Source organism: Leptospira venezuelensis (assembly GCF_002150035.1).
Taxonomy (GTDB): domain Bacteria; phylum Spirochaetota; class Leptospiria; order Leptospirales; family Leptospiraceae; genus Leptospira_B; species Leptospira_B venezuelensis.
Window position 1 is genome coordinate 172,850 of the sequence record NZ_NETS01000006.1, and the last position, 57,671, is coordinate 230,520.

General features: G+C 39.7%; 55 protein-coding genes (2 of these 55 running past the window's edge). 27 read left to right on the forward strand and 28 right to left on the reverse strand.

What is annotated here, in order from left to right:
• Positions 1 to 965 carry the 3' portion of a methionine synthase gene (gene metH, locus B1C82_RS01205; RefSeq protein WP_086445790.1) on the forward strand. It extends 2,773 nt beyond the left edge of the window, so only the last 965 of its 3,738 coding nucleotides appear in the window; its start codon lies beyond the left edge, outside the window; its stop codon occupies positions 963 to 965.
• 6 nt (positions 966 to 971) lie between these two features.
• Positions 972 to 1,286 (forward strand): hypothetical protein, encoded by a 315-nt coding sequence (locus tag B1C82_RS01210; protein ID WP_086445791.1) that lies wholly within the window; start codon positions 972 to 974, stop codon positions 1,284 to 1,286.
• Positions 1,287 to 1,378: 92 nt separating this feature from the next.
• On the opposite strand, the gene B1C82_RS01215 is transcribed toward B1C82_RS01210, so the two are convergent.
• Positions 1,379 to 2,002, reverse strand: coding sequence for a hypothetical protein (locus B1C82_RS01215; protein WP_086445792.1), 624 nt, complete (start codon positions 2,000 to 2,002; stop codon positions 1,379 to 1,381).
• Positions 2,003 to 2,068: 66 nt separating this feature from the next.
• Positions 2,069 to 3,157 carry an LIC_20087 family outer membrane protein gene (locus tag B1C82_RS01220; RefSeq protein WP_234008479.1) on the reverse strand — a complete coding sequence of 363 codons (1,089 nt, stop codon included), beginning with the start codon at positions 3,155 to 3,157 and terminating at the stop codon, positions 2,069 to 2,071.
• Positions 3,158 to 3,220: 63 nt separating this feature from the next.
• Here B1C82_RS01220 and B1C82_RS01225 point away from each other — a divergent pair, with 63 nt between their 5' ends.
• Positions 3,221 to 4,516 carry an ATP-dependent 6-phosphofructokinase gene (locus tag B1C82_RS01225; RefSeq protein ID WP_086445793.1) on the forward strand — a complete coding sequence of 432 codons (1,296 nt, stop codon included), beginning with the start codon at positions 3,221 to 3,223 and terminating at the stop codon, positions 4,514 to 4,516.
• Positions 4,517 to 4,549: 33 nt separating this feature from the next.
• Here B1C82_RS01225 and B1C82_RS01230 read toward each other — a convergent pair whose 3' ends face one another.
• Together B1C82_RS01230 and argB are read right to left on the reverse strand one after the other, a co-directional pair.
• The gene (locus tag B1C82_RS01230) at positions 4,550 to 6,298 is read right to left on the reverse strand and encodes a GAF domain-containing SpoIIE family protein phosphatase (protein WP_086445951.1); all 1,749 of its coding nucleotides are present in this window, start codon (positions 6,296 to 6,298) and stop codon (positions 4,550 to 4,552) included.
• A gap of 99 nt (positions 6,299 to 6,397) precedes the next feature.
• Entirely contained in the window at positions 6,398 to 7,270 is an 873-nt protein-coding gene (argB, locus tag B1C82_RS01235; protein ID WP_086445794.1) for an acetylglutamate kinase, read from the reverse strand.
• A gap of 43 nt (positions 7,271 to 7,313) precedes the next feature.
• Here argB and B1C82_RS01240 point away from each other — a divergent pair, with 43 nt between their 5' ends.
• A complete protein-coding gene (locus tag B1C82_RS01240) occupies positions 7,314 to 8,030 on the forward strand; it encodes an SDR family NAD(P)-dependent oxidoreductase (RefSeq protein ID WP_086445795.1) in 717 nt (238 codons plus the stop codon).
• Here B1C82_RS01240 and B1C82_RS01245 read toward each other — a convergent pair.
• The gene (locus B1C82_RS01245) at positions 8,017 to 9,783 is read right to left on the reverse strand and encodes a M61 family metallopeptidase (RefSeq protein ID WP_086445796.1); all 1,767 of its coding nucleotides are present in this window, start codon (positions 9,781 to 9,783) and stop codon (positions 8,017 to 8,019) included. The two genes, B1C82_RS01240 and B1C82_RS01245, sit on opposite strands and share 14 nt — an antisense overlap.
• A 3-nt stretch (positions 9,784 to 9,786) precedes the next feature.
• Entirely contained in the window at positions 9,787 to 10,266 is a 480-nt protein-coding gene (locus B1C82_RS01250) for a peroxiredoxin (protein ID WP_086445797.1), read from the reverse strand.
• A 128-nt stretch (positions 10,267 to 10,394) separates the two neighbouring features.
• Here B1C82_RS01250 and B1C82_RS01255 point away from each other — a divergent pair, with 128 nt between their 5' ends.
• The 7 genes from B1C82_RS01255 (at position 10,395) to B1C82_RS01285 (ending at position 18,501) form a co-directional block, all read left to right on the forward strand.
• The gene (locus tag B1C82_RS01255; protein WP_086445798.1) at positions 10,395 to 12,659 is read left to right on the forward strand and encodes an adenylate/guanylate cyclase domain-containing protein; all 2,265 of its coding nucleotides are present in this window, start codon (positions 10,395 to 10,397) and stop codon (positions 12,657 to 12,659) included.
• Between the two features lie 52 nt (positions 12,660 to 12,711).
• Positions 12,712 to 13,080 (forward strand): hypothetical protein, encoded by a 369-nt coding sequence (locus B1C82_RS01260; protein WP_086445799.1) that lies wholly within the window; start codon positions 12,712 to 12,714, stop codon positions 13,078 to 13,080.
• Positions 13,081 to 13,162: 82 nt separating this feature from the next.
• Positions 13,163 to 14,269 (forward strand): MBL fold metallo-hydrolase, encoded by a 1,107-nt coding sequence (locus tag B1C82_RS01265; RefSeq protein ID WP_086445800.1) that lies wholly within the window; start codon positions 13,163 to 13,165, stop codon positions 14,267 to 14,269.
• 9 nt (positions 14,270 to 14,278) lie between these two features.
• The gene (locus B1C82_RS01270; protein WP_086445801.1) at positions 14,279 to 15,085 is read left to right on the forward strand and encodes an SDR family oxidoreductase; all 807 of its coding nucleotides are present in this window, start codon (positions 14,279 to 14,281) and stop codon (positions 15,083 to 15,085) included.
• Position 15,086: 1 nt separating this feature from the next.
• Entirely contained in the window at positions 15,087 to 15,707 is a 621-nt protein-coding gene (locus B1C82_RS01275) for a trimeric intracellular cation channel family protein (protein WP_086445802.1), read from the forward strand.
• A gap of 46 nt (positions 15,708 to 15,753) precedes the next feature.
• Positions 15,754 to 17,043: an alanine racemase gene (locus tag B1C82_RS01280; RefSeq protein ID WP_086445803.1), complete on the forward strand. Its 1,290-nt coding sequence runs from the start codon at positions 15,754 to 15,756 to the stop codon at positions 17,041 to 17,043.
• 45 nt (positions 17,044 to 17,088) lie between these two features.
• On the forward strand, positions 17,089 to 18,501 hold the full coding sequence (locus tag B1C82_RS01285) for an MFS transporter (protein WP_086445804.1): 1,413 nt from the start codon (positions 17,089 to 17,091) through the stop codon (positions 18,499 to 18,501).
• A gap of 3 nt (positions 18,502 to 18,504) precedes the next feature.
• Here the strand turns inward: B1C82_RS01285 and B1C82_RS01290 are convergent, their stop codons facing one another.
• The 4 genes from B1C82_RS01290 to B1C82_RS01305 form a co-directional block, all read right to left on the reverse strand.
• A complete protein-coding gene (locus tag B1C82_RS01290) occupies positions 18,505 to 19,398 on the reverse strand; it encodes a tyrosine-type recombinase/integrase (protein WP_086445805.1) in 894 nt (297 codons plus the stop codon).
• A 239-nt stretch (positions 19,399 to 19,637) separates the two neighbouring features.
• Positions 19,638 to 20,177: a shikimate kinase gene (locus tag B1C82_RS01295; protein WP_086445806.1), complete on the reverse strand. Its 540-nt coding sequence runs from the start codon at positions 20,175 to 20,177 to the stop codon at positions 19,638 to 19,640.
• Positions 20,174 to 21,025 (reverse strand): HDOD domain-containing protein, encoded by an 852-nt coding sequence (locus tag B1C82_RS01300; protein WP_086445807.1) that lies wholly within the window; start codon positions 21,023 to 21,025, stop codon positions 20,174 to 20,176. Before B1C82_RS01300 ends, B1C82_RS01295 begins: the two co-directional genes overlap by 4 nt.
• Before the next feature lie 4 nt (positions 21,026 to 21,029).
• Positions 21,030 to 21,536, reverse strand: a complete 507-nt coding sequence (locus B1C82_RS01305) for a chemotaxis protein CheD (RefSeq protein WP_086445808.1) — start codon at positions 21,534 to 21,536, stop codon at positions 21,030 to 21,032.
• A 211-nt stretch (positions 21,537 to 21,747) separates the two neighbouring features.
• Between B1C82_RS01305 and B1C82_RS01310 the strand changes: the two genes are divergently transcribed.
• From B1C82_RS01310 to B1C82_RS01335, 6 genes are all read left to right on the forward strand, one after another.
• Positions 21,748 to 22,944 carry a TraB/GumN family protein gene (locus B1C82_RS01310; protein ID WP_086445809.1) on the forward strand — a complete coding sequence of 399 codons (1,197 nt, stop codon included), beginning with the start codon at positions 21,748 to 21,750 and terminating at the stop codon, positions 22,942 to 22,944.
• Positions 22,945 to 22,968: 24 nt separating this feature from the next.
• Positions 22,969 to 25,110: a 7TM diverse intracellular signaling domain-containing protein gene (locus B1C82_RS01315; protein ID WP_086445810.1), complete on the forward strand. Its 2,142-nt coding sequence runs from the start codon at positions 22,969 to 22,971 to the stop codon at positions 25,108 to 25,110.
• A gap of 13 nt (positions 25,111 to 25,123) precedes the next feature.
• Positions 25,124 to 25,669, forward strand: coding sequence for a CsgG/HfaB family protein (locus B1C82_RS01320; RefSeq protein WP_086445811.1), 546 nt, complete (start codon positions 25,124 to 25,126; stop codon positions 25,667 to 25,669).
• Positions 25,670 to 25,717: 48 nt separating this feature from the next.
• The gene (locus B1C82_RS01325; protein ID WP_086445812.1) at positions 25,718 to 26,125 is read left to right on the forward strand and encodes a hypothetical protein; all 408 of its coding nucleotides are present in this window, start codon (positions 25,718 to 25,720) and stop codon (positions 26,123 to 26,125) included.
• On the forward strand, positions 26,113 to 27,543 hold the full coding sequence (locus tag B1C82_RS01330; protein WP_086445813.1) for a UTP--glucose-1-phosphate uridylyltransferase: 1,431 nt from the start codon (positions 26,113 to 26,115) through the stop codon (positions 27,541 to 27,543). The genes B1C82_RS01325 and B1C82_RS01330 overlap by 13 nt, the downstream gene beginning before the upstream one ends.
• A 78-nt stretch (positions 27,544 to 27,621) precedes the next feature.
• Positions 27,622 to 28,971: an EAL domain-containing protein gene (locus B1C82_RS01335; RefSeq protein ID WP_086445952.1), complete on the forward strand. Its 1,350-nt coding sequence runs from the start codon at positions 27,622 to 27,624 to the stop codon at positions 28,969 to 28,971.
• A gap of 320 nt (positions 28,972 to 29,291) precedes the next feature.
• On the opposite strand, the gene B1C82_RS01340 is transcribed toward B1C82_RS01335, so the two are convergent.
• The 15 genes from B1C82_RS01340 to B1C82_RS01410 form a co-directional block, all read right to left on the reverse strand.
• Positions 29,292 to 31,694 (reverse strand): C1 family peptidase, encoded by a 2,403-nt coding sequence (locus tag B1C82_RS01340; RefSeq protein WP_086445814.1) that lies wholly within the window; start codon positions 31,692 to 31,694, stop codon positions 29,292 to 29,294.
• 11 nt (positions 31,695 to 31,705) lie between these two features.
• Positions 31,706 to 32,158, reverse strand: a complete 453-nt coding sequence (locus B1C82_RS01345) for an LIC_20196 family exoprotein (RefSeq protein WP_086445815.1) — start codon at positions 32,156 to 32,158, stop codon at positions 31,706 to 31,708.
• Positions 32,159 to 32,242: 84 nt separating this feature from the next.
• Entirely contained in the window at positions 32,243 to 32,794 is a 552-nt protein-coding gene (locus B1C82_RS01350; RefSeq protein WP_234008478.1) for an SCO family protein, read from the reverse strand.
• Between the two features lie 169 nt (positions 32,795 to 32,963).
• Complete coding sequence (locus B1C82_RS01355) at positions 32,964 to 33,620, reverse strand: energy transducer TonB (protein ID WP_086445817.1); 657 nt, start codon at positions 33,618 to 33,620, stop codon at positions 32,964 to 32,966.
• 9 nt (positions 33,621 to 33,629) lie between these two features.
• On the reverse strand, positions 33,630 to 34,034 hold the full coding sequence (locus B1C82_RS01360) for an ExbD/TolR family protein (protein ID WP_086445818.1): 405 nt from the start codon (positions 34,032 to 34,034) through the stop codon (positions 33,630 to 33,632).
• Between the two features lie 27 nt (positions 34,035 to 34,061).
• A complete protein-coding gene (locus B1C82_RS01365; RefSeq protein ID WP_086445819.1) occupies positions 34,062 to 34,679 on the reverse strand; it encodes a MotA/TolQ/ExbB proton channel family protein in 618 nt (205 codons plus the stop codon).
• Between the two features lie 78 nt (positions 34,680 to 34,757).
• Positions 34,758 to 35,243 carry a hypothetical protein gene (locus B1C82_RS01370; RefSeq protein WP_234008477.1) on the reverse strand — a complete coding sequence of 162 codons (486 nt, stop codon included), beginning with the start codon at positions 35,241 to 35,243 and terminating at the stop codon, positions 34,758 to 34,760.
• A gap of 14 nt (positions 35,244 to 35,257) precedes the next feature.
• Positions 35,258 to 37,804: a TonB-dependent receptor plug domain-containing protein gene (locus B1C82_RS01375; RefSeq protein ID WP_086445821.1), complete on the reverse strand. Its 2,547-nt coding sequence runs from the start codon at positions 37,802 to 37,804 to the stop codon at positions 35,258 to 35,260.
• Positions 37,801 to 38,142 (reverse strand): hypothetical protein, encoded by a 342-nt coding sequence (locus tag B1C82_RS01380; RefSeq protein ID WP_086445822.1) that lies wholly within the window; start codon positions 38,140 to 38,142, stop codon positions 37,801 to 37,803. Before B1C82_RS01380 ends, B1C82_RS01375 begins: the two co-directional genes overlap by 4 nt.
• Positions 38,139 to 38,450 carry a hypothetical protein gene (locus B1C82_RS01385; protein ID WP_411550352.1) on the reverse strand — a complete coding sequence of 104 codons (312 nt, stop codon included), beginning with the start codon at positions 38,448 to 38,450 and terminating at the stop codon, positions 38,139 to 38,141. Before B1C82_RS01385 ends, B1C82_RS01380 begins: the two co-directional genes overlap by 4 nt.
• 108 nt (positions 38,451 to 38,558) lie before the next feature.
• On the reverse strand, positions 38,559 to 38,939 hold the full coding sequence (locus B1C82_RS01390) for an LIC20211 family lipoprotein (RefSeq protein WP_086445824.1): 381 nt from the start codon (positions 38,937 to 38,939) through the stop codon (positions 38,559 to 38,561).
• Between the two features lie 233 nt (positions 38,940 to 39,172).
• Positions 39,173 to 40,216, reverse strand: a complete 1,044-nt coding sequence (gene meaB / locus B1C82_RS01395) for a methylmalonyl Co-A mutase-associated GTPase MeaB (RefSeq protein ID WP_086445825.1) — start codon at positions 40,214 to 40,216, stop codon at positions 39,173 to 39,175.
• Positions 40,217 to 40,222: 6 nt separating this feature from the next.
• The gene (gene scpA / locus B1C82_RS01400; RefSeq protein ID WP_086445826.1) at positions 40,223 to 42,400 is read right to left on the reverse strand and encodes a methylmalonyl-CoA mutase; all 2,178 of its coding nucleotides are present in this window, start codon (positions 42,398 to 42,400) and stop codon (positions 40,223 to 40,225) included.
• Complete coding sequence (locus B1C82_RS01405; RefSeq protein WP_086445827.1) at positions 42,397 to 44,274, reverse strand: methylmalonyl-CoA mutase family protein; 1,878 nt, start codon at positions 44,272 to 44,274, stop codon at positions 42,397 to 42,399. The genes scpA and B1C82_RS01405 overlap by 4 nt, the downstream gene beginning before the upstream one ends.
• An 11-nt stretch (positions 44,275 to 44,285) precedes the next feature.
• The gene (locus B1C82_RS01410) at positions 44,286 to 45,278 is read right to left on the reverse strand and encodes a TerC/Alx family metal homeostasis membrane protein (protein WP_086445828.1); all 993 of its coding nucleotides are present in this window, start codon (positions 45,276 to 45,278) and stop codon (positions 44,286 to 44,288) included.
• A 104-nt stretch (positions 45,279 to 45,382) separates the two neighbouring features.
• Here B1C82_RS01410 and B1C82_RS01415 point away from each other — a divergent pair, with 104 nt between their 5' ends.
• The 8 genes from B1C82_RS01415 (at position 45,383) to B1C82_RS01450 (ending at position 52,609) form a co-directional block, all read left to right on the forward strand.
• Complete coding sequence (locus B1C82_RS01415; RefSeq protein ID WP_086445829.1) at positions 45,383 to 46,012, forward strand: lysoplasmalogenase; 630 nt, start codon at positions 45,383 to 45,385, stop codon at positions 46,010 to 46,012.
• Between the two features lie 66 nt (positions 46,013 to 46,078).
• On the forward strand, positions 46,079 to 46,816 hold the full coding sequence (locus B1C82_RS01420; RefSeq protein WP_086445830.1) for a ferritin-like domain-containing protein: 738 nt from the start codon (positions 46,079 to 46,081) through the stop codon (positions 46,814 to 46,816).
• A 129-nt stretch (positions 46,817 to 46,945) separates the two neighbouring features.
• Positions 46,946 to 48,091, forward strand: coding sequence for an aminotransferase class V-fold PLP-dependent enzyme (locus B1C82_RS01425; protein WP_086445831.1), 1,146 nt, complete (start codon positions 46,946 to 46,948; stop codon positions 48,089 to 48,091).
• Positions 48,092 to 48,095: 4 nt separating this feature from the next.
• Complete coding sequence (locus B1C82_RS01430) at positions 48,096 to 49,061, forward strand: bile acid:sodium symporter family protein (RefSeq protein ID WP_086445832.1); 966 nt, start codon at positions 48,096 to 48,098, stop codon at positions 49,059 to 49,061.
• A 125-nt stretch (positions 49,062 to 49,186) separates the two neighbouring features.
• Entirely contained in the window at positions 49,187 to 49,339 is a 153-nt protein-coding gene (rpmG, locus tag B1C82_RS01435) for a 50S ribosomal protein L33 (protein ID WP_010514486.1), read from the forward strand.
• A gap of 12 nt (positions 49,340 to 49,351) precedes the next feature.
• Positions 49,352 to 49,804, forward strand: a complete 453-nt coding sequence (locus tag B1C82_RS01440; protein WP_086445833.1) for a TraR/DksA family transcriptional regulator — start codon at positions 49,352 to 49,354, stop codon at positions 49,802 to 49,804.
• A gap of 154 nt (positions 49,805 to 49,958) precedes the next feature.
• Positions 49,959 to 51,926 carry a hypothetical protein gene (locus B1C82_RS01445; RefSeq protein ID WP_086445953.1) on the forward strand — a complete coding sequence of 656 codons (1,968 nt, stop codon included), beginning with the start codon at positions 49,959 to 49,961 and terminating at the stop codon, positions 51,924 to 51,926.
• Positions 51,923 to 52,609, forward strand: a complete 687-nt coding sequence (locus B1C82_RS01450) for an HAD family hydrolase (RefSeq protein ID WP_086445834.1) — start codon at positions 51,923 to 51,925, stop codon at positions 52,607 to 52,609. Before B1C82_RS01445 ends, B1C82_RS01450 begins: the two co-directional genes overlap by 4 nt.
• On the opposite strand, the gene B1C82_RS01455 is transcribed toward B1C82_RS01450, so the two are convergent.
• From B1C82_RS01455 to B1C82_RS01465, 3 genes are all read right to left on the reverse strand, one after another.
• The gene (locus B1C82_RS01455; protein ID WP_086445835.1) at positions 52,592 to 53,944 is read right to left on the reverse strand and encodes a PrsW family glutamic-type intramembrane protease; all 1,353 of its coding nucleotides are present in this window, start codon (positions 53,942 to 53,944) and stop codon (positions 52,592 to 52,594) included. The two genes, B1C82_RS01450 and B1C82_RS01455, sit on opposite strands and share 18 nt — an antisense overlap.
• A gap of 84 nt (positions 53,945 to 54,028) precedes the next feature.
• Positions 54,029 to 55,909, reverse strand: a complete 1,881-nt coding sequence (locus B1C82_RS01460) for an LruC domain-containing protein (protein WP_086445836.1) — start codon at positions 55,907 to 55,909, stop codon at positions 54,029 to 54,031.
• Positions 55,910 to 55,967: 58 nt separating this feature from the next.
• Positions 55,968 to 56,714 carry a ubiquinone/menaquinone biosynthesis methyltransferase gene (locus tag B1C82_RS01465; protein ID WP_199775833.1) on the reverse strand — a complete coding sequence of 249 codons (747 nt, stop codon included), beginning with the start codon at positions 56,712 to 56,714 and terminating at the stop codon, positions 55,968 to 55,970.
• 96 nt (positions 56,715 to 56,810) lie between these two features.
• Here B1C82_RS01465 and B1C82_RS01470 point away from each other — a divergent pair, with 96 nt between their 5' ends.
• Both B1C82_RS01470 and B1C82_RS01475 read left to right on the forward strand, forming a co-directional pair.
• Complete coding sequence (locus B1C82_RS01470) at positions 56,811 to 57,287, forward strand: MotA/TolQ/ExbB proton channel family protein (protein WP_086445838.1); 477 nt, start codon at positions 56,811 to 56,813, stop codon at positions 57,285 to 57,287.
• A 2-nt stretch (positions 57,288 to 57,289) separates the two neighbouring features.
• A protein-coding gene (locus B1C82_RS01475) for an ExbD/TolR family protein (RefSeq protein WP_086445839.1) crosses the window boundary here: on the forward strand, positions 57,290 to 57,671 show its 5' portion. The gene runs 17 nt beyond the window's last position; the window shows 382 of its 399 coding nt (coding positions 1-382); its start codon is at positions 57,290 to 57,292; its stop codon lies beyond the right edge, outside the window.

Sequence of the window (57,671 nt, forward strand, 5' to 3'; positions counted from 1 at the left end):
ATTGGAATGTGACTAATGTTGTTAAACCGAATTTTACGGGAGTTCGTGTTTTCGATAATGAAATCTCTCTCGAAGAGTTGGTTCCTTTTATAGACTGGTCTCCGTTCTTCCAAGCTTGGGAACTAAAAGGACGTTATCCTTCTATTCTGGAAAGTGAAACATACGGTAAACAAGCTAAAGAATTATTCAAAGACGCTCAGAAATTATTAGCAGATATCGTTTCTAATAAAAGATATACGACCCGAGGAGTGATTGGCGTCTTCCCCGCAAATAGTGTAGGCGACGATATTGAAGTTTACGAAGATGAAACCAGGACAAATATTAAGACCGTTTTTCATACCCTTCGCCAACAGATCAGCAAAGAAGAAAAAGATGAACCTAATTATTGTTTGGCGGACTATATCGCTCCTAAAGAAAGCGGAGTCGCAGATTATATCGGTGGTTTTGCAGTTACTGCGGGTCATGGAGTAGAGGCGTTCGCTTCTATCTTCGACTCTAACCTGGACGACTATAATTCCATCATGGCAAAGGCCTTGGGTGATCGTTTTGCTGAAGCTTTTGCGGAATATATGCACCTGAAGATCCGAAAAGAGATTTGGGGTTATGTGGCCGACGAAAATCTTTCTACTGACGAATTGATCCGTGAACGATATCAGGGCATTCGTCCAGCTGCGGGCTATCCTGCAAGTCCCGATCATACTGAAAAGAGAACCTTATTTGATCTATTAGATGTGGAGAAGAATACAGGCATCACTCTTACTGAACATTTTGCAATGATGCCTGCAAGTTCCGTGAGCGGTTTATACTTTGCACATCCAGCTGCTAAATATTTTGCAGTGGCGAAGATTAATAAAGATCAGGTTCAGGATTATGCAAACAGGAAAGGAATGACTATTTCCGATGTGGAGAAATGGCTTTCCCCGAATTTGGCCTATGATCCCCAAGAGGAAGTTTCGAGAGTCTAATACTTAATGAAACGTTTTGTCGAAGTTACTACAAATCCGGTTCATTCTGAATACCAGGATGAATCGGAGCCTGGAACGGAATTTCCATTCCATCCTTGGTTGGCATCTAAGATAAGGGAAAAGCTGGGTAGGGAAGATCTACGCTTGAAATTGAGTGAGATCAGTTGTGAAGAAGTCTCTTGCCCTGTGATGGAGACCAGAATTGAGGTCATAGATACTACATCCGGCAAAGCTATTTCTTTTCTCAGATTTGGCAGAAAAAAAGAACAAATTAATAAGTTAGATCTGCAGCTTTCCTTCCAGAGAAGGCAAATACTGTAGTAACTTCGACAAATTCTAAGCTGAACTCAAATTCCACCGCTCTATATCGGATCGTGTGCCTCTAAATTGCTGTCGAAGTTACTACAAATCCCTCAATTCAAAACAAATCCTGAAATAACCTTCTCAAAGTTCAATTTCTCTTTCTCGAACTGGCTTTCCAAAGTAAATGTAGAGAACTGAACGGAACCGAAATTACCGCTAGCTAGAAAAGAATAAAAAATAAATCTAAGACCTTTGATCTGAGCTGTATAGGTTACGATCTTTCCTGGTACTCCGTTTACGGAACAATCTTCAATATTTATGATCCTCGCATCCGGATCTGTTTTTGTTACGTTCAATAAGACTAATTCGGGAAATGATTCTAATGGGATTTCTAATCCTTCGTAAATCACCATTGCATTTCCAGTTCTTGCCTGGTTTACGAAATGAAACTCTGCAAATTCATGATTTTCGGTAACGCTTGTCCATAAGGTAGAATTATAAAAAACAGAATATACTCCTGATTTACTTTTGATCAGACTTGTTTGGTCAGCCCCTTTCAGGATGGGCCTAGAAGTATTAGGTTTTTTTGATGGATCTGTCTTGGATTCCGGAGCAAATTGCCAGGTGAAATTCTCTTTCAAGACTACCTTCTTGCCGGTTTTGGTATAAACTACTTCGTCGGCCAATATTGAAGAGGCAGCGCAGAATAAGATTAGGAACTTAATGTTTTTCACGGCCTTTCTCCTGGCTTTGAATAATAGTGATTCGATTTGGAAAAATTATATTATAAAAAATGATAATTATTTTTGTAAATTTGGAGAACTGTCTGAGAATTTATATTTTACCCCGAGCATACCTTGGATCTCTGGAGTAAGTAATCCGTCCGTATTCGGGAACGGTTGATGAAGAGGCAAACGTACCAAACCTTCGAAGCTCAAGTTTTTTGTAGAGATAGAGAATCCAGGGTTCACATAATATTCGTAACCTTGCTGCCATCCTCTGAAGGCTTGAGGAGTATCGATCTGTAAAAGACTTTTATCGTTAAATCTTTTGATCCCAGATACTTGTAGAAAGAAATCCATTTTGTTCAAACTGCTGGAATTCGAGATCAAGGAATAGCTGATCCCGATGGAAGATTTTGCAGATTCTGGGATCGCCAAACCTACGTTATTTCCCGCCATTCTCCAACCTAAATCCATTTGAATGCCAGCTCTTCCGAGTAAATAACCGAAAAGTAAATTCCCAGCTTGGTTGTCCAAACCTCTCGAAAGGTTAGAACCTAAACCTGGTATAACGGAAGAAGTAGCTCTCACGTCCGTCAGAGAATCAAACGCTCTTCTTTCTGTATTAGCTCCTACATAAGCCTCGGATTTATTTTCCTTGTTCTGGCCCATACTCATTGCCATTACAAAAACTTCTTCTCTTCCAAGAGAAGGGTAAAGAGCGAAAAATTCTCTCTTCTGTAAAAGGATCCTTGGCTGGTTCGGTAACTTGTTGGGCAGCCCTGGAATGGAGTCGAAAGATGCAGATTCGGTCGGGATATATTCCCGAAACACTTTCATTTCATAAGGATATTTGAATGTAAGAGAAGAGAAAAATTGAACCTTATGCTCTTCCTTCTCTTCTGTTTGGTCAGAAGTTTCCTTTTGTGAAAATAGGGCCTTGTTTTTAGAAAAGTTGTCGAAAGAATCCCAGAAGAAAGTAGAACTGTTCTCTCCGTAGATTACGGATAGGCTCGCTACAAAAGGAAGAATTACCTGCAAGAGAGAAGGGAAGGTCTTTCTAAAAAACGAGCGTTTGCGTTTAGGAAGAGATTTGGATTCATATGTCATCTTCTCGGTTCTCATCCTATATTTATTGATATATGACGGAATATTCTGCTTTGCCAATGAAAATTCCGTCATATTTACCAAAAAATAAGATCTTCTATAATTCACCTGGAATTGGTATAAATGAACACAAAGATCAGAAATTTCGGCCCTTGCAAAATTGAAAGTCCAGCCGCTTACGAATATTATACCGGAGATGAATCCAAGGTGGTTTTCAAGACGGTATTCGAAACAGAAGAGAGCTGGAAGGAATATATAGGAGAAGGAGCCGAATTTTTCGAACAAGCAGGTCCCAGAAAGAAGATCTACTTCGACCCAAAGGAAGTAACTGCTGGGATCGTGACCTGTGGGGGGCTTTGTCCAGGGATCAATGATGTGATCCGAGGTATCGTAATGGAATTAAATTATAGATACGGGGTTAAACGTATCCTTGGATTTCCCTACGGCTATCAGGGCCTTGTCAAAAAATATGATCATAAACCCATCGAGCTGAACCCTGAAAATGTGGCTCATATAGGCAGGGACGGAGGAACCATTCTCGCATCTTCCCGTGGAAACCAAAATCCTTCCGACATGGTAGATAGGCTCTCTTTGTACGGAGTTAAGATGTTATTCTGTATAGGAGGAGACGGAACCTTAAGAGGAGCCAAAGAGATCGTAGGCGAGATAGACAGAAGAGGGGAAGAGATCTCTGTTATTGGAGTTCCTAAGACAATAGATAACGATATCAATTATGTGCAAAAAACTTTCGGATTTTCTACCGCCTTCTCCAAAGCAATGGAAGCTGTAGAATGTGCACATGTGGAAGCAAAAGGCGCGCCGAATGGGATAGGTGTAGTAAAACTGATGGGAAGGCATTCCGGTTTTATTGCAGTAAATGCAGCTTTAGCTTCTCAAAACGTAAACTATTGTCTAATCCCTGAAGTTGATTTTGATCTGAATGGAAAAGGTTCCTTCTTAGATATTCTGAAAAAAAGGATCTTAACCAGAGAACATGCGGTGATAATTGTAGCAGAAGGTGCAGGTCAAAAGTTTTTCGGGAAAACGGAAGAAAGAGACGCTTCCGGAAATCTAAAATTAGGCGATATTGGTGTTTATCTCAAAAATTCAATCCAGGACTTCTTCAAAGCAGAAAAGATAGAAGTGAATGTTAAATATATAGATCCAAGTTATATTATTCGTTCTATTCCAGCAAATCCAGAGGATTCTATTTTCTGTGGATTTTTGGCTCAGAATGCAGTGCATGCTGCCATGGCCGGCAAGACTGATCTAGTGATCGGTATGTGGAATAATGTGTTTACTCATCTTCCGATAGATATCGCGATCCAAGAAAGAAAGGTGCTTCAGCCTACTAAGAGTACTCTGTGGAGAACATTATTGGCTTCAACCGGGCAGCCTGCTCGTATGGTGGCAGAATAATATAAAAGACTTTTTGAGAAGGATTAGATAATCCTAATTGAGTCGGACCATTACTAAAGTGTAATCGTCATGAGGATCTGCTTCTCCTCTGAATGCATCAGTAGTATCTAAGATCAGTTCTTTTAGATTTTCTACGGGCATATCTCCGTTTCTTTCTATAAGTTTTGCGAGATTTTCTAAAGAATACATTTCTCCGGTTTCGTTTGTAGTCTCGCTTACACCATCAGTATATAGAACCAGAAGATCTCCGGGTTGGTATTCCACTTCATGCTCTTCTATCTCTGATTCTTTGATGCCTAGAGGCATTCCTTTTCCGGAAAGGAGTAGTACCTTCTTGTCTTTTGCCTTATATAATAACTGCTCATTATGGCCGGCACTAGAAAAACGGATCCGCTTCTTAAGCATATTGATACGAGTGAGCATCACAGTAACGAACATAAAATAGCCGGACTTCTCTTGAATGATCCGGTTTGCTCCCATAAGACTGATACTTGTGGAAGAATTACGTGCGACTTCACCCGCGATAATCGTTTTGGAAAATTCCATAAAGAGCGCGGCTGCGATCCCTTTTCCGGAAACGTCTGCGATTAAGATACTTACTTCATCAGGATTATGATAGATCAGATCATAGAAGTCTCCACCGATCTCTTTGGATGCGGTGTAAGAAGTTTCAATTTCCAGAAGATGCATCTTCTTAGGAATATTAGGAAGAGAGTTGAGCTGTATCTGAGAAGCGATCTGCATATCTCTTCGGATAGATGTTAACTTCTCCTTTTGATTCTTAGCTAAAAGACTGTTATAAGCTTCTGCAATTTGGTTCGAGATAGTGCTCAAGATAGAAAGGTCTTGGGGGGAAAAACTATCCCCGCTCATTTTATCCGCAGCGTTTAAGACGCCTATGATCGTACCATCCTGACGGATAGGAACAGATACGAAAGATCTAGTCTTATAACGATTTGGCGTAAGAAGGTCAGGATTAATATCTGTTTGTCCCTGAACTAGGATCGCTTTTCCTTGGGATAAAATTTCGTTTAATATCCCTCTGGACTCATCCACAAGATGAGACTCTTCTTCCAAGCTGAAGCCTATGGATTTAGAAAGTTCGAATGCTTTTGTTCTAGGATTTTGGAAGATCAAAGAAACTCTTTCCGCACCTAAAACGTCTGAGATTGAGTTTACTGTTAGATTTAAGAACTGATCTAACTCGCCAATATTAGAAATGGCCTGACTGATCTGATAAAGACAATCCAGTTCTCTTGCACGATCTTTTAAATCTCGGATCAACCTTCTGTTTCTGATCGCAATCGCTGCAAGATCGGAAAGATATTCTAATATCTTAATGTCTTTATTTGTGAATTCAGGCCTTTCTAAAGAGTTAACTGCTTCCAGGACTCCTTGGATCTCTCCTTGCGCTTTCATCGGAACACAGATTAGATTCTTTGTGGTGAATCCGACTGCATCATCTATGTTTCTATAAATTCTAGGATCGTTTGCCGCATCATTTACAATGACAGGTTCTAGACTTTCTAGGACCATTCCTGCGATCCCTTTTCCTCTAGGGACTTTTAATTCAGTGAGGGATTCTCCCTTATCACCTTTTGCAACTTGGAATACTAGGCAATCTTCGTCCGGATCATAGAGTAGAAGGGAACATCCTTCCGTATTGAGCACATCTTTCGTGGTATCTATGATAATTCCTAAAAGTTCTTCCAGATCATCGGTGGAATTGATCCTGGCAGTAATGTCTGAAATAAGAGCTAAGGAGAGCTGTTTGAAACTCATTTGGTCCGGGAATACTTCTTTTTTTGAGAGATTTTCAAATCGGGAGGGCTTATTCCAGCCCAAATCCAACTCCTGTCAAGGAGATTCGGAACTTTCCTCTTATTCGATCAAGGAACCGATCCCTTGATCAGTAAAGATTTCGATCAGGATAGAATGTGGGACTCTTCCGTCAATAATATGAGTCCTTCTCACTCCTTGGTCGATCGCAGAAAGACAACATTCTACTTTAGGGATCATTCCTCCAGTGATATCTCCTTTCCGAATATAATCTTTTACTAAGGCACGGTTTAAACCTGTTACAAGTTTTCCGTCGATCAGGATCCCGCTAGTATCCGTAAGAAGGATGAGCTTTTCCGCCTTGAGAGCTCCTGCCAATTCTCCCGCAAACGTATCCGCGTTAATATTTAAAGATTCTCCAGATGCAGATTCAGCCACCGGAGAAATTACCGGGATAAAACCTTTTTCTTGGAGAGATAGAATGACTGTAGGATCTATTTTGTCGATCTTACCCACAAGACCGACATCTACTAGTTCGGATTTTTTTCCTTCTACATCTATTTCTATTTTTGTTTTGGAAGCGACTGCAAGATTTCCATCTTTTCCGGAAAGTCCGACTGCATTTCCACCTTCTTTATTGATCATGGAAACGATCTGTTTATTTACTTTTCCAGTGAGGACCATTTCTACAACGTCCATGGTCTCCGCGTTTGTGACCCTATGACCGTGAACGAACTCAGTTGGAATATTCAAACTTTCTAAGAGTCTATTGATCTCGGGTCCGCCTCCGTGAACAATTACAGGATGGATACCTACATACTTTAGAAGAACTATATCTTTTGCGAAAGATTCCTTTAAGTCGGCCTTCGCCATTGCGGCTCCACCATATTTGATGACCACAGTTTTCCCGGAGTATTTTGTAATATAGGGAAGGGCCTCCAGAATATTGTTGACCCTTTCAAAGGAATGTTCCATACCAAACAGAGAAATCGTTCCCCACTTGTACGTCGATTCGGAAATGTTAACAATTTTAATCACTGGAGGAAGCGGAGGCTTAGGCCGTGCTCTTGTTTCCGAATTAGGAAATCTAGGATACAAGATCTTAAATTGGGATCTAGTTTCTCCAGTCAGACTTCATCCAAATGAAACATTCCAAAAAATAGATCTGACTTCTTCCAATGAACTGGAGAATGCCTGCAAAAATTTGCAATTAGATACTTCTTCTTCCATTTATGGATTTGTACATTGTGCGGGTTATGGCGGTCCTTATCATAAGATCACCGAAGTTTCTTTGGAAGAATGGGACAGGATATTCGCGATTAACCTTCGCTCTGCTTTTCAAATTACAAAAACATTACTTCCAGTCTTTAGCACAAAAGGTTTGGGAAGATTTGTTTACATAGCTTCTTCATTATCAGTGCAAGGAAGCGCGCTATCTGTTGCTTACTCTTCTTCCAAACATGGGATCATCGGTTTTATGAAATCTATTGCTGCAGAATGGGGAGAGAAGGGAATCACTTCCAACGCTGTGAGCCCAGGTTATATGGAAACCAAAATGGGCATCCAAGAAGACCAGGTGGATGATCATCGCAAAAAGATAATAGAGATGACTCCAGTAAAGAAGATCGCTTCTCCGGAAGAGATTGCAAGAGTGGTCTCTTTTTTAATCTCTTCAGAATCAGGTTATATCAATGGTGCGAACTGGACAGTGGACGGAGGAATTACTTCGATTTAGTTTTTTTGGAAGAAGGTTTCGGAATTCCAGGCTCTTTTCCCAGATGCAAAAATACTTCTCTCAATTCCTTAACGGAATCTTTTGCTTTTTCATCAATCCATAGTTCATTTGCAGAAGGAGAAGAATCAAATTTGATCTTTCTTTTTAATATTTTTCCTCTTCTGGAAAGAAGAAGGTCCGCTTTTTTGCCTGGTTGGTATTGATTTAATAATTCTTTAAAGTTTCCTGGAAGAATTCTTTTATCATCCAGAGCTATCCATTCATCGCCTAAATTGATATCCGTTTCTTTCACAGATTTAGAGAGAAGAATTTTACTTACGATCATTCTTCCTCTTTCTTCTTTTACTCTAAATCCCAATTCAATTTTAGGTTTGGAAGCGGTTCTTTCTATTCCGATCAAATGCAAATATGTTTCGATAGGGACCCGCTTTGGTTCTGTGATATAAGTGTCGAATTCAAGTTTTAGGTCTAGGCCTGTTGCTTTCTTTGCAGTTTGAAAAAATTCAGCCTTTGTAAAGCCTCTTTTCTTTTCCTGATGATACTGCTTGTTCAAAGCGATCATGACATCTACCAAAGATTTTTTGCCATTGGTTTCTTTCAGGATATAAAGATGCATACTTAAAGATAGAATTGCTCCTTTTGTATAATAGGAGATTCCTGTATTCGAAAAATTTGGATCGAATGGGCGATTATAATATTTAGTCCAAGCAGTAAAACTGGAATCTTCTAAACTCATCCAAGATTCACCCAGAGATTCTTCTAACTCCTGTATATCCTTCCAAAGTTTATTCAAATATTGTTGGGGCGAATAAGATCCACAAAGAAGAAGAAAATACGCATCAAAGAAACTAGTAATCCCCTCTGCGATCCATAATTCTTTTGTTAAATTCGGTTTTTGGTAATCAAAAGGACCGAGAGCGATCGGACGTATCCTTTTCACGTTCCAATGGTGGAAATACTCATGGGATAAAAGTTCTAAAAGAGTTCTGTAATTATCTGGATTCGACCATCCATTTGGATCGAATTGGTTGATGCTGCAATTGAGATGTTCTAATCCTCCATAAAGATTATCGCTCATGTCTAAAACAAATAGATAATACTTATTTTCAGTTCCTCCCATCAGTTTGATCTGAGTTTCCACGATAGTTGCCAAATCTTTGGAGATCTTCTTTTTATCTTTTGTTTCGATATCCCCTAGGATGACTAGATCGAATTCGCATCCTTCCGCACTAAACGGGATCTGTTTTTCATTTGTAAGAAGAATAGGGCAGTCAAAAAATTCATCGAAGTTTTTCGCCTTCCAAATCTGTTTGGAACCTTCCTTCTTCTTTAATCCGGTATAACAAAAACGAAAAGGTGATAAACTCTTCCAGCTAAGTTCAGGTTCTAGATCTAAACGATCCTTGGGATATAGGAATGTAGCAGGCGGATGAACTAAAATAAAATCGCTGGTGAAATAATTGGTTCTTACGGTGTGTTCGAATCCGTAAACTAGATAAGAAATTTTGAATGTTTCTCCCTTAGAAGAAACTTTCCAAGTATCAAGGTCTATTTGCTCAAGGCCCCAACCCGGCTTGGATTGAACAAAATGTACTTGGTGAATGGATTTGGAATAATCTCGGATTTTATAAGAGCCGGGCGACCAATTTGGAATACAAAGAAATGTTTCCTGTTTGTCTGGGTGGACTTCCATTTCCACCTTTAATAAATGTCTATGCGGTTGGTATATATCTAGAGTGTATTTTACGATCACGCCTTAGGCACCGGCCTCTTTTAAGATCTCCTCTAAAGTTTCGGCAACTGTTTTAGTGGGATCCACTTTTCTCCATACTTTGCGGATGGTTCCATCTGGTCCTACCAAAAAGCTGTCTCTAGAAAGTCCTTTGAAAACTCTTCCTTGCCATTCTTGGTCTCCATAAACTCCTAATGGTCCGCTCAAACTTTGTTTTGGATCAGATAGAAGAGGGAAACTTAGATTGAACTTGTCAATAAATTGTTTATGGCTATCTAAAGAGTCTGAACTAATTCCATAAACCTTTGCTCCAGCCTGCGTGAACTTTTCCAAATTGTCTCTATAAGAGCAGGCTTGTTTTGTGCAACCCGGAGTATCATCTTTCGGATAAAAATACAATAAGGTCCAGGAACCTGCTGAATCTTTAGGTAGATTTACTGTGTTTCCTGCTGAACTGGATAAACTTACTTCCGGTAATTTTTTTCCTTCCCATGAGTCGGACATAAAGTTTTCCTCCTATTTTCCCTTCCGGATAGTTTCTACCGAAAACATTTTTGGGAAAAGGAAAAAATCCTTTAAAAAAGTTGAAATCTCGCAGTTTTTCTCATCCAATTACTGCTGTCGAATAACGCATGGTGCAAAAACAAAAAATTCCGGCTTTACCTTTCAGATCTCTAATCTTCATTTCTTTTTTCTTAATCTCTTTTTACTCTCTGGGTTCTAAGGAAGAAGAGCCTATCCCAGGTTGGAAGGACTTGGATCTAAAAAGATTAGAATGGGAATCTGTACGAGGATATAAATCAGAATACAAATCCGGCTTTGAGTCCATTGAGCCTGGTTACTTAAAAATAGAAAAATTCCCAATCGTTCTAAATCAACTCTATAAAACTCCAGTATCCGACAAAATCCAAGAGTTCACCATCCAAACAAAATTTAATCTAAGTTTTGATCCTAAAGCTCAGGTTTTCTTAAATCCGATCAGACTATATTTGAATTTTATAGGAGAGAACTGGGAGATTTATCTGAACGGACATCTTATCCAAAAAGAGATCCATTTAGATTCGAATGGAAAAATGCAGACCAGAAAGACTCTCCGAGATCTGGAGGTGCAGGTTGACTCTAGTCTTTTACAAGCCGGAGAAAACAGATTAGTATTTCATATGTTAGGAGATGCACCAGCTCTGCATCTTTCTGAAGAAGAATATCCTACACTTTCTCCAGTATTCACGCCTACAAATGTGGATCTTGGATTTTATTTGGATGGAGACTATACTTTAGGAGTTGAATACGATTTTTCTAAGAAGATCGGGATCTTAATTAATTTAAGTTTAAATACGATCTATATATTTTTCGGATTATATCATCTTCTCATTTTTTCCAAAAGAAGAACGGACAAATATAATTTATACTTTGGGATCTTTTCCATCTCTATGGCGGTTTACTCTTTAAGTAGATCTACAATCATTTTTGATTTTATACAAGATAGTACTTGGATCACAAGAATTGAATATGGTTCCGTATCCTTACTTGCCCCTTTGTTCTTATTATTTCTTCATGATTACTTTTACGGATCTACTTTGCCGAATAAGGCAATACTTGCCATCGCTGGATGGAGTTTTGCGATCTTCTTCTTTTCCTTTTTAGCTCCATTTCAATACTTAATGATCAGCTTAAGAGCGTGGCAGATCTCCATTCTACCTTCTCTTATTTATCTATTATACTTCATGGGAAAAGCTGTTTATCTGCGCAAAAAAGACGCTTCTCTCATGGCGATCAGTATGTTCATCATCGTATTCATCTCAGGCTACGATGTTTTGGATTCTATGTTCTTTCAATCAGGGATTCGATTCACTCAGTTTGCTTATCTTTTATTCGTGATCTCTTTAACCACGATACTTGCAAACAGGTTTATCGATCTATACAAACAATCTGAAGAATTGAACATAGAGCTTAGTCACCAAAAACTAGAATTGGCAAGGCAGAAGAACGCTTTCTTCCGATTTGTTCCTATGCAATTCTTAAGCGTGCTTGGTAAAGATTCAGCGGTAGATGTTAACTTAGGTGATTCTGCATTACGTGAGATGAGTGTATTGTTCACAGACATTCGTTCTTTTACTACAATCTCGGAGAAGATGACTCCTGAGGAAAATTTCAGATTTATCAACGGATATCTTGCTAAAATGGAACCTCTCATTCAAAAGTATGAAGGTTTCGTGGATAAGTTTATGGGAGATGCGATCCTTGCATTATTCTCCGCAGAAAGAGTGATCCATTCCGAGAATAATTGGGAAGGTAAGTCTGCCGCAGACAGGGCAGTCCTTGCAGCCATTGATATGAGAAGAAGGGTCCGGGAACTCGAAGAAGAAGTTAAGGGTAATCATGGACACGTAAAAGGTGTTCGAATCGGTATAGGTATTAATACCGGAAATCTGATGCTTGGAACGGTAGGCTCTTCTCATAGATTGGATACAACTGTGATAGGGGATACAGTAAACGTTGCTTCCCGTTTGGAAAGTCTGACGAATTTGTATAAGGCGGATATATTAATCACGCAACAGACTTTGTCTAGTCTTACGATCGCTGACGAACTCGCGATCAGAGAAATAGATTCCGTAGTGGTAAAAGGAAAAAGTCAGCCAATCATCATATATGAAATTTATGAATCAGACGATCCTCATATTCGCAAACTAAAGGATGCTACCCTGGCTTTGATCTCCAGGGGGATCATTTTGTATAAGGTAGGAAATTTTAAGGAAGCCCTTCAAAATTTCGAACAAGCCCTAAAAGTTTATCCGGAAGATATAGTGGCAATTTTATATCGAAAACGTTGCCAAGAATATATTGAAGCTCCTCCAGTTGGAAATTGGGTCGGAGTACAACATCTTTTGGAAAAGTAGAAGATTGTTTTTCGCTTTCCATAAGACCAAAGGATCATAAGAATGATCACCTATGATTTCTTATCCGGTTTACAAACTCATTCATATCCTTGGTATTTTATTCTTATTTTCCGCGTACGGTGGTCTAGCACTTCACGTATTAGGAGGAGGCACAAAAGAGAACGCTCCTAAAAAACTAATCGCTTCCGCTCATGGAATAGGTATGACTCTCGTACTTTTGGGCGGTTTTGGAATGTTAGCAAGGATAGGACTTCTAACCAGTTTTCCTGGTTGGGTGATTGCTAAGATTGTGGTCTGGTTGATCTTTGGTGGACTATTGACTGCGTATTATAAAAAGCCTGAGTTTGCAAAGATACTATGGTTCGGTCTTCCTGTGCTTGGTACATTCTCCGCTTATTTGGCATTGTATAAACCGTTTTAAGTTTTTATTAAAGTTTTATCAGAGGATCCCGTTTTCATTCTTTGAAAGCGGGAACAAAAACAAAAAGTGAAGGGATGAACTTATGGCAAAGGTAAATGTTTCCAAGTCAGTCAAAAAACCGTCTTCTAAAAAAGATAACAGCTTAAAACCGATCAAAGATTTTTTAGGTTCTCGCAGTCTTCCTGCTCCTGTGGATCGTTTGGAAGATGTTCGTAAAAGAGCGAGAAGATTTAGAGATAAATTTTTATCTGGGCCACAAGTGGTATATTACAAATCCTTTGATTTAGTCCGAGTGCCTTATCCTACTAAATATGCCCTACTGAATGCATTTAGTCTTCCAACACCATTCTTGCATATAATCAATCGATTGTTTATCATCCAATACAAAACATCTGAAGGGATTAAAACTCTACTTTTCTCTCCATCCGATGTGGATGCAAACGCAGAGACTCCTTTTTTCAAAAGACTTTCCCAAAGTTTTGGACCTTTTCAAAATATTGGAAGAAAGATCATGGCTCCTACTTTGAACACTGTAGAGGAATGTTTGAAACAAGTAGGACTTCCTCCGGAGAAAGTGGATTATATTTCCTTTGATCATTTGCATACTCAGGATCTGCGCAAATGGTTAGGGGCGAATGGTCAGCCAGGATATTTTCCAAATGCAAAATTATTGGTCATGAAAGAAGAATGGGATTCTATCCAAGGACTTCTTCCTCCTCAATCAGATTGGTATTGCCCGAATGGTTCCGGTGGTATCTCTATGGACAGAATTGTTCTTTTGGATTCTGATACAGAACTAGGCGGGGGAGTTGCTTTGATCAAAACTCCTGGTCATACTTACGGAAATCATAGCTTGGTAGCAAATACTCCGGAAGGGATCTTTGTAACCAGCGAAAATGGAGTGAGTGCGGATAATTATAATCCACTCAAGTCTCGCATTCCTGGCGTGCGCAAATATGCTAAAAACACAGGAATGGAAGTGATCTTAAACGGAAATACTTTGGAGATTGGCCTAGACCAATACATCTCTATGGTTTTGGAAAAAGAGATTGCTGGTCCTTCTTTGCGAAATCCCGAATTCTTTAATGTTATGCCTTCTTCTGAAATGAGCGGGTTCTGGCTTTTTCCAGGTACAAGCCCAACCTTCTCATTTGGACAATTAGAATTCGGTAATATAGTTACCCATTAGGAAATATACATGAATATACTCATCACTGGTGCAAGCGGCGGTTTGGGAAAAAATCTGGCGGAGAAAGCTTACGCTTTAGGTCATAATATACTTCTCACAAATCTAAACGAAAAGGCTCTAAAAGATTACATTACTAAACAAAAGTTTGATAAGAACAGGGTATTGATCTCAAAGTTAGATGTTACTTCTCCTTCTGATTGGAAGAAGGTTATGGATCTGGCTTATAAAAAGTGGGGAAAGCTGGACATTCTAATGAATGTGGCAGGATACCTTCTTCCCGGTTACATTGAAAATGTAAGCCCTAAAGATATTGATAAGCATATAGATATCAATGCTAAAGGTTTGATGTATGGAACTAGAGAAGCTTCTATCCGAATGATTGCACAAGGTGGAGGGCATATTATAAATATTGCATCTTTGGCAGGTGTTGCTCCTATTCCTGGAATTTCTCTTTATTCTACTTCTAAATTTGCAGTCAGAGGATTTTCACTTGCGGTCGCCCAAGAATTGAGGCCCAAAAAAGTATTTGTGAGTGTAGTTTGCCCAGACGCGATCCAAACACCAATGCTTGATCTACAAAAAGATTACGAAGAAGCTTCCATGACATTCTCCGGGAATCGATATCTCAAAACGGAAGAAGTGACTGATATTATTTTTAATAAGGTTATTCCTAACAAACCAATGGAAGTTTTGATCCCAGGTTCCAGAGGATTTTTGGCTAAGGTAGGAAGTTTTCTACCTGGTTTGAATGCTTTACTCAGTCCTTCTCTTATGAATAAAGGTAAGAAAAAACAAACAGTCTATAAAAAGGTTTAAGTTGGACCTTTCTTATTTTTTCAATTTGGCTGGGGTCACAGTGTTTGCTGTATCAGGAGCCTTGGCCGCTGCGGAAAAAAAGACATATCATGCGGATGCATTCAGTGTATTCTTCACTGGATTTATCACTGCGATCGGTGGTGGAACTTTAAGAGATATTACTCTCGGAAATTATCCGGTTTCTTGGGTTTCCGATTCGAATGTCCTTTGGGCAATTTTTGCAGGCTTCGCGATCACATTTATATTTCCTAGATTTTTAATCCGAATGAAAACGGGGATTTTCTTTTTCGATACGGTAGGGATCGGGATCTATACTGTAATCGGAACTAGGATCTCATTACTGAGCGGAGTAAATCCATTCGCGGCAGCGATCTTAGGTATGGTGTCCGCTGTATTCGGGGGAGTGATCCGAGATACTTTGATCAACGAAGTTCCTATGATCTTCCGAAGAGAAATTTATGCAACTGCCTGTTTGGCGGGAGCGATCTTGTACATTGTGCTGGATAGATACGAAGTGAACGGAAGTTTAAATACTGCTGTCTCTGCTTTGCTTGTTATAATAGTTAGAATGATTGCTGTCCGATTTAATCTTTCTCTTCCTAAATTCCGTTTGCCTGAATAGTCTAACATTCTAAAATCCGATTTGGTTTTTCGGAGGAGAATCTAGGATGTATAGAAAAGGGTCTAATCACGGATTACTTTGGATTTTTGCAGTCGCACTTTTACTGATCGTTTTTATAAAACCCAAAGATAACGGGGTTTCTTACACTTCTTATTTTAAAGATCTGAATACAGAGTTGAAACAAAACGGTCCCGGAAAACCGATTGTGCTTCTTGATTTAGATCGTTTGGATTCCAATCTGAAACTTTTGAAAGAAAAGATCAAACTTCCTTTGTCTTATAGAGTGGTTGTGAAATCTCTTCCTTCTATAGATCTACTTAAATATATCGTAAATGCAACAGGTTCTAAAAGGCTGATGGTATTTCACTCTGGGGATATCATCATGTTATTGAATGATCCAGAATTCCAAAAATTTGATATTCTTTTAGGAAAACCAATGCCAATTGCAGCTTTGGAAAATATATATTCTAAAACCAAAAAAGAAAATTTTCAAAATGTACAATGGCTGATCGACACTTCCAATCGAGCGACACAGTATCTAGAGTTTGCAAAGAAGAAGGAACTAAAATTACAATTAAGTTTAGAGATCGATATAGGATTACATAGAGGAGGATTTTCTAACCCGGAAGATTCGCTGGCAGTGTTGGAACTCCTACAAACGAATCCTAAAAGTATAGAACTTTCCGGATATATGGGTTACGAACCTCATGTTGCTTCTGTACCTGTAATCTTTGGGGATAAGATTTCCGCCATGGAAAAATCTCTCCAAAACTCCCTAGATAAATATTCGGATTTTATAAAACTAGGAAGAGAGAAATTCCCGAATTTATTCCAGAAGGAAATGGTATTCAACGGAGGCGGAAGTAAAACTTATAGTTTCTACCAAAAGAATCCAGGAATAGTTAACGATGTGTCCTTGGGTTCTGCTTTAGTGAAACCTACTGACTTCGATGTGGAAAGTTTAGAAGAACATAGCCCTGCTGCGTTTATTGCAACTCCAGTTTTGAAAAAATTAGAAGGTACTAAAATACCTTTTTTAGAATCTTTATCCTTTCTATTCCCGATTTGGAATCCGAATCAAGAAGTAACTTACTTCATTTACGGAGGGGCATTCTCCGCAAAAAAGGAATCTCCTAAAGGGCTCGAAGATAATTCTTTATTCGGGTCAAGCACCAACCAAAGTATTTTGAACGGATCGAAAGCTACCAACTTAGAACCGGATGATCAAGTATTCTTTAGGCCTACTCAAAGTGAGAAGGTAATGGCGGAGATGGGAGAAATCCATCTGGTTCGTTCTGGTAAATTGATAGGAATATGGAAAACTTTTATCAATTAAGATAAAATAATTTCTGATATAAGGCTTGGAAGAACACCTCATCCAATGAAAGAACAAACTCTTTCGAATCGTACCATGGCAGGTTACGCATCCGCAGAAGTGGGAATCACTGCCGTGGAAACCATGGCCCAGATCTATCTTCTGGATTTTTATGTTTCTACGGTAGGATTGAAACCTTCTCTATTTGGCTTGGCTATGCTGATTGCGATCTTATGGGATGCGATCAGTGATCCTATTATGGGATATATCTCGGATCGAACTAGTTTCACAAATGGAAGAAGAAGACCTTATATTTTAATCGGAGGATTTTTACTAGGCCTAGGTGCATATTTTCTTTTCTCTCCTCCCGAGTTAGAGACCCAAACTTCTAAGTTTTTATACTTGGTAATCGCTTATTTTTTCACGAATACATTTATGACAATGATAGCGGTTCCTCATATCAGTTTAGGAGGAGAGATCGGTCATACATCTGGAGAAAGAAATAAAATCTTTGGTTGGAGATTATTCTTTGCGAATCTAGGCCTTTTGTGTGGATTACTTCTTCCTGCGATTTGGGTTTCTTTAGGAAAGGATGGATTTAGTTCTAGGAGCTTTTCTTCGGCGGTTATATGGATCTTATTGTGTTTTGTTTCTTATTTTTCTTATATTTTTACCAAAGGTAGAGATTTCCCTTATCGTAGATTAGAAACGGAGTCGAATTCCGTACGTGCGAATATTTTGTCCTTCTTTCAATCCGCTGTTTTTATATTAAAAAATCGTTATTTTCTACCTTTACTTTTGGCGTTTATTGTGGCGACTGCTGCAAGGACTTTAAACTCTTCTCTGGGACTTTTATATTATAAGGAAAGATTACTACTGGAAGATTCTCAAGTGGTGATCCGTATACTTCTTCCTTTTGTATTTTTTCTTACGATCTCTATTCCGCTTTGGATATACTTAGCAAAAAGATTCGGCAAAAAACTCCCTGCATTCTGGGGAAGTCTTTTGCTCGGAGTTATGACAATGATCTTATATCCGGTCTTGCCCCAAGGTTCTTATGAGGCTCCTTTGGTAGCAGCATTTTTTGGAGGAATATTCGCAGGCTCCATTTTACTTTTCGATTCATTGGTAGCAGATGTAGTAGATTATGATGAACTTCTTACAGGAGAGAAGAGAGAAGGTGCATATTTTGGATTCTGGAAGATGGCAACCAAGATCATTAGAGCGATTGGGTTTGCTTTTTTAGGTTTTTTGTTAGAAGCGATTGGATACCAAGCGGGAGCGCAAACACAAGACCCTGAGCTTGGCTGGAGATTGACAATTTTATTCGGACCAGTAGTAGGAAGTTTATTCGTTCTGGCTTCTTTGATCTTTACTAGAATGGGTCTTACTTCAGAAGTTCACGCAAAGATACGGGAACTTCTATCAAGAAAACAGAATATTCAAAAAAGAAGAAGTTCCGGCACTACGGCCGGATAAGTCTCAATACTTGTACTTCTTCTTAATTTCTTTTAAAGCGTCTTGGATATGCTTTTGTCTGACCTGAGGTCTTAGGTTCTTGCGGATGGGAAGATAACTTTCCGTAGTCGCAAGACTTTTATGACCTAAAAACTCTCTGATATCTTCCAGACTTTTGCCTTCTGCCAATTGGTGGATGGCTCTACTATGTCTGAGAGTGAACAAGGTTACCTGTGCTTTGATCCCTGCATACTTTGCTAGATCTCCGACCAAACGTTCCACGTTCCTGGAAGTCAAATGTGTTCCTTGGTATTTACCCGGGAACAAATAAGAACTTTTCTCGGTTCCAACTTCCTTTTCAAACTTCTTCAAAATCTTTTGTAATTCTGAATCCATCAAAACGGTTCTGTTTTGAGTAGGAATAGGTGAGTCTACTTTGATCGTTTTTTTAGAAAGATCGAATTGTCCCCATTTTAAACGAATGATCTCACCAACTCGCAAACCTGCATAATAGGCTAACGCGCAGAGAAGATGGGATCTAGGAGACTCGGAAGCTGTCTCCAAAAGAAGTGAAATCTCTTTTTGGTTCAGGACCTTCGGGGTTTTGTACTCCCTGGCTGGTCTTCTGAAGTCTTCGAATACGTTCATATCCAGAACTTCTTCAAAAAACATTTTTAAAGAACTGATGTTTATCTGGATTGTGGAAGAGGAAACCTTCTTCTTCCTTAAATATTCTATGTACTTTTCGATATCCTTGGTAACTACTTTTTCCGCGGGTTTGTCCGCGAATAAAAGAAAGTCCAAATTATATCTTAGGTAAGTGTATTCGGTCGCCTTTTTATAATTTCTTTGCCGAATTACCTTTACTAGTTTCTCGAAGGAAGACTTATTCTTCTTCGGGACCTCCGTATCTATCATCTCGGACCTCTAGTACTAACTGTATCATTTTTATATTTTGTGTATCCGGATGTTCCAAAAGTCCGCGTCACGATTTGTTGGAGTTCCAACATCGGGTTTGAACTTTTTAGAATGATATTTTTCTCATCCGGTTATAACGAAGATTCTAATTCCATTAGAATATCGTAAAGATATTTATGATTTTTGTAATATCTTATAAATTTGGACGTTTAAGGAAAGGGCAGAACGCCCTATTTGTATTAGACCCAGCCGGATCTGCGTAGGATTTCCTCGCAGACTTCTTCCGTATTGCGGTCATCTAAGGCAATCTGGATATCCGAATGAGCCCTGTATTGAGGTAGTCTGGATTCTAAAATTGTCTTATAAGAAAGAACGCTACTTAAAGGAGGACGAGTGGGGTCATTCTGGATCTTCTCTACTAAGTATTCAGATTTTCTGGATAGAGAGATCACAAATGCGGATTCTTTCAGTATATTTGTCTTTCTTTCACTTACAATCTCCTTACCTGATTCGTCCTGGTCGAATAATATTCCACCGCCACAATCCAAGATCAGATTTTGGGAAGCTGAGACTTGTTTTAGGATTTGGAATTCAAGGTCGCGGAAAGGTTTCCAATTTCCTGAATGTGATTTTACGAAGTCTGGAATGGACACTCCACCTGTCAGGTAGACAGCTATCATGTCTGTTGAGATTACGGGTTTGCCTGTGAGTTTGGAAAGTTTACGGGAGATTTTAGATTTTCCAACACCTCTTGGGCCGATCAGGGCAATGTTTTTCAAACCGAGATCAACTCTTCGATATGTTTTGCCATCTCCGGTAAAAGAGTGTAGTACATTTGCAGATCTCCCTCTGTCACACCTACGTTCTGTAAGGCTTTAGTAGAGAGTTGAATTTTTAAACCGCCTATGTCAATTCCCATTCCACCTAGGATCACGATACAATTCGCAATATGAACGACAGAAACTAATTCAGGGAACTGAGTGGCCTTTTCAGGTTCAGTATAAAATCTAGCTACTTCTATCAATTCCTCAGGGAAATTCCATTTAGCTAAAAGTTTTGCTCCTGCTTCCTGGTGAGTGTATCCGAAAAACTTCGCCTCTAAGTCAGTATAAGGTCCTTGGTAGGTTTGTAATTCGGTTCTGAATTGCATGAGAACTGTAGGAAAGAAATCGGCGAGGATTACTTTTCCTATATTATGGAGAAGTCCTGCAGTAAATACTACATCCTTATCCAATTTCAGTTTTTTCTGGACTGCTATTCTTTTAGCAAGTTCCGCTACGATCAATGAATGGATCCAATTAGATTCTCCATCTACTTGATAACCTTTCAGTTCTTTTTTAAGAATACCTTTGGTTTCATTTAGAAGAATTATTTCTTGTACAGTCTTGATCCCAAGGGTCATTAAGGATTCTTGAACTGTTTTTACAGGCTTAGCAGGACGGAAATATGCAGAGTTAGAAAGTTTGATCACTGCAGCTGTAAGTCCAGGATCTTTCGAAATTTCCTTAGCCAGCTCTGCGATGACTACATCCGGTTTGCCTACCATCTCCATCACTTTACTTACTACGGAGGAGATTTTAGGAAGCTGGGCTTCGTTTTCAAAAAGTTGATCTATCTTTTCTTTCATTCCGTTACCTGACCTTATAAAGGTACTTTTCGAATCCGCCCTTCTTTAAAAGGATCCTGCCATCATCCAAATAGAGACTAATCGTTCTGCCTTCATGGCCTCCGACATCTTCTACGAGTAACGTTATTTTTTCTTTATCTAAAAATTCTTTTGCGACACTTACATTCAAGTCGCCTATGTTCTGCAGGAAGCTTGAATTCATTCCCTTGAACATGGAAGCTCCTCCGAATAGACGAGCAAAATATTCCCCCTTGCCGCAGCCTAACTCAGTCATCCTTTTTACCAATTCAGGCAGAGCAGTTTCAGCGTATTTATGAGGATTTTTGGAGGAATCTTTTCCAGAAGGATCTTTGGCGAGCATGATATGGGCCATGGCTCCTACCTTCTTCTCGGGAGAATAAAAAACGACCCCGATACAGGAACCTAATGTGGTGCGGATCATAGAAGGAGACTGTCCTCCTTGGATATCCGCGATCCCGACGTTTATAATTTTTACGTCTTTATTGAGCATACTTTCTGTCAGTAATAACCGGGTAGTATTTTAGGATCATCCAAGTTCCTTCAAATCTTTTTTCCCGGAAATTTCGCCGGACCGGAATCGAATTATGTGACGATTTAACCTTCTAAAAATCCCGTGGGAATTCCTACTCTTTTTGGAAAAATAGAGTTTCATATCATCCAGCTTAAAGGAAATTGTATGTAAAGAAAGGAAATCGACCCTCTTGCAAACAATCGCCTCATCCGAACCGATCCGTACCTTGGAATTAAACGGTTCCCAAATCACTATTTTGGGAACGGCTCATATCAGCCAAAAAAGTATAGATGAAGTTTCCAGAATTATCCAAGAAGAAAAACCGGACACGGTCTGTGTGGAACTTTGTGCTTCCAGAATGAGATCCGTTCAGGATCCGGATCATTGGAAAAAATTAGATATTTTCAAAGTGTTTAAGGAAAGAAAGATGTGGCTCCTTCTTTCCAGCCTAATCCTTTCTTCTTTCCAGAAAAAACTAGGCTACGGGAACATTCGTCCGGGTGACGAAATGAGAAAAGCGATCGAAGAAGGAAATAAGATCCACGCTAAGATCGTACCAGTCGACCGCGAGATCTCCACTACTCTCAAAAGAGCATGGTGGAATGTAGGCTTCTGGAGTAGGATGATGTTATTCTCTACCTTAGTTAGTTCACTCATCGTTAAGGAAGAAATCTCTCCTGAGAAAATAGAAGAGATGAAATCGGACGATGTCCTTAAAGATCTATTCTCTCAACTTCCTTCCAGATACCAGTCTGTTAAAAATGTGATCATAGATGAAAGAGATGCATATCTAGCGCAAAGAATCAGGCAACAAGCTGCTGTAGGTAAGAAAATTTTCGCAGTAGTTGGTGCAGGACATCTAGAGGGTATTGTAAAACATATAATAGAAGATAAAGATATCGATCATTTGGATATCCAACCTGTTAAAGGTTTCTGGGATAGAGTGCGTCCTTTATTATTTCCTGCGATTATAATCTCCGCATTCACCGCGCTTTATTGGTTTGGAGGAAAAGAAGAAGGCCAGGAATTTTTAATTAGATGGATCTTAGTTAAAGGAACACTTGCCGCATTGGGTGCGATCATCGCACTTGCACATCCAGTTTCCATTCTTCTTGCATTTATAGCAGCTCCGATTGGGAATTTTAATCCAATCATCAAGCCAGGTTGGGTAGCGGCTCTCTCTGAATCTTGGTTTAGAAAACCATTGGTAGAAGATTTTGAAAAATTGGGAGAAGATACAGAAACTTTCAGCGGATACTGGAAGAACAAAGTAACTCGTATCTTCTTAGTTTTTATGCTCCCTCAGATTGGAAGTAGCATCGGAACTTTTATCGTATCTAAACAGATTTTTGATAAAATCCTAAAATTTGTAGGCGCTTTTTTCTAAAATTTGCGTACGATCTGTAGCCGAATGCGAAAGGGAATCAAGACTCGATCTATAATCTCCTCTAGTTTTCTTTTGATGATCTTCTTCTCTTTTCCAATTTGGGGAGAAGGTCAGGTCTACGAAAAAAAAGACCGCTTCTTTTTAGAAGAGAAGATGGATGGAACTTCTCTTCTTCCTTATCTTTCCGTATATCAAGATACAAGCGGCAAAAAGTCCTTTAAAGAAGTCTTAAAAATTTTCGACCAAGGTGGATCTGAAAAGATCTTTCAAAACAGTTTAGGATATTCTAAATCTGCGATCTGGGTCCGTCTTCGCACGGAAAATCAAACTAATAAAGTCCTAGATTGGATCTTAGAAATAGATTATGCACTTTTAGATTTTGTGGATCTTTATGTGGGAAGAACCTCTGATTCTGCAATCAATCATTCAGGAGATCTGAGAGAATTTGGCACTCGTCCAATTGAACATAGAAATTTTGCTTATCCTTTTTCGGATGATCCTGGCTCTAAAAGAGAAATTTATTTTAGGATCGCAAGTTCCAGTTCTATTCTTTTACCTTTCATTGCATTTTCTAAAAATGAATTTATAGAACATACTTTTACGGAGCAACTTGCTCTTGGATTGTATTACGGCTCCATGTTAATCATGGTAGTTTATAATTTGTTTTTATTGTTTTCCACCAAAGATAAAAGTTATCTATATTACGTTGTTTATATATTAACTTATATACTTTTCCAATTTACATTGAACGGCCTTTCTTTTCAATATTTATGGAGAAGTTCCGTTTTATGGGCGAATTACAGTCTGCCTTTCTCTATCTTTACTGTGCTTCTGGCGGCAGGCGCATTCAGCAGATCATTTTTGAACGCTTCCGAATATACTCCTAAAACCTCCAAGTTATATTATCTACTTTTTGTTCTCAGTTTCGGAGGAATGATCTCCACATTATTCATTTGGGAATATAGGACTGCGATCATGAGTAGCCTAGTTCTGATGTTCTTTACTCTGGGATTTTTGATCTCTAACGGAGTCCAATGTTTACTCGCGGGAAGAAGGGAGGCGAAATATTTCTTATTTGCTTGGTCTTCTTTCTTATTTTTTAGCTTTCTATTCGGTTTAAAATCGTTCGGGATACTCCCGAATAACTTTTTCACTCTATGGGGAATACAAGTAGGTTCCGTAATGGAAGTGAGCCTTCTATCCTTGGGGTTAGCTGATAGGATTAAAAGATTATCCGATCAATTGAAACAAAGAGTGGAAGAACTTGGAAATATTCGAAATTACGCAGAAGAATCAGAAGCAAAATATAGAAGTTTATTCGAAGTAGAAGAAGACTTTCTATTTTCCTTGGACCAAAACTGGAATATTCTCGCAGCGAACAGATCAGTCTCCAAGCATATAGGATTCAAACCCCAGGAAGTGATCGGCAAAAACTTTATGGAGCTGATCTATAAGGCGGGAGAATTGCAAGATGCTTACAAAAAATTATTCGTATTAGAAAAACTTGAAGAACTTGCTTCTGAAGGAAAACCTGTCCGGTTTCTGGGGGAATTCCTACAGAAATACTTAAGAGAACCGAAAGAGCTGCAAGTCCAATTCCAGATCTTGGAATACGAAGGCCAGAGAGAAATTTTAGGAAGAGCTTTTGAGCCTGACCAAGACTTAATGTCTAGGTATGTAGACGACGAGAAGACAGTCTACTCTGCGAATAATTATCTCCAGAATGCGGAACTTCTTAGCCAAAGGATGACTGCAAACTTGTATAGATTCGTGGATCCTTCTACAATCACAGCGATGAGAAATTGCCTCCGAGAAATGATCATCAATGCAATCGAACATGGGAATTTAAATATTAGTTTCGAAGAAAAAACCAAGGCAATGTCAGAAGGAAATTATTTTAGATTCGTGCAGGAAAGGCAGAAGGACCCTTATTATAAATCCAAAAAAGTAAAAGTAGAATATTCACTTTCGAGAGATAGGATAGGGATCAGGATAACGGACGAAGGAAAAGGTTTTAACCATGCTAGGCTTCAAAAAAGCAGTATGGAAAAATTGAATTCAGAAGGAATCACACATGGGCGAGGACTTACTCTCACTTTAGCCACATTCGATTTGGTGAAATTTAATAGCACTGGAAATCAAGTTACATTAGTTAAATATTTTTAATATAGGCGTGAATATGAAAATCCGAATCTTGCTATTTGCAGTTATAATATTATTAGGTTCCTGTGCCTCTTCTGGTGAGGTTAAAAAGAAAGCAAAAGACCCAAATTCGGGAGTGGCAACTATTGCTTCTGAGCTTAGATATCAATTTTTGTCTTCTCTCAAGGCGCAAGGAGGGAAACTTCCTGCAAGACTTGCCATCTTAAATGTGATTAATGAAGACGGGACCAATTCTCAGCTAGGCAGGTTAGTCACTGATCGGTTAGGAAAGGAATTATTTGATCCTAAAACCTTCCAGCTTTTGGAAAGAGATAGATTGAATCGTGTCATAGGAGAACAGGGCTTTCAGGCAAGTGGGCTTGTGCTAAATGACCAGATCGTTTCTATAGGAAAACTTTCGGGCGCAGAATATTTGGCTTTGGGTCAGCTTATATTTCAAGATCAGGAATTTTTATTAAATATCAGGATCGTTTCCTTGGCTGGAGTGATTTGTGCTACAGCGGATATAGTATTCGATTCGGACAACGAGACCTACTCCAAATATAAGGAATCCGTTAAATAAGTAATTACTTGAAGAATACTTACTGGTTCTTAATCTGTCTGTAAGTTTATGAAAGCCAACTTTCGTTTCCTGGTATTCAGCATTTTTCTTTTATCCGTAACCAATTTGTATTCGGATGTGCCTAAACATTCCGAGATGGACAAGACACTTCTTGCCACTTGGAATAAAAACTTCCCTGTACCGTATACAAAAATTTTAAAAAGGGATCTTGCTGAAAAAGGAGTTTTGTATTATAGAAAAAACTCCAAAAGATCCGTGTATATTTATTCTTATACTGTATTCCTTCCTTTGTATGTGGAACAGAATGAGAAGCCTGTAAAAAAGGATGATAGCGGAAGAGAAGTAAAATTAAAACTAATCTATGATCCTTCTTCCAAGGACGAGAAATATACAATTGAATTGGGTGAGTTTGACGAAATGTATGATGCGAAAGGAATTATAAGATGGATTCGTTGATAGCAGAATCTGAACAATTAGTAAGAGATAAAATGTTGAGGGAAGGACTCTCTCAAGAATTCATTTCCGATTTTATTTCCAAAATCCAAGAAGTTCGCAATGGAGAAACAGGGATCGTAAAATGGGAAGAAGTAGGGGACCTGGACCCGAACAAAGATGAGATCTCTTTAGAAAAGATTGAATCAGAGTACGCAGGTGATCCTAAATTTCTAAAAGAATTAGTCGTGATTAAATTGAACGGAGGCCTTGGAACCAGCATGGGCCTTTCCGGACCAAAATCCTTGATAGAGATCAAGGATGGAATGAGCTTCTTAGAAGTGGTCTGCAAACAAGTAGAGTACATTCGACAAAAATACAATTTAGATATTCCGCTCATTTTGATGGATAGTTTCAGCACTCAGGACGAGAGTCAGGAAGAACTCAAAAAGATCAAATTTTCGCAAAATTATCCTACAAGCTTCCTACAACATAAGGTTCCAAGACTAGTTGTTCCTGAACTAAAACCTTTAGAAATCTCTAAGGGAAATCCAGAAGAATGGTGCCCTCCAGGTCATGGAGATATTTGGTTCACACTCTTGGAAACAGGACTATTAGATCGACTTTTAGAAAATGGATACAAGGTAGCATTCGTTTCCAATGGAGACAATCTAGGCGCAACTGTTCATCCTGGAATATTAGAATACATTCTGAAAGAAAATCTGGACTTTTGCATGGAGATGACTCCTAAAACTCTCGCTGATAAAAAAGGCGGAGCAATATTTAGAAGAGTTGTCGGCGGAGAAAAGAAGAACTTACAATTATTAGAAACTGCACAGGTACCTTCCGACCATATGCATGAGTTTGAGGGCCTGGGTAAATTTAGAACATTCTCCACTAATAATCTTTGGATCAGATTAGATGTTCTGAAGGAAAAATTACTCGAAGGCTCTTTCAAACTATCTTTAATCGTAAATCCTAAAAAGGTAGAAGGGAAGGAGGTCCTACAGTTAGAGACCGCGATGGGATCCGCTATCCAAAACTTCGCCAATACAAAAGGTCTCATCATTCCGAGAGATCGATTCGCTCCTGTAAAAAAATGCGAAGACTATCTAGTCAGACGCTCTGATGCGTATTCTTTGAATCCTGATTACTCGGTGACTATGTCGGAAGAGAGAAAGATATCAGGTCTCGGAGAATTAGTTATCTCCTTAGATGAAACATATTATAAGAAGGTAAGAGACTTTACTGAGCGGCTGCAAGCTATTCCATCTTTAGTGCGCTGCACCTCCTTGAAAGTAGAAGGAGATATTTTGTTTGATAAGAAAGTAATTCTAGAAGGAGATGTTATATTAGTAAATCCCGGACCAGGACAAAGAAAATTGTCCGAATTAGGTGTGGACCGAATCTCGAACGATAGTTTACGTTTCCGCTTTACATAAAACAACAGTCGTTTAAAATCCAGTCCACGGGCTTTCGAGTTGTAAGCCCATCCTATGCCGATTAATGTCGCAAACGAAATGACCGATGCTTATAACTTAAAATTAAGATCCTTTGATATGGGGGATCTAGAACAGTTTAAGACGGTATTCATCAATGAAAATCGTGGAAAGCCAATCTTCCTCCTTAGATTTCAAAATATTTCCACAGTTTCCCTAGTAGAATTCATACAATTGATCCCTCAGAGGATCTCAGACATAGAACCTTCTCATCGTGAATTATTTCGTTATTATGCCTATGGTGATAAAAAGAATCTACTGATCGGAGTTGCACCCTTAGATAATTCAGGGCCTATCAGTCTTGCTAATTTTGATGCAGCCATGGGAAGATTCCATGACCAAGCAGTCCGAACCGGGGCTCTCAATTTTGATTTCGGGATCGGAAGGACTCAGTGTAATTTTATTTCCTATGTGGAAGAGATCTTCAGAGAGCTGGAAACTTCTTCTTTAAAAAATCTGAAGGACAATCTAGTTCGTTGGAGCTGGACTTATCTGAATCGTGTAAACGATTACTTCGCAAGCGAGCGTGCAGATGCAGTAATTCAGCCAATTATTCATTATAATCATAGGGACCATACATTCTCCATGAAAGGTGGAGAAGTTTTCGTAGGTGGAGAGGCCTACGCTGGTTATGCGGATCTTATTCGCGATATTCCTCATGACCAAGATCTAAACAGGATAGAACTTCTGATCTTAGAGAAGTTGATCATGTCTTGTAATGGTTCCCCTGGACTTCTGAAATTTAATATTTCTCCTCAGACCCTAATTGATACATTCGATACAGATGAAAAGGTCACACGCTTTCATGAACTTCTTCTGAAGCAAAACCTAAATCCTCAAAACGTTCGTATGGAGCTGATCGAAAAACCATATGAAGAAGGGGAGGCAACTCTTAAGTCTGTGTGCAGAAGGTTCTGGAATTTCGGGATTAGTTTTGCTGCAGATGATTTCGGGGTAAAAAGCCAGAGTCACCAGGTTGTATTGGACCTCGGAGAAATGATCAAAGAGTTTAAACTGGATCCAATCAGTTTCAAATTTAAAGCAGACCAAGACTTGACTAAATTTTTGGATAACCTTGCATTTATAGATTATTGCAGAAGACTTTCAGATAATAGGGAAGCAATTATCACTGCGGAAGCATTAGAAGATATTGATTCGTTAAACTTTCTTATCACTCACCAAGTGTATTATTTCCAAGCTAATCTATTCTGTAAAAAGATCTGGATCCAAGATTACCAGGAACGTTTTAAAGAAATGCAAAAACTTCCGGAAACAGCGATCACAAAGATCTTGAGTTCTTCCGAGCTTACCCAACGGTTAAAAGAAGTTGGAAATATTTTCGTTCTAGCGAAAGAAGTAGATTTGTTTTAATTGTAGGAATTCCAACGGGGAATGGAGTTGCCCCACCCCTGTTCTGGGTGGGGGCTGGCCGGTGGTACAAAAAAGCGTTCGATGTAAGTGCATTACGCTGATTATAATTTAAAACTCGTTTGACCTCGATTCTCTCGGTCACCGACTCGTCAAGACGGTCGTCTTCTCGCTCCCTATGGGTCGCTGCGAAGGGGCCTGGCCGGTGGTACACACATTCACATCGCCAAAATCCCCTATATCATATATCGATAGATAATCAAGCAGATCTTTCATCGACTTCGCGTGTAGGAGCTCCTACACGCGTACCAATACTAACTCAGCTATTCTTTCAAGAAGTTCAGAGTTGCCTTCTGGTTGATGATCCCATTGTCTTTCAAAGTCACTTGTAGAGCATCGCCCGCGTTTTCGATCTCGATCCGGAACTTGCCTTCCTTGTCGATGATCGGGCTATTCTCTACGTATCTTCCTTCGAAAATTTTCTGCTTATTGAACTTCACAACGTAGTTTACATTGTCTTGGCTTTCAATCTCAAGAAGAACTTGGTTCACACCTTTGGAACCGTCCCAAGACATTGCAGTCCAAGGTCCTTTAAATTTTTCTAAACTAGAATCTCCGCCAAAGGAACGCATTACCTTCGCAGGTTTTGCTTGAGAGAGAACTGCAGAAACAGGAGTTGCCTTATCACTTTCTCCACCCAGATCCGTTTTAGAAGTCACGGAATACAGGAACAAAATTTCTTTATCAGGAATATCTGCAGTGAAGGTTGTAGTCTTTTCATTTGTTCCGGAAAGGAAATCCCAAGAAGAAGATCCTCTTTTTTTACGATAAACGTAATACTCGTTAGCACCCTTTACTGAATCCCACTTCAAGGAAATTTTTCCTGTTTTAGGATCGAGTGTTCCTTTAAGATTCGCAGGGCTAGGAAGTTTTGCAGCTCTATGTTTGTTCGGATCTATATATCCGTAAGCATAATCGGAGAAAGGACCGGATTGTCCGTCTTTATTCACAGCAGCAACAGCATAGAATGCATACTGGCCATTTAACTTTTCGTCAATGAATGCCTCTTTTGCTTCTTCCCCAACTTTTGACCAAGCGCCTCCTCCAAAGAGCCCGCTTACATCATAACGATAGACAAGATATTTAGAAGCACCTGAAACCTTCTGCCATTGTACTTCTATTTTACTATTATATAAACCTTTTGTAGCGGTAAGTCCAAAAGGTTTAGGAGGTTTGGCTTCTGACTTCATCGTATAACCGGAAGCTGCATCGGAAGCATCTCCAGTTTTACCGTTATTGATTGCAGCAATTACATAAAACTCGGTTACTCCGTTTTTAGCTGCTGCGTTGTCAGTGTAGTTCGTGCTTTTAACTCTTCCGACAGAAAGATATTTTTTCTGGTTGGAGTTCCACTTATATACATAATAATCCGAAACACCGCTAATAGATTCCCAAGCCAAATCGATCTTATTCGGATATTGCCCCTGGCTTGCTTTCACTCCAACAACTTTAGGTGGTGCTTTTGCTTCTTCTGTTTTTGCATAACCGATCGCTTCTCCATCGGATAGATCAGAAGAATCAGTGTCAGTTAGAGTTGCGACTTTATAAGAATAAGCGATATCCTTTTGGATACCGTCGTCTGTAAATCCGTTTGTCTGAGAAAGTCCAACTTTAGAAAAAGAAGAATCTCCGGGGCCTTTTCTGTGGATCTCATATCCAATTGCAAGTGGAACGGACGCCCAAGTCAGAATTACCTTATCAGAGAAAGAACCTTGGGTAGCTGCGATTTCTTTAGGAGCTATTGGTTTTACTTTTTCAGGAGGAACAGGTTTTACATCCGTTGCGGGTGCAGTAGTGGTTGTTGTATTGGTGGTAGTTGCAGGTGCCACATCATCGACAAGTACGAAAGCGGATTGGCAAACTTTGGTAAACCATCTGTAGTCAATATAACCGTAACCATTATCACCCCATTGAGTGGACCAAGAGTTGATAAACTTAAAAGCGCCTTTGGAGTCATCGTATCCTACGATTGCGATCGCATGTCCTCCATAAGTTTTACCGACTCCTTCTTTATAAATTTCTTTTCCTTTTAAATTCATAAAGTTTTCATAAACAATGATACCGGCTACAACAGGTCTTCCTAAGGCGAGTTGGTTTTTTAGCTCGTTCGGATCGGTTTGTCTGATCCTTAGGAATTCTTTTGCTTTATAGGAAGAGGCAGCACTAAAAGCGTCTTGAGGTGGGCGAGCCAGATAATCTCTTTCGTTATATGGCATGGAAGACCAAGGAGCTGCCCCTTTTTCCACGACTATGCGCATCGCATCTGAGATTAATGAGCCGTTGTCTCTTCCGCCATTGATCTGGTTATAAATGAATGCAGGGGAGAAGATATTAGAATAGTTTGGACCCCCAGAAGAATCGCTTAATTTCCAACCTCTGTCCTTTCTTTCCATATATTCCTGGAAAGATTTAGTGGCATAAGCCGTGGACCAGGCTACACAAGAACTTTGTTGCCCTTGGTCACCCACAGGAGGCATGTACTGAGACAGATCCACAGAAGAAGAAAGTCCTCTATGAGAGATTCGGTTTGGATTTGCTTCTTTGAAAGAAGCCAAAAGTTCCGCAGGCTCTTGTTTCATCCCCAAGCCAGGAGCGGTTTGGGAGAATAGCCCACCGGCAGAGAGTAAAAGTAATAAAGCGGATAATAAACGCAAATTCGGTTTCATCTATTTGTCCTTTAGTTCTTAATTAAAGATAAAATATTTTCTTCTAGTTGTTTGTTGTATTCACGGAAAGCATACGGATGAGGTTCATATAGTCCGATCACCTCTGATTCCATACCCTTGCTATCTTTTACTTTTTTCTTAATTAGAAAAAGTATATACTCTCCTTCTTGAGGAGCAGCCTTAAGCCATTTCCCGAATAATTCAGGGAATATTAAAAAAGCGATATCAAATTTTTGAGGTAGTTCCTTCCCACCTTTTAAGGACTTTAGAATTTCTACACTTGCTGTGACTGAGATAGAATTAGAGGAGATCTTACTTTCTTTCACATTGGAGAGTTTTGCCAAAGCGATAAAGTTGGAAGAATTCACCTGAGACTCCAAGCTGGGAGGTGGTGTTAACGCTGAAATTGGTGAGGTAAATAATAAGATCAGTACAAATAGGACTGATACGAAACGTTTTTGCATTTGGAATGACTCCGGAAACAATTTGTTAACGCGGCTTTCCACTCTACTTCGGATTGGTAACCTTTTTCAAGGATTTTATGGTAATTATTTTGCTCGAACAAGTAGGGAAGGCAGATCTATTGAATCTGGTTTTTCTGGAATTTTAGGAAAGATACCTCGTATCTTGGGCGAATCGTCCACCCAGATGAGAGCAGCATCATAATTCATATTTCCATCTTTCGGATGGATAAATGCTTGTACACCGAATGCTCTGGAAAGTTCCAATGCTGCGCTTGAGTTTGCAGGTTTGAGCAACAGTATTTTCTCACTCAATTTGCCGAATCTATCTTTTAGATCTTTGTAAGTGTCTTTTTCTGGTGTTAAACTTATAAATACAAATTGAGAATCACTAGGTGCCGATTTATCGAACCAGTTCAGGAACTTCTCCACTTGATATAGATCATTTTTGGAAGAGCCTAAAGATCCAAAATATAAGAAGCTTTGTTTACCTGAGAATACCGATAGGACTGAAACTTTCTCGTGTTTATCTGCAAGAGTTAAGGTTTCCTGTGGGATAACCTTCTTTGCTTGGATCATTCCAGGATCGGAATTAGAAAAAAAGAAAACGATGGCCAGACTGGTTACTACACCGGTCACAAAGAATTTCCAAGCCCCAGATTCCATTTAGTTACAATGGACGAAAACTAAGCAGAAATCCGCAGCTATATTCTCAGAATCTGGCCTTGAATATATAAGGAATCTTGTTCAGAAAAATATTTCCAGTGTGTAAAATATGGAAATATTTAGGCGATTTACAACGTCCGGATTAGTTATCATCCAGCTCGAAATGGACGGGGACCCTATGGTTCATACGAGTAGGTCTTCCTTTCGCATAACCTGGGCTCCAACGGGCTAATCGTATCACTTTAACTGCAGCTTCTTCGAAACCGTATCCACGAATAGAAGATTTAATCACCTTTGCATTGATCAAATTACCTTTTTCATCTACTTGTACTTCCAAGTAGATCATTGCATCGGAGATACCTTGTGCTCGTGCATTTTCAGGAAAATAATCTCTCAAAGAAAAATCGATGATTGGAGTGGGAGCTTTATCTCCATAAAAGGCGAATAGGAATCCGTCTTTATCCGTACCTTCTCCACTGATCTCGTTCTCTTTGATCTCATTTGGATCCGGATCTTTTCCTTCTTCGTTAGCACCTTCTACCCATTCGTTTGGATCTTTATGGGTAGGAGAAGTTTCTCCTCCGAGTAATTCAGGAGGAATGTCTTGGATATCAACTTCTACGTTCATCTCTAATTGTTCGGAATCTACAAATTCCTTTTCTTTATGAGTAATGTAGTAGTAAGTTAAGAACAGAAATAGGTGAAAAGCAAGGGAACCATAAACGCAAATCTCCCAAAGAGAAAGTTCTTTGAGCTTTTGGATTACGTCAGTCTTTACTTTTTCCAGAGTAGGGTTCATTTCTCCGGATCACCTTTTAACGGATAATGCGATTTGGTGCACACCAGCTTTTTTGATCTTTCCCATAGTCTCAGCTATTTTTCCATAAGGAAGGGAAGAATCAGCGGATAACGTGATCCTCATATTCGGACGGATCTTAGTCTCTTTTTGCAATTGAGCTTCGAGTCTAGGAAAATCTGTTTCATTTCCTTCTAAGAAAATTTTTCCGTCTTTAGATAATGCCACCTGAACGGTTTTGGCTAGATTTGCATCCACCGCATCCGCTTTAGGAAGATTAATATTGATAGATTCTTTTTTTAAGAAGTTCGCAGTAACCATGAAGATTACCAAAAGAACCAAAATAACGTCTACCATCGGAGTAATATTAATACTGCCGATTTCTTCTCCGTCGCCGGATGAACTTTGACCTGCCATATATTCTCCTTTCTAGAAATCCCTGTCTTAACCTTTTCGGGACAGGCTTGCTAAAAATTCTTTGGAAAGAATTTCCAGATTGGATTGGATGATTTTCAATTTTCTGGTGAAGTAGTTATTAGCCATTACCACTGGGATCGCGACGGCTAAACCTACTGCAGTTGCGAGAAGTGCTTGTGAAATGGTTCTCATTACCACTTCTCCTGCTGCGTTCCCCAAAGTTCCTAATTTATAGAATGCGCTGATTACTCCGAATACTGTTCCTAGTAGTCCTATGAATGGAGCATTGTTACCTAATGTGTTTAGAATAGAAAGTCTGGTTTCGAAGCCGACTCTTTCTCCTATCATCTTTCCTTCCATCAATTCACCCAGGCTTTCTTTTCCACCTTTGGAATGTTCGGAGGAGAAGTCCGCGAATCTTGCGTAAACATTCTCTGGATAATTTTCTGAAAATTTAGGAGCGCCGGTTAGATCTCCCTTTCTTGCGGTTTGGATGATTTCAGGTAATACGAAGGCGGAGTCTTTCGTATTTTTAACGAATATGATCGCTCTTTCTACTACAACGGCTACTGCAAGAACACTCGCGATCGCCATGATCACAAAGATCGCCGTTTCCATGTATCCAATAGCATTTTCAAAACTCATTTTGATAATTCCTTATAAATTCTGTTTTTTTGTCTGATACGATCCCAGTCATTCCGTTTTTGTTCCGAAATTTCGGACTTAAAGTTCTGGTTTCGATGAATAAAGTTCTTTGCAATTCCTGACACAGCTAAGGGTTTCTATTCCGGAATTGGAAATTAAGAGTTCGGAGCCTTCTTCGCTACAATCATTTTCCGATCCGACCCTGGACCAATATGCCTCATTACAGTTAAAAATACATTCTTGCGTTTTCGAATTTAAGCCGGACATCTGCTCTTGTGCTAATAATTGGCTGCAATAGGATTCGTAACTTTTAGCAGTTCCGCCAGAGAATAATCCGGAAATTTCAGCTTCTCTGCTCCCATCTAAATCGGAAGTCGTTTTTAAACAATCTTCTGCTTCTTGTATGGAAGACTTACAAGCCGTAGCTGGATTTGCAGAATAATTTAAGAGAGATTGTAATACCAAAGTGCTTTCATTAGATGCTTCTGGAGAATATTGAGAGCAGTACGAGAATATAACTAGAACAGAGAATAATCCAAACCAGTGACTAGAACTTTTCCTCAAACTCCGGACTTGCATTAGAATTTAACCTCGATACCTATGTTGAAGAACGGAATGATCACACCGCCCGGCAAAGGAATTGTTCCGAATGTCGGACTAGGACTTGGGTTCGTTTTGGAATAAGGTTTCGTATTATCGAAATCTTCTCCACCCACGTTCTCTCTCAGGTATACGTTTACTATCTCCAGGAAGGTATTCACATACCCCCATTCATAATTGAAAAATCTATCGAAACGGATGTCAAGTCGATGATAAGGCTTTAATCTACGACTATTGATATATTCTCCTAGGGCAGGGTTATTGGCATATTGAGGTACCCAATAGGTTTGGCCATTTGAGGGGTTACTAAACCTTCCCCCGTCATCCCCTACAATAGGAGTAAACGGCCTACTTGTCAGGTAGGACCATCTGGCGCCGAACTGCCACTCTTGGCTCCATCTCCAACCGAAGACCATATTGATCACATGCGTCCTGTCATAGTCGTATAATGTCTCTTTAGAATTCTTATAAAACTCTGCAGCTATTTGAGTTTCCTGAGCGTTCAAAGGGGCAGATCCAGGATCAGGGGTGAATATATTATTATTTCTGAATGTTTGAGACCAGGTATAGGTAATCCAGCCGAACCAGTTTCTAGTTCCTGGGCGAGAATTTTTACGAAGTACTAATTCGTAACCTCTGGACCAACCAGTCCCACTATTAGAGTAGTTCAACTTTTTGTTTGTGATAAAAGGTTGAGCAATGCTGGAATATGGGTCAGGGTTAGTCCCGATCGGTTCGGTAATATAAGGATCATCCACGATAAGGCTAGAGTATTCTTGTTTAAAGATTTCTCCTTTGATTTGGTAATCACCTTCTAGTAGTTGTTCAATCCCTCCACCATACTTGAATACCTTTTCAAAATCCAAATGAGGGTTTCCACTGTCCTTATTAAATCTAGTATCCAGAGGGAAACGGAAGAAATTACCTCCACCTCCAAAGACAGTAGTTCCTTTCCCAATACCTTCAAACTTATATGATGCCTGAGCTCTAGGGCCGAATGCACTATTATTTACGTATGGAATATAGTCGTAACGTGCTCCCGGTTCGATATGTAAATTTCCTAAACGTATCTTGGTTGTTAGATAACCGTTATAGTAGGAACCTTTAGCAGTGATGTTTGTAGGGATAGTAGTGAAGTCAGGACTTTGAGTATCATAAGGGTTTGGACTTAAATTGTTCGGATCTGATTGAATGATACTGGAACCAGTAGAATAATAATTTAATAATCTGTATTCTGTTCCGAACTCAGCGCTGAAATATTTACTCGGATCCCAGAAAGCATCCTGGCGGATACCATTATACGCACCGCTAGCTCTATTCTTTCCTTGGATAGAACCGAAAGATACGTTAAAGTCTGTGAATGGATCATAGCTGATCATTGTTAAACGATTAGAGAATGTATCGATCGGTTTCCAAGTATAACGTAATGCTTGTGTCCTAAATCCTTGTCCTGAGGAAATGCTTGCACCCGCAAATGCAGCGGTCGAATCATTCGCAGGGTCGTTTTGATACTTAGCAGGAAGATTCGCTGCAAAATCATCTTTAGAATAGAATGAATGGAAAGATACCTGGTGATGTTCGTTAAAATTATGAACGAACTTTACCTGAGAATCCACAAATCTTGGAAGTCTTAAACCTTCTGGAAAGTCAGCGCCTAATGCAGAAGTCAAACCTTGCACAAATCTGTCCAAGTATCCAACACGAGCAGAAGCAATTAAATAACCTTTCCCACCGAAAGTAGGACTCATATAACTGATACTGCTGGACCAAGCGGAGATGATCAGGTTCTTCTGAGATTTGTCTACCTTATCCACTGTATCGATATGGATCACGCCGCCTAGCGCGTTATTGAAGTTCGCAGGGAATACACCTGTATACACGTCGATTGACTTGATCAGGTTTGCATTTACCACAGCACTCAATCCGTCGAAGTGGAACGGATAGAGGATAGGAAGATCATCCACTAAATATAAGTTCGAGTTCGGATCAGAACCCCGGATTACGTAGTTATTTGCCCCACCGCCGAATGCCGCGGAAGGGACCACACCCGGAATTGTTTCCAATGCACGTAATGGTTCTCCGAAAGTCCCTGGCATCCTTTTGATCTCTTCGTATTTGATCGTTGTCCTGGAAAGAATAGGCTTATCTCTTTCTGCAGCGACCGTGATTGTACCCTTAGGAACCTTTGCTTTAGGGGACGCGATGGAAGAATCCGAACCTGTATCTGTATAAAGAGTAACCGTTTGGCCTGAAGCTTCAACGTTACCTTTAATTTCCTGCATATCTTCTACTTTTAAGATACGGAAAGTATAAATGCCTGGAGAAGGTACTACAGCGTCAAAATAACCTTCTGCATCTGTTTTATAGATTTTTTTGGTTTCGAAAAGTAAAACCTGGGTCTTTGATTCCCCTTGGTTTTTTTGTCTGGAGAATAACCTAGCTTTGAAGGTTACTTCTGCAAATAAATCCAAAGGCGCTATTGCCACGAGGAAAGCGATTTTGATCAGAACTTTTTTTAACTTCATGGCAATTTAGGATCCACAAATACGTCTTTAAAATTCAAATACCAAGGGATCTCTCCAGCAGGTTTATCATAATAGATCCAAAGACAAACCACAGGATACGATATAAAAGGGCATTCCGCTTTGGTGATCGCGATACTACAAAGATCTAAGTTCCTTCTTTGCACATCTCCAATCGCAGCCGGAAAATGTTGTGGGATAGGATCTCCGCATTTTTTGGAAAGATATTCTGCTGCAGCATAGATCTGGCTGTTTGCATCTCCCTGAGGAACAGTATCTTCCCGAACACAATCTACCAATAGAATACAAAAAAAGCTAAATGCAAGTACACGGGCTTTCATCTTTTACCCGCCTCGTTCGGATTTGCAGAAGGAGAACCGATCACAGTTCCTTTTACTTTAAGAACACTTATAGTACCAACTGGGAAGAATAGGTGAGTCTCTTGCCAGTATTTCACCTTGATCAAACTTTTCCCTCCCGGGATCTTTTGAACTGCTTCGCTAAGTGCATAATCCATGTTTAATGGATTGGTGACCGGTATAAGTCCGAACAAAAAGAAAACAGAACTTTCTCCGCTGGAAAGTCCTAACTCCATGTAATCCTTGGAACGAATGATCGTAGCAGAATCAATTAGATTAGTACTAGTCACTCTGCCACCAACATCCGTTCGACTAAAAGTGCCTGAGCATGAGTACATCGTAAAAAATAAAAAACAAAACAGAATGATAGATCTGAAATGAATCATATCGCCTTAGAATTAACGGCCTTTCTTTTTAGGGTCTGTGATCTCATCTTCGAATTTGATTGCTTCTGCAGAGATATGAAGACGATTTACAGTTAAGAATATAAAGATAGATTTATCAGTCCAATAGCGAACATTGATAAGGGCGTCTGCTTCTTTTTCCTTCTTCAATTCTTCCAATAGTCTATCAATAGGAGGTTCACCTAAAGGAATTCCAATGATCGCGATATCAAAGGTATACCAATATTTTGTTCCTTCAACCGGAGAAATCACTTTGTATTTTTTATCCGCTACCGGAACAGTACTTGTCGCAAGCCCGGCACTAGAAGTTGCACAAGAGATGATAAATATTGCGAACAGAATCGATAAGACTAATCCGGAAATCCGAGTTTTCATGTTTTTTCCTTTTCCAATAACCGACTCAGGTCTAGGTCAATTTCTTGTTAGAACGGAGGCGTTTCGCGATTGAGGTTCAATCTTTAGTATCCACCATCAATCTCCCAAAAGACATATTTTCCAAGAAAAAAAATTTCCTTCGGAACCAGAATCACTATGATGTGGTCGGGATAATTATTGTTTAGGAGGGAAAATATATTACAAAACCGTGATTCTTTGGTCTCGTTGGATGTTTAAATTTGATTCTCTTCGTTCTTATAATACTTCACAAGTTTACGGGCAGTTTGGTAAGAACCTGCTAGTCCTTGGGTTACAAGTTCTTCTGCCTTATGAAAATCATTTCCTAGCTTAGAAAAGAAATCATCTAATAACATGGATTGTACGGATTCGTGTAACCAATGTTTGGCCTGTTCTTTTCTTTTTTTATCTAAGTAACCTTTGTCTTTGATTGTTTGTATGAAGTTTAAAATTTCAGTCCAGATCTCGGAAATACCTTCTCCGGTAACCGCCGAGCATGTTCTAACTTCAGTTCTCATTCCTGATTCATGAGAAGGAAGAAAATGAACTGCAGAAATTGTTTCCGCTTTGGCACGATTTGCTCTGCCAATATTCTCTCCGTCTGCTTTGGTGATCGCGATCAGGTCCGCCATCTCCATGATTCCACGTTTGATCCCTTGCAATTCGTCTCCAGCTCCCGCTATTAAAAGAAGAAGAAAGATATCCACCATGGAATTGACGGCGGTCTCTGATTGTCCAACACCTACTGTTTCTACAAGGATTGTATCAAATCCTGCCGCCTCGCATAAAAAGATTGTCTCCCTAGTTTTACGTGCAACTCCACCTAAGGAATCTCCCGAAGGAGAAGGGCGTATGAACGCTTTATTACTGCGCGAGAGAGTTTCCATTCTGGTCTTATCTCCGAGTATGGACCCTCTGGATAATTGAGAGGTAGGATCTATTGTAAGAACGGCGATCTTTCTACCTTGAGATAGAAGATGATTTCCAAAGGCTTCTATAAAAGTACTTTTGCCTACTCCGGGGATTCCGGTGATACCAACTCGGATACTTTTACCAGAATGAGGTAAACATTTTTCTAATATAGCTTCTGCAAGTTCTTGATGAGAATGTAACGTACTCTCTACTAAAGTGATAGCTCTACTTAATAGAACTATATCCCCTGAGAGAATTCCTTTGGAAAAAGTTTCCGCATCCGGGAGGCGCTTCTTTTTTACAGAGCCTCGGATATGGGTCTCTTTTTCTCCCTCGGTCTGAGGCATGAGGATTTAACCTTCTACACTCTTGATCAGAAGTTCTAGGATTTCTGCACCGGCTTTGGAGATCTTTGTTCCAGGTCCGAAAATTCCGTTCACTCCTGCCTTATACAAATAATCGTAATCTTGCTGAGGAATGACGCCACCCGCGATGACAAGGATATCTTCTCTTCCTAGTTTTTTAAGTTCTTGGATAACCTGCGGAACTAAAGTTTTATGACCTGCCGCAAGACTAGAAACTCCAAGCACATGCACATCGTTTTCGATAGCTTGTTTTGCTGCTTCTCCAGGAGTTTGGAATAAAGGACCTATATCGACGTCGAATCCCATATCTGCAAAGCTTGTGGAAATTACTTTTGCACCTCTATCATGTCCATCCTGGCCCATCTTAGCGACCATGATCCTAGGTTGTCGTCCTTCTAACTTTGCAAATTTTGCGGAGAGTTCTTTTGCCTTTTTGAAATCCGGATCGTCCATGATTTCCTCCGAGTACACTCCTTTGATCATATGAGTGACGGATTTATATCTGCCGAAAATTTTCTCCATAGCGAAAGAGATCTCGCCAAGAGTCGCTCTTTTTCTAGCCGCATCTACAGCAAGTGCAAGCAGGTTTCCATTTCCAGTTTTGGCACATTCTGTAATTGCATTTAAGGCGGCTGTTACTGCAGCGTTGTCTCGATTTTTTTTAAGTTCGTTTAATTTGCGGATCTGAGATTCTCTAACAGCTGTGTTATCTATATCCAAGATATCCAAAGGATTTTCTTTAGATGGACGATAACGATTGATGCCTACGATCACATCTCTACCGGAGTCGATCCTTGCCTGCTTACGTGCAGCTGCTTCTTCTATCCTCATTTTGGGGATTCCGGTCTCTATCGCTTTTGCGATACCGCCTAGTTCTTCCACTTCTTGAATGAGTTCCCAAGCTCTTTCAGCAAGTTGAGAAGTTAAAGATTCAATATAGAAGGAACCACCCCAAGGATCCACTACTCTGTGGATATTTGTTTCTTCTTGTAAATAGATCTGAGTGTTTCTTGCGATCCTTGCGGAGAAATCTGTAGGAAGTGCAATCGCTTCATCAAGTGCATTTGTATGCAAGGACTGAGTATGACCGAGGGCTGCAGCAAGTGCTTCGATACAGGTTCTTCCTACGTTATTGAAAGGATCCTGTTCAGTTAAACTCCAACCTGAAGTTTGGCAATGAGTTCTAAGAGCGAGAGACTTGTTATTTTTAGGATTAAATGTTTTAACAAGTTTTGCCCAGAGAAGTCTTCCTGCTCTCATCTTTGCAATTTCCATAAAATGGTTCATACCAATTGCCCAGAAGAAGGAAAGACGAGGTGCAAAACTATCCACATCCATTCCTGCCTTGATACCGGTGCGTAGGTATTCCAACCCATCTGCCAATGTATATGCAAGTTCTATATCCGCAGTAGCTCCTGCTTCCTGCATATGATAGCCGGAGATCGAGATGGAATTGAACTTAGGCATGAAGTCGGTGGTATATTTGAAAATATCCGCGATAATCCTCATGGAAGGTTCAGGAGGATAGATGTAAGTATTCCTAACCATGAACTCTTTTAGGATATCATTCTGGATGGTACCTGAAAGTTGTTCCGGCTTTACTCCTTGTTCTTCCGCAGCTACAATATAAAAAGCTAATGTAGGAATTACGGCCCCGTTCATTGTCATGGAGACTGACATTTGATCTAAAGGGATCTGGTCGAAGAGTATCTTCATGTCCAGAACGGAATCGATTGCAACTCCCGCTTTTCCTACGTCTCCTAAAACTCTTTCGTGATCTGAGTCGTATCCTCTGTGAGTTGCAAGGTCGAATGCTACAGAAAGACCTTTTTGTCCTGCTGCGAGGTTTCTACGATAGAATGCATTTGATTCTTCTGCAGTGGAAAATCCTGCATACTGACGGATTGTCCAAGGCTGTTGGACATACATAGTAGAGTAGGGTCCTCTTAAGAAAGGAGGAATTCCTGCTGCGTAATCCAAATGTTCCAAGGACTCAACGTCTTTAGGAACATATACAGGTTTCACAGGAACTTTTTCAGGAGTATTCCAAATCGTATCCTCTAATTTAGAAAGTCCTAATTCGTCCAAGGCCTCTTTAGACCAGGATTCGAATTTAGTATCTCCAGTTATTGGAGTTCTGTTAGGGGAGAATGTAGGTCTTTTCATTGGATTCCCAGCCTTTTTTGAAGATCGGAAAGAGTTTCTAATAGATTGGATCGAACATGGATAAATCCATTTACACCTGCGGATTCCAGTTCTGAAAGAATATCTTTTGGATAACCGGCCGCATAAACAAGCGGTTTGGATTTTAATTTAGGAAGTACTTCCTTTACATAAGTGGAAACTTCTTCGTCGGAACTACAGAATACTATCATCTGAGGATTTTCTTTTTGGATGCCTGCAATTGCTTCTTCAGAAGTTTCGTAACTTCCCGGATCGATTACATTAAATCCTGCACATCCTAAAAAGTTGAGAGAGAAGATCGCTCTCGCCTTCTTCATTTTTAGGTCACCCAAAGGAAGAAGGAGTACTTTTACGGAAGTTTTATTTTTGGATTCGTAATTTTCCGTTTTCATTCGGATCTCTTCGATAGCATCTCCTGCAAAAAACTCAGGAAGTGCATTTACTTTGAGTTCATTAGAGGTAGAAGAAAGTGCCGAACTCTGGACATGTTTGTTCAGATCCTTGTTTTGGATCTTATCTTTCGAATTCGGATATTGGTTGGTTCCTAGGAAGATCTCTTTACGAGTAGAGTAATTTTCTTCCTTCTTCTTTTTGGATTCTAAAATGGAAGATTGGATCTTGCCAGATTTCAGACATTCTAAGAATCCGCCGTCCTTCTCCACTTCAGTGAATAAATTCCAAGCTTGTTCGGTGATCTGATCTGTAATCGTTTCTATATAATAAGAGCCCGAAGAAGGATCAGCAACCTTATCCAAATAAGATTCATGTTTTAGAAGTAACTGAACGTTTCTTGCGATCCTTAAAGAGAAAGAATCCGCAGGTTGTAGTAAATGATCGAATGGAAGAACATTGATGATCTCCGCGCCGCCTATCGCGGCAGAGATTGCTTCAGTAGTTCCTCTTAAAATATTATTATGAAGATCATAGATCCCGTAATTATATCTAGCAGTCTCAGCCTCTATAAACGGAAGAGAAGCTTCTCCCTTATCAGAAGAATAAGAAGAAAATATTTCCGCCCAAAGAGTTCTTGCCGCTCTGAACTTTGCGATTTCTAAGAAATAATCAGGACCAATCGTAAATTGAAAAATTGTCTGAGAGTTTACTACTTCTGGAGAAACTCCTAGTTCCCCCAAACGATATAAGTATTCGGAACCGAGTGCGAGAGTATAAGCAAGCTCCTGAACAATTGTGGAACCACTATCTCTAAATGTAGAAGAGTGAACTGTAAGTGCTCTGAAATTTTTCCATTTACCAGCAAGTTCAGTTAAGATCGGTTTAAGAGTTTCAGGTCCATGTCCGCCTGAATGGCCTTGTCTTGCGAGAATTCGATACGGATCATAACCTAATCCTCCCACAAGAGTTTTGTTTTTAGGAAGCCAGGAATAAAGTTCGGGTGATTTTTCTTCCGCAACAAAATGAAGAGTGATCTCGTTCAGAGGGAGGTCTGCGAGCAAGAATGCCAGATCCTTTTCATTCTTAATTTGGATCCCTTTTCTTCCGGAACCGACATCTGCGAGCACAAGACCAAGTGCGGAAACTCCATTGGAGATCGCTTCTATAGCTAATTCTTTTGCGGTTTTTAGATCAGGAGTATCGATATCCTGTCTGATACTCCAGTCATTTGTAAGCTTACGAGTAGATCTAAGATAAGGAAATTTTCCTGGAAGATTGGAGAGGAGCCATTCTTTTCCTTTCAGATTTTCTTTTCTATAAAACGGCTGGATCTTAAATCCTTCTTGGGTTTCCCAAACCAGTTTTTTTTCGAAGTCCGCACCCTTTAGATCTTTAGTGATCAGGTTCGTCCATTCTTCGGTAGAAACCGGCGGAAATTCGGAGAAAAGTTTTTTTGATGCCATTCGATTTACCGTCAGGCTCCTTCGTTTTTCGTTTTAAGATAATGAGGAATGGAAGCAAGTATGGAAAGTGCCAGAGTTCCTATGATCACTACCAATGAGATTTCAATCGATACATGGAGGACTCTTCCGAATATGTATCCTGAAAACGCGGGAAGAAGAAGTTTTACTCCCACAAATGCGAGTAGAATAGAGACCCCTTTTTTAAGATATACGAAGAGTTCCATCACTCCACCGAGCAGGAAAAATAAAGATCTGAGTCCTAGAATTGCGAAAACGTTAGAAGTATAGATGATAAAACTATCTTGGGTGATAGAGAAGATCGCAGGGATAGAATCAATCGCGAAAAGAATATCGCTGAATTCCACAACGATCAATATCAAGAATGTAGAAGTAAAAAGAGTTTTTCCATGTTCCTTCACCAAAAACTTTTCCGGATGGAATGTTTTGGACATCGGGAGGATTTTACGTGCGTACTTCAGTAATTTCATTTCCTCCGGATCGAAATCTTCTTCTTCGTCATGGAAGAACATCTTCCAAGCAGAGTAGAGTAATAAGAATCCGAAGAAATAAAGAATCCAATCAAATCTTGAAACCAATTCCGCACCGGAGAATATCATCGCTGCTCTGAATAGTAACGCGCCTATGATTCCCCATTTTAAGATCATTGGTTGGTACTGAGATTGTATCCGGAACTTCCCAAAGATCATAATGAATACAAAAAGATTATCCACAGAAAGTGAATATTCTAGAAGGTATCCTGCTAAAAATTCCAGGGTCTTTTGCTTAGCGAGTCCTGGGTTTGTCGGATCTTCGTGAAAGATATAAACTAAAAGAGAAAAACTGAATGCAAGAGTGACCCAGAATAAGGTCCAGTAACCCGACTCTCTGAGAGAGAGTTTATGGGCTCTTTTATTCAATACGAATAGGTCCAAATATATCAAAAGGCCTACTACGACAGAAAAAATAAGAAAAAGTGTAGAATCTTTTTGGCTAAACGAGATCATCGCAGCTTCCGAGGCCCTATTTGGGCCTTTGAAAGACAGGTTCCTCGGTTTGATCTGGAAGACAATCCCAAATCACCCGGGTGTTTAGAGATTAGGAGCTCTTAATGATTTATATTATATTCCCGATTTTAGCCCTTATTCATTTGGGAGTTCTATTTTTAGGAACTGACATATTTCTTGTTCGTTTGATTTCCAAAATTATTCCCATTCTATATTTAATCGCGTTAAGTGTGGGAGAAGGAAAATGGAAAACTCGCGCCGGAATTTGGCTCGGTATAGGTTTGGTGTTTTCACTCGGTGGAGATACTATCTTAGCTTTTCCGGATAAATATTTTGTTTTCGGTTTGGGAAGTTTCTTAATCGCTCAGCTAGCATATTCCGTTAGCTTTTCATGGGGAAATCCAGTAAATATCTTAAGATTAATCCCTTATGTAATTTTCGGAGCTTCTTATTTTTATTGGCTTCTTCCAGGAATTGCTCCTGAGTTAACTGCTCCAGTCGCGGTTTACGTTTCTGCAATTTGTGTGATGGGTTGGAGATCCGCCGCTCGAGAAGTTTCTTCCAGAGATAGATTATTGGGAATTTTAGGTGCGATCAGTTTTATAATTTCCGATTCTATTATCGCACTTGGACAATTCACTCCAAACAAACTTCCATTCCACGGAGTTTGGGTGATGTCTACTTACTATTTGGCTCAATTTTTAATCTATCTTTCTCAAGAAGAAGAGGAATAAAATAGAAAAAATATTATTGAACCGACTTGAAAATCCCCTAGAATTGTCGCGACCGGAGTATGCAGAATGAGTATTAAACCTTTAAAAGAAACAACATTTTTGGAAGCTGTTGCAGCTGCGATCCAGCATGAGAAAGACTACTTCGAATTTTACATGGATACGTATGAAAAACTCCCTCCGGGAAGAACTAGGGAATTATTCGAAAAACTTGCTGAGGAAGTGGATGAACATATTAAATTTATTACGGAACTTTACCGTGTCGCTGAAGGAGCGGAACTTCCCAACCTGAAACAATTGGCTGCCATTCATAAATTCCACCAAAGTACCCTTCAAAAAATAATGAATAAGGTGGAACGTACGATTGTAGGTTCCGGATCCAAGGACGCACACGAGGCTCTTGAGCTCGCAATCAGAGAAGCAGAGAATTCAGTAGCATTCTACGAGAAACTCACAACTAAATTCGAAGATTCGAATATTAAACTATTGTTTTCTAAACTAATGGATTATAGCCAAAATTACCAATCTTTGTTAGAGGCTGAGTTGAATTCATTCGACCAGACTCGTTCCGCAGGAGGAGCATACTTCTGGGACGAACAAGCAGAAGAAGTAGCAAAGGCAGTAGGAAATTCCAAGCCAAGTGGCAAGAGTTCTAAAGGGTTAAAACCTTCTAAACCTGTCAAAAAAGCTGCGGCTAAAAAAGTAGTGAAGAAAGCTGCTCCTAAAAAAGCAAAAGTAGTCGCTAAGAAAAAAGCTGCCCCTAAAAAAGCTGCTCCCAAGAAAAAGGCAGCCAAAAAGAAAAATTAAGAACTAGAAAAACCGGGAAACATTGGATTCCCGGTTTAGACTTTAGCGGTTTGAGAGTTTAAACCTTTTGGAAGAAGTTCTTAAAAAAGAAGTTTTCCCTCCTAAGGACAGATCCAATCTGGCCTCGAGATGAAAACGAATCCTAGTCCGGATTGGACCAAACTACAACATTTGTACCCGGTTAACCGGGAAATGATCTGGTTAAACAATTGTGGGACCACTCCTGCAAATACGGACACCCTACATGCAGTTAACGAATACCTGCAAGGATATGCTGCCAGAGGCGGTAGCACAGAAGTACGCAAATACCCGACTGTTAAAAAAGTGATCCGCACAATTCTCGCGGAACTATTAGGCGTAGAAGCAGAAGAACTTTCTCTAATACATCATACAAACGAAGGGATCGGATTTATTTCCCTTGGCTTAAAACTCAAAGCAGGGGACCGTATCCTACTTTTGGAAAACGAATATCCTTCTAATATTTATCCTTGGGAACATTGGAAAGAAAAAGGAGTCTCCATTTCTTTTGTGCCAATGGCAGAAACTCCTGACGGATTTTTAGAAAACCTAAAATCTTCCATCACTCCTGATGTAAAAGTAGTGAGTCTTTCTGCAGTGCATTGGTGTACAGGAATGCCTTTCCCTTTAGAAGAGATCGGAAATCTTCTTTCGGAGAAAGGAATTGAGTTTGTTTTAGACGGAGCCCAAGGTGTGGGACTTCTTCCTGTAAGACCTAGAGAAATGGGGATTTCTTATATGGCCTTCCCAGCTTGGAAATGGTTACTCGGGCCATTAGGACTCGGAGTTTTATACATTGCTAAGGAGAAGTTAGAAACTCTGAATTTTCCTTTCAAGGGCACTGGGTCCGTAGTAAATGATGAGGTCTATTTACCTTATAGAGAAGAGCTAAAAGGTACGGATCGTTACGAAATTTCCACAGTGAATTTTATTGATTGGATCTATTTCCAATCTACATTAGAAATGCTTCATAAAGTAGGTTTCCATAATTCTATGGAAAGGATCTACGAACTTGCGGATTATCTTTCCGATAAACTTAGAGATGCAGGTTGGAAACTTGCTTCTGACCATTTTCCTGATTTTAAAACAGGGATCGTAGTCGCAGAAAAAGAAGGACTTTCCATGGAGAACGTGGTATCCAATCTCAAAAAGAACGGAGTTATGTGCGCACTTCGTTTGGGAAGGGTTCGATTTTCCCCTCATATTTATCTGGCCAAGGAACAATTGGACAGGGTAGTGGACCTGATTTCGAGATAAGAACTTGGCTTCACTTTTCGAAAAGGCGGCTTTATTATTTCCACTCTGGGTCATCTGTGGTGTGACATTCAGTTGGTTTTTTCCATCAGTTCTTCACGGATTTAAAGGACCTTGGATCACTTATAGTTTAGGTCTGACCATGCTTGGAATGGGAATCAGCTTAAGAGCAGAAGATTTTACAAGAGTATTCAAGGCTCCTAAACCGATCTTGATCGGTGTGATTGGTCAATATACGATCATGCCCTTAACAGGTTGGTTTTTGGGGAACTTCTTCCAACTTCCGGCTCCATTGGCTGTTGGAATCATAGTAGTGTCTTGTTGTCCAGGTGGAGTAGCCTCTAACGTGGTTTCCTTTTTAGCAAGAGGTGACCTCGCGCTATCAGTTACGATGACTGCCATCTCCACAGTTTTGTCCGTGATCATGACACCACTTCTCACTTTGTTCTTAGTAGGGAATAGTGTGGGGGCAAATGCTTCTGGTCTTTTTTTTGATACGGTCCAAGTAGTGATCCTTCCTGTGATACTTGGAATTTTATTAAATCGTTATACTCCTAAGTTTGCGGAGAAGGTCAAAATCGTTTCTCCTTTGATCGCAGTTATACTGATCACTCTGATAGTCGCATCGATTATCGGTTCTGGAAAAGAAGCGGTGATCAGCTCCGGACTTCATTTAATTTCTTCCGTTTTCTTACTCCATATCTCGGGATATTTTTTCGGGTACTGGGCGGCTTATTTTGGGACCAAATCTTTTGTAATCGCTCGTACAGTTTCCATTGAAGTAGGGATGCAGAATAGCGGGTTGGGAGCGGTTTTATCCCGGAATAATTTTTCTGACCCTTTGGTGGCGATTCCGGCCGCAATTTCCAGTTTTGTGCATTCTTTGATTGGGAGTGTCCTGGCGGGGATCTGGAGAAGGTCCATTCCCCAGGAAGAAGGGGAAAAATCGCTAATTTCGGCCGATCTTCCTTGATTTTTGGCTGTTCTTTTTTTTTATAGCATAATCAGTCTGAATAGTGTAAGCTGAGCGGCCATTATTTTGGTCTAAACTCGGCGAACTCCAGTTCAGGCCAATCTTAGCTAAGAGTATCATCCGTCATGAGAGAGATCATTAAGCTTTCTTGCCAGGTTTGTAAGAAAAATTCTTACTTCCAGACAAAGAACAAAAAAGCGAAATCCGAGAAGTTGGTAACGAAAAAATTCTGTAAATTTTGCCGTGCCCACGTCGAACATAAGGAATCCAAGGTATAATTCCAAATCCAGATGGTGACTAAAAAAGCTGCATACGATAAAAAGGTCCTAAGTGAAATTTCGGACCTTCTTTTGGAGAGAAAAAACTCTCTATTGGAGAAGTATGCGAAATGGGAAGATAATAGCAAACCTTCCGGCCTGAAAGAAATGGGAGATATCGCAGATATCGCTTCGGAAATCAACGAAGAGATGTTGAGTTCCGTTTTAACTGAGTCAGAGATCGAGACCATCCGAGAAATCGACGTGGCTCTCGAGAAAATCGAGGACGGTTCCTATGGAATTTGCGAGGGAACCGGCAAAAAAATTCCTTTAGCCAGACTAAAGGCAATTCCTTGGACTCGTTATACTGTAGAATACGCTGAGGCTGTTTCCAAACATAAGGCTTCCGGCAAAAAGGGTCCACTTTCGGCTACATTGACCGGGACCTATAAAATTCCGTCTGATCCAGATTCTCTGGACGATTAATTCCTCAGCTCCCATCCAGCCTATTTTTTTGGATTGAAATCTACTCGTTTTCGGCGAGCATTTCCAATTCGTGCCAAATCTTTTCGCCCGATTGAGGCCTCTTAAAACTCCTACCTTTCTTACGCTGATCTTAACAGTGATCTTGTCCTACCTATTGCTTCGTTGGACACTTTTAGTAAGAGATCCGGATGGGAACCTTGGAATTGTTTGGATCCAGTTTCTGGCCGGACTACTTCCCAATCTTCATCATAGAAAGTCTGGTAGAATGTTCACTGCAGCATTCGCATTACTTTCCCCTGGGTTATTGCTCTATGGAGAAGGTGGATATTTATATTTATCTGCTCTATTTGCCGGTGCAATTTTTGGGATTTTCTTAAGACAATATATCTCCACTTTTTACGGACATCCTGCAAATGATGATGATCCAGTATTAAGATATTTTTATATAAACCGCCCTTATAAAAACTCACTTGAGTTCACTAAAAATCCTAGAACTGCATTTCTGATCTTAGCAGTATTTTTGCTTTTAGATAGACTGCTTGCGTATTTTGGAACAGATCCTTTGACTTCTTGGATCTTGCAAGATACTGAATATTCTTCCGGGATATCTTCTAAGTATGCATTTGCATTGAGTTTGGACAGTATAGGTTCTTGGCTATCTGCATTCCTATACTTCTTTGCAGAAGAAACGAGTTCTCATGATACCGATCCTCCTGGAAAACATTGGAGGACAGGGATCACTGCTGGTTTTACTGGGAATTTAATTTTAGGCGCAATCCAAGGTTTAGCTCCTTCTACTGATTTTCCTTTTACTGCAGGAAATGCAGAAACATTCGGAGTATCTGCATTTTTCCCTGATGCTGCTTCATTTGGAATAGGGATGCCTATCTTATTCGGATTTTTCTTTTATCAAATCCATAGCAGAAACTGGAGGATCTCTTCTAGAGCTTTACTAAGCATTGCTGTGTTTATCGCACTTGGACTTGCTGGGAAATACCAAAGTACAGGATATTGGCTTCTCATTATTTTCCAGACTGCTTTAGTTATTGGACTTACTTACCAAAGAGGATTTAGAAATCCGATCTGGAAATATTCTTTTATTCCATTCGTTATTCTTGGGACTATCTCTGTTTTAGTCGGAGTTTATTTCATTGGTGGAATGGACTGGGCATTTACGCCTTGGCAAATTATTCGTGAAGATGCGTCTAACGCATGGACTAAGGGAAAAACATTCTCCAAAATGTTGGAAATTTTCTGGAAGGATGGTTGGGTCCAGACATTATCCGCATGGAACTGGTTCAAAGAAGCGCCAGTATTTGGACAGGGATTCGGTGGATTTGCACTACATTGGATCGAATCCGGGCCTAGAGGAGCGTATCCTCCGAATGGGACCCAGGACTTTGCTTTAACTTCTTGGGTGTTTTTACTTTCGGAAGGCGGCATCTTATTTTTCCTTCTATTCTTTGTATGGGTGGGTCTGGAGTCATTTACTCGGACCTCTTATTGGTTTTTGCCATTATTATTCTTTCCTGTAACATTCTATGAACCTTGGACAAGCGGCGCTGGAATATTAGGTTTTCTTTTAATATGGCTACTAAGCTCTTCCGGACCTTCTACCCGAACCCTGCCTAAATGGTGGATGGTTCCTGCGTTTAATTTGGTTTGTTTGCTTTTTGGATTGGGGCTGACTGCTAAGGCATTCATCCGACAGTCTTCTCAATTACAAGGTCCTGAATTCAGATACGAAGAAAGAAAAACCTATCAACTTTCCGCAAAGGCAAAATTCCAAGAGAAGGCTGGGGGCAGATATCATTCATTCCGATCCGGAACTTCTTGGATCCTGGGAGATAAAGGAAATATCAGTCTACGTATTGCTTTGGATGAAGCTCCTAAAGCGGGTAAACCCGTTTATATTCGTTGGATTTTCTCAGATCAGAACGGTGTAGAATTACAATCCAGAAGCACTCCTTTGAATACTACAGTGAACCAGGTAGGTTTAGGAGTTCCTGCAGGTGCTAAAATTCTCACTGCGAAGGTAATGAGAATCTCTTGGTACCAAGCTGGGCCTTCTGAGTTCTATATTGGAACTGACGATTTTGACGGTTTGAATCGTATCCGTTGACATTAGCTCAGTCCATTTTACTAGTGTTTGATATAGACGGTACTTTGACGGATACGGTCTCACTGCATAGAAAGGCATTCCACGAAGTTCTAATTCGTTTTGGATTACCCGGCTTAAATTCGGAAGTGCATCAGTACAAGCACCATACCGATTCGAATATATTTAAAGAGATCTATTCCTCTTATAAAAACGATTGGACCGAAGAGATTTCTGAAAAATTCGAGAAGGAATTGTATGAAAGTATCAAAGAGCAATTTCAGAATGGAATTTTAGAAATTCCGGGTGCGAAATTTTTTTTGGAAACATTACGATCCCAGGGAATTCCTTTCGCCTATGCTACGGGATCTTTTTACGAACCGGCATTTTTAAAATTAGAATCCTGCGGGCTTCCTTTGGATGTTCCTCTTGGAACTGCTTCGTCCTTTTATGAAAGAGAATCCATCGTGGAGCATGCGATCTTGGAATCTCGTAAAAAATATAATTCTAATTTTTCCAAAACGATTTGTTTCGGGGATGGAATTTGGGATTCTAAAACGGCTCAAAATTTAGGTTTGGAATTTATAGGAATAGGGGAAGATCTTAAACTAATTTCAGAATTGGAAAATTCCAGGATTGATCATATGTTTAAAGATTATTCTGATGAACTTGCCATTCTTTCTGCTATCTCAAGTTTTCATTCCTGAAAACGCATCTAATGTATTTCTATACTGTTGTTTTATCCTGATAAACCATCTCCAGGCTAAAAGCCCCCAAGGGATCTTAGGGAATCTATAAAGTGCGCCACTTTCATGGTTTGGATCTTCAGGTCTGAAATTTTTCCAAACGGGGACTACTGGTATCTTCTCAAAATTTCTTCCTGCTATATAAAAGGAAACTGTTGTTTCTTTATTTAGTTCTGGTTCTCGGATCACTGGAGAATAAAAACCTTTTCTGGATAAGGAATAGGCAAGACTTGGCTCCTCATCTCCTAAGGGCCCAAGGTTGACGGAAAGGAATAATGGAATTTTTAAAATTCTCTCCCGAAAGAAAGATGGGTTGATCATACCCCTAAGTAGAAATAAAAATCCGAGCCAAGCAGGATATTCCATGAATAGAGTGATAAATTCTAAAGAGCTAATGTTAGCTAGATAGTAAGGTATCCATTCTGGAACGAATAGGTAAAAGTTCAGACAGAAGATTGGGACGCCAAAAAGTAAAACTGAAATAAACGATCTGATTGTCGAAAGATCTCTTAATAAAGGAATTTCTTTTATATTTTCCTTTGATTGTGCTGCTCTCAGCCAGGAATCATATCTGGAAAATTTGCGGATCATGGAATAATCATCTACATACAAATTCTCTGCCTGTAATAACTCGAACGGAAGTGTCACTTCTGCCTGGACTACGAGTAATTCTAAAGTCAAAAAAGAGAGTCCAAGTATTAACGGTATATATACGGTTCCAAATCCTCCTTGTATTAGTAGGAAATTATAAAACCCATGAAGGGTTACTAAAAAGAAGAAAGCAGAAATTAAATCTAAACCAGAAAGATTACCTTTTCTAGATTGTAGGAACTTTAAAATAAAAAATCCTAATATACCTCCTGAGAAAGTATGCAAAGGTAAAGAGGTTCCCGCTCTGAGTAGGCCTTGCCAAAAGTCCAATCTGAAAGAGTAGAATACATTCTCTATACAACCGAAGGAAGCTCCTAGGGTTAAGCCAAAATATAATCCATCTGCAAGGTTGGAGGAATCTCTAACTTGTTTTAAAAATAGAAAGATCAGAATTGCTTTAGAAGTTTCTTCCGGAATTGCTCCTATGAGCATAGCTTTGGAGAATGAGGAATAATTTTCGAATAGATCAAATACTCCGACTTCCCAGGCGAGAGCAATGCCAGTCGCGATCATTCCATAGAAGAATGCAAATGTTGTGAATGTACTTCCTTGTCCGGAGTAGTAGGTCTTGCGGTAAAAATCCCAATAAAACCAGGCGGCGAGAATCGCGGAGATAGGTTTGCCTAATATAATCCAGTTTTCCATTCGCTTTAATAAAAAAGGCGTCGCCCGACAATTTTAAGCGACGCCTTTCAATCCGCAATATTTGTTAAGCGGGGTTTGTGATTTCTACACGACTAAACTTTGTTTTTTTCTAAGGAAATAAACTGCAATTCCTCCTGCGATGACAAGTCCCATCGCATAGAAAATAGCAAATTTTTTCACGGAGAGAAATAGATAACCGAGTAAGCTACTATCACTTGGAACAGGGAATACCTTGGACTCGTTGGTCACATCATAATACCAAGTTTTGTAATTTTTCCCGCCGGAAGACACCCAAAGATTGAACTCTGAATATCCTGTTTCGGAATCTTTTCTGATATCATATTTTTCGTAAGGATATTTCCAAGCTCCTGGAACTAAGATCGCCCAAGGGAATCCAGTGTTATCCAGATACTTGTCGGTTCCATTATTGTTTTTATACAATCCTGGGAAATGGATCTCTTGTTTGGTATTAATCACATACGCATACAGATCGTAAGGGAAAGATCCCAATTTAGCTCTTTCTACAGGAGCATTAAATACGATCTCTACAGTTGCGATAAAGCCTGGTTTGAAGACATCACCTGGGTGAACGTTCTGCCCTCTGATAGTTTTGTTAGAATCATCAAAGATCTGATAACCTGATTTTAGATTCGCAGCTGTTACACTTACTGTGTTTGTTGCAACTTCTACTTTTCCATCTGCTTGGGTTAGTTTATAAGTAAGAGAAGCTCCTACGTCCACAGGTAATTTTATAAACAATTGGTGTCTATAACCTGCACCTTTTGCAACGTGTTGATAAGTCCCTCTTAACCTTACGATCTTTCCGGAAGAGTTTAGATCTTCTTCATTTTTGAATTGGATTACATAATCGTTTAGGTCCGCATCGCCGGAGGAAGGATAAAGATCCTCGAAAGCGACAGTGAATACTCCCTCAGCAGGGAATGTAACTTCTGTGGAACGAGTAGCATCGTTCGGATAGATATCTGTATCGTCAGGGACTCCATCTCCATCTGTGTCGGCAACTTGAACTGCAGGGAGATTGATCTCATATCGGATCGTTCTGTTAATACCGAGGACTGATTCTAAGCTAATATATTGGGTGATGGATTCTCCACCGATTGAAATATCTATTGTGATATTTCCAACGGAAGTTGGAACAGTCAGTGTCCCCGTTACTTTACCGGAAGAATCGGAAACACCTTGGAATAGTATATTATTATTCTCATCATATACTAGAACAGTAGCCCCGGAAACCACATTGGACTTATTATCTAACACAGTAAGATTCAACGGAATATTGATCGTAGTATTATAGTTAAAAGTGGATTCTCCTTTAGGATCTTCTACCACTACTACAGCTACTGTAGGAGTTCCGGAAGAATTGCCTGATCCTGACCCACTATTGGAATTGCTTCCTGAATTAGAATCGGAACCAGCGTTGGTGTTATCAGAAGAAGAACCTGAGTTCCCGCTATTAGAAGACCCATTGGATGCAGTGGAATCTCCAGTGGCAGAATTTGAAGAGCCGGAATTGTTGCTTTCGTTGGATGAACCTCCGGGATTACTTGCTGTGTCAGATGAAGAACCTGAATTTGAATCGTTGGAACTTCCAGAATTATTTGAAGTTTCGGAAGAAGATCCAGATGTATTAGAAGAATCTGAAGTATTCGAATTGGAAGAAGTTTGATCAGAAGAACCGGATGATCCGCTATTAGAATTGGAATCTGATGGGGTAGTTGTAGAGCCTCCACTATTATTTGTACCATCTGCAGGTGGAGTGACCGGATTTCCGGAACCATCTCCTGGAACAAATACTACTCCAGGACTACCACTGTTACCTGGAACTCCGCCAGTTGCAGTATGTTGGCTACCTAAGAAAAAAAACGGCAGTAATAGGCCATTCTTCTTATGGCCACAGTTATAAATGAACCCGGCAATCATCGCCAAGGCTAGGAACTTTCTCATGAAGGGTAACCCCACTCTAATCTCTTTACCTTAAGAGACGGGGTGAAAATGGTTGGTACTACGGTCTATTTGGTTTTTTTCCTATATGGAGAACGCTATTCCCGAATACAAAATTAGTAAATCGAACCTTATCAAAGCCTGCTTGTTCCAATTTGGATTTTAAACCTTCTTGGTCAGGATAATAAAGAGAAGAGACCGGCAAATAATCGAACATCTCATTTTTGCCTCCCCAGAGAATATACCCAAAAAGAGGAACGATCCTGAAAAAGTAAAAATCAGCGAATGCTTTGATAAACGGGTTTTTGACCTTTCCTACATCCAGATTCGCAAACACTCCGCCAGGTTTAAGAACTCTATAAATTTCTGATAATGCCTTGCTTAGGTCGTTCACATTTCTTAAGCCAAAACCAATGCTGACTGCATCTAGACTTTCACTTTTGATCTGAGAAAGATTGGTAGCATCGCCCCATTCAACTTTTGCTCTACCTAGGTTGATTGGTTTTTCTAATCTTGTTTTTGCGACTTCTAACATGTTTTCGGAGAAGTCTAGGCTTAGTAACGTTTCTACTCTTTGAGACCTTTCTAAACGAATGGAGATATCTCCTGTTCCGCAACATAGATCTAAAACTCGGATTGGACCTTTGGTTTCCGTTTCGATTTCTTCTACCAATTTATTCTTCCAAACTCTATGTAAGAAGAAGCTACTACAATCGTTGAAACGATCGTATTTGGAAGCGATCCGATTGAAATTTACTCGAACGAAATCCGCCTTCGTATCTGAAGAAGGCATTTGAAAAGAGGCCATTTCCCTTAGGATTTTGACCAATCTCTAGGGTGCAAGAGGGATTTGGATTTTTGTTCGGATGACAGAAAGTAGAAGTCCCTATATTTTGGAGAAACGATGAAAGACCTAGGCTTTCTGCAAGGATTGGATTGGGTTTCCAGTTTGATCATCCTTCTTTCCGTTTGGAATCTCGGAACCTTTATCCATGTGTGGAGCATTCTTCCAAAAAGAAAAGAATCCTTAAAACAAAACTTCTTAACTGAAAACAATCCTTCTATCTGGGAAGAAAAACTCTCAGAAGTATTATTTCCCATTGAAACGAAACTTTCCTGGATGAAACATCTGGCAGGAATTTCAACAATGCTTGGGCTATTAGGAACTGTACTCGGGATTTCCGAAGCATTTTCCTCTTTGCAAGCTGCAGGAACTGTTAGTTTGGACGCATTTGCAGGAGGAATCAAACTTGCACTTGTAACTACGATCTTGGGTTTGTTTGTAGCAATTCCTTCCTTACTCGGTTTCCAATTTTTAAAACATAGATTATTGGACTTGGAAAGAGAAGCTTTGTCCTGGTTAAAGATCCCACCTAAATAAAAATGAGAAAATCGATCTTAAAAGAAGAAGATCCTGGAATAGATCTGACCAGTTTTATAGACGTTGTATTTATACTTTTAGTCTTTGTAATGCTGGCGGTCAGCTTTCGAAAAGAGATCAGATCCATTCCATTAGAACTTCCTAAAGTAGGGCAGGGAGAAGACCCAAAGGGAGAAAGAGTAGAATTTGCACTTTTGCCGGACGGCTCTTATAGGATTGGAGAAGAAAAAGTCCAAAAAGCAGTTTTAGAGGAAAAACTAAAACAAGGACTTGTGAAAGAAAAAGAAGTTCGGTTTTTCGCGGATAAAACTGCCAACTACGAAGAAATTGTAAAAGTATTAGATTTACTCAGTAGATCCGGAGCTTCCTCTCTGGAACTTGCAG

What these genes read in the sequence shown, in the direction of transcription:
- B1C82_RS01210 (WP_086445791.1), top strand. Translation starts at nt 972, where the DNA reads ATGAAACGTTTTGTCGAAGTTACTACAAATCCGGTTCATTCTGAATAC.
- B1C82_RS01225 (WP_086445793.1), top strand. Translation starts at nt 3,221, where the DNA reads ATGAACACAAAGATCAGAAATTTCGGCCCTTGCAAAATTGAAAGTCCA.
- B1C82_RS01230 (WP_086445951.1), bottom strand. Translation starts at nt 6,298, where the DNA reads ATGAGTTTCAAACAGCTCTCCTTAGCTCTTATTTCAGACATTACTGCC.
- argB (WP_086445794.1), bottom strand. Translation starts at nt 7,270, where the DNA reads ATGGAACATTCCTTTGAAAGGGTCAACAATATTCTGGAGGCCCTTCCC.
- B1C82_RS01240 (WP_086445795.1), top strand. Translation starts at nt 7,314, where the DNA reads ATGTTAACAATTTTAATCACTGGAGGAAGCGGAGGCTTAGGCCGTGCT.
- B1C82_RS01250 (WP_086445797.1), bottom strand. Translation starts at nt 10,266, where the DNA reads ATGTCCGACTCATGGGAAGGAAAAAAATTACCGGAAGTAAGTTTATCC.
- B1C82_RS01255 (WP_086445798.1), top strand. Translation starts at nt 10,395, where the DNA reads ATGGTGCAAAAACAAAAAATTCCGGCTTTACCTTTCAGATCTCTAATC.
- B1C82_RS01260 (WP_086445799.1), top strand. Translation starts at nt 12,712, where the DNA reads ATGATTTCTTATCCGGTTTACAAACTCATTCATATCCTTGGTATTTTA.
- B1C82_RS01265 (WP_086445800.1), top strand. Translation starts at nt 13,163, where the DNA reads ATGGCAAAGGTAAATGTTTCCAAGTCAGTCAAAAAACCGTCTTCTAAA.
- B1C82_RS01270 (WP_086445801.1), top strand. Translation starts at nt 14,279, where the DNA reads ATGAATATACTCATCACTGGTGCAAGCGGCGGTTTGGGAAAAAATCTG.
- B1C82_RS01280 (WP_086445803.1), top strand. Translation starts at nt 15,754, where the DNA reads ATGTATAGAAAAGGGTCTAATCACGGATTACTTTGGATTTTTGCAGTC.
- B1C82_RS01285 (WP_086445804.1), top strand. Translation starts at nt 17,089, where the DNA reads ATGAAAGAACAAACTCTTTCGAATCGTACCATGGCAGGTTACGCATCC.
- B1C82_RS01290 (WP_086445805.1), bottom strand. Translation starts at nt 19,398, where the DNA reads ATGATAGATACGGAGGTCCCGAAGAAGAATAAGTCTTCCTTCGAGAAA.
- B1C82_RS01300 (WP_086445807.1), bottom strand. Translation starts at nt 21,025, where the DNA reads ATGAAAGAAAAGATAGATCAACTTTTTGAAAACGAAGCCCAGCTTCCT.
- B1C82_RS01305 (WP_086445808.1), bottom strand. Translation starts at nt 21,536, where the DNA reads ATGCTCAATAAAGACGTAAAAATTATAAACGTCGGGATCGCGGATATC.
- B1C82_RS01315 (WP_086445810.1), top strand. Translation starts at nt 22,969, where the DNA reads ATGCGAAAGGGAATCAAGACTCGATCTATAATCTCCTCTAGTTTTCTT.
- B1C82_RS01320 (WP_086445811.1), top strand. Translation starts at nt 25,124, where the DNA reads ATGAAAATCCGAATCTTGCTATTTGCAGTTATAATATTATTAGGTTCC.
- B1C82_RS01325 (WP_086445812.1), top strand. Translation starts at nt 25,718, where the DNA reads ATGAAAGCCAACTTTCGTTTCCTGGTATTCAGCATTTTTCTTTTATCC.
- B1C82_RS01330 (WP_086445813.1), top strand. Translation starts at nt 26,113, where the DNA reads ATGGATTCGTTGATAGCAGAATCTGAACAATTAGTAAGAGATAAAATG.
- B1C82_RS01335 (WP_086445952.1), top strand. Translation starts at nt 27,622, where the DNA reads ATGACCGATGCTTATAACTTAAAATTAAGATCCTTTGATATGGGGGAT.
- B1C82_RS01340 (WP_086445814.1), bottom strand. Translation starts at nt 31,694, where the DNA reads ATGAAACCGAATTTGCGTTTATTATCCGCTTTATTACTTTTACTCTCT.
- B1C82_RS01345 (WP_086445815.1), bottom strand. Translation starts at nt 32,158, where the DNA reads ATGCAAAAACGTTTCGTATCAGTCCTATTTGTACTGATCTTATTATTT.
- B1C82_RS01355 (WP_086445817.1), bottom strand. Translation starts at nt 33,620, where the DNA reads ATGAACCCTACTCTGGAAAAAGTAAAGACTGACGTAATCCAAAAGCTC.
- B1C82_RS01360 (WP_086445818.1), bottom strand. Translation starts at nt 34,034, where the DNA reads ATGGCAGGTCAAAGTTCATCCGGCGACGGAGAAGAAATCGGCAGTATT.
- B1C82_RS01365 (WP_086445819.1), bottom strand. Translation starts at nt 34,679, where the DNA reads ATGAGTTTTGAAAATGCTATTGGATACATGGAAACGGCGATCTTTGTG.
- B1C82_RS01375 (WP_086445821.1), bottom strand. Translation starts at nt 37,804, where the DNA reads ATGAAGTTAAAAAAAGTTCTGATCAAAATCGCTTTCCTCGTGGCAATA.
- B1C82_RS01380 (WP_086445822.1), bottom strand. Translation starts at nt 38,142, where the DNA reads ATGAAAGCCCGTGTACTTGCATTTAGCTTTTTTTGTATTCTATTGGTA.
- B1C82_RS01390 (WP_086445824.1), bottom strand. Translation starts at nt 38,939, where the DNA reads ATGAAAACTCGGATTTCCGGATTAGTCTTATCGATTCTGTTCGCAATA.
- meaB (WP_086445825.1), bottom strand. Translation starts at nt 40,216, where the DNA reads ATGCCTCAGACCGAGGGAGAAAAAGAGACCCATATCCGAGGCTCTGTA.
- scpA (WP_086445826.1), bottom strand. Translation starts at nt 42,400, where the DNA reads ATGAAAAGACCTACATTCTCCCCTAACAGAACTCCAATAACTGGAGAT.
- B1C82_RS01405 (WP_086445827.1), bottom strand. Translation starts at nt 44,274, where the DNA reads ATGGCATCAAAAAAACTTTTCTCCGAATTTCCGCCGGTTTCTACCGAA.
- B1C82_RS01410 (WP_086445828.1), bottom strand. Translation starts at nt 45,278, where the DNA reads ATGATCTCGTTTAGCCAAAAAGATTCTACACTTTTTCTTATTTTTTCT.
- B1C82_RS01415 (WP_086445829.1), top strand. Translation starts at nt 45,383, where the DNA reads ATGATTTATATTATATTCCCGATTTTAGCCCTTATTCATTTGGGAGTT.
- B1C82_RS01420 (WP_086445830.1), top strand. Translation starts at nt 46,079, where the DNA reads ATGAGTATTAAACCTTTAAAAGAAACAACATTTTTGGAAGCTGTTGCA.
- B1C82_RS01425 (WP_086445831.1), top strand. Translation starts at nt 46,946, where the DNA reads ATGAAAACGAATCCTAGTCCGGATTGGACCAAACTACAACATTTGTAC.
- rpmG (WP_010514486.1), top strand. Translation starts at nt 49,187, where the DNA reads ATGAGAGAGATCATTAAGCTTTCTTGCCAGGTTTGTAAGAAAAATTCT.
- B1C82_RS01440 (WP_086445833.1), top strand. Translation starts at nt 49,352, where the DNA reads ATGGTGACTAAAAAAGCTGCATACGATAAAAAGGTCCTAAGTGAAATT.
- B1C82_RS01455 (WP_086445835.1), bottom strand. Translation starts at nt 53,944, where the DNA reads ATGGAAAACTGGATTATATTAGGCAAACCTATCTCCGCGATTCTCGCC.
- B1C82_RS01460 (WP_086445836.1), bottom strand. Translation starts at nt 55,909, where the DNA reads ATGAGAAAGTTCCTAGCCTTGGCGATGATTGCCGGGTTCATTTATAAC.
- B1C82_RS01465 (WP_199775833.1), bottom strand. Translation starts at nt 56,714, where the DNA reads ATGGCCTCTTTTCAAATGCCTTCTTCAGATACGAAGGCGGATTTCGTT.
- B1C82_RS01470 (WP_086445838.1), top strand. Translation starts at nt 56,811, where the DNA reads ATGAAAGACCTAGGCTTTCTGCAAGGATTGGATTGGGTTTCCAGTTTG.